Below are 51,176 nucleotides of genomic sequence, written 5' to 3' on the forward strand. Positions count from 1 at the left end.
CTGACTTGAGTAATGCTGACTTGAGTAATGCTGACTTGAGTAATGCTGACTTGAGTAATGCTGACTTGAGATATGCTGACTTGAGATATGCTGACCTGAGTAATGCTGTCCTGATTGGTACTATAGCTAGGGATGCTACATTCGGAAAAAATAAAGGACTTACTGAAAATATTAAGCTTGACTTAGAAGGAAGAGGGGCAACTTTTGACGATTCCTCTGGTGAGCTTGCCCAGGACTGTACTTGAAGTTGATGATAATAACTCATTCTAGGCGTCACCGTGCCAATCCAGGAAAATAGTACGCTAAGAAAAATTCAAGTACCTGAAACGACGCTTTTTCGTTCAAACTTGATCAAAACTAGCAGCATAATCATAGTTTTTTCACCAAAATGATGGTAGAAATCACGTTAAGGTGGAACACATCCCTAGAACGGTTTACATTTCGTCGGTTTGCGCAGTGAGCTTATCGAAAATAACCCGCCATCATAGATTAATGGGGGTAAGGGGCAAGTCTAATAGGGCAATCACTTTCTCAGTAATTGGTAAAACGGAAAACACTGAGCCTACTGTATCCACACGCAAGTCGCCAAATCAGCGCAGATATAAAAGTGTGCGATCGCTCCTTTGATGAAACCGCAATTGCCCCCTCCACCACATTAGAAAAGCGATCGCTCTCTTAAGGCAATTGATCTCATTTTGACCCGCGATCGCCCTTACATCAAAATTCAAAATTGAGGAAAAAGACTGAGGTGATGTAAGCCTTTTCCCTCCACCTCTTTTGCCCTATGTCCACTTGCCCTGAGCGTATCGCTAAAGCGAAAGCTCTGCTAACGCGTAGCGTCTCGTAGAGAAGCCGAATGGATGCCCAATTAATTTAACGGCTCCATAATGACTCTTAAACCTTTACTAGAGAGTGTTTTGAGCATTTCTTTAGCATTATATTCACTACTAAATACTCCTGCTTGCATAACTCTTTGACCTTGCCAAACTGTGGGAAACGCACCAGGAGCAAGCGATCGCACTAAATCTCGATCCCGATCCGTTGCAAGTGGTACTACTACGCGATAACGTACACCAAATTGGGTTGCAGAGTGACCACTATAAGGAATACTTGCAGAACTTGTTTGCAGATTGCGAGTATTAACAATGGGGATATTACGATCGGGAAGTGGTAAAAGTGCTGAAGCACCAGTTTCTAGTATTGGTAATGGCTGCTGTGTTTGATTCCTCATACTTGGAACTGGTGGCTGTGCAACTGAATTGGATGAGGACTCAGGGGCAGTAAACTCAATGGTATTAGGATCGATCCGCACATAATTTAACTGTGGTGTATCAGGTGGCTGTGCGTTAATTGGTATTTGTCTACCTGACAAGCTGCTAGGAGTAGGAAATCCGGCGACTCTAGAAGTAGGTGGTTGTTTGGATATAGGCGGGGAAGGCGGTACATTATTGGCAGGCATTAATGGCAGCCGTTGACTATTTAATTGTGTAGAAACAGGATTATTTGCTGAAATGCTGTTGCTGGTTTGCCCGTTAGTAGTTTCAGAGACTTCGGGAGATGAGAAGGTGATTTCCCCAGTTGATGGTATTTCTTGTAACGCATTGTTGGGGACAGGGGCGGGTTGAGAATTTTGGGTTGCTAGTGCTGTTGTACCATTAATATCTACCTTGCCAGTGATGCGATCGCTTACAAGGTTATTACCAGCAGCAGAAATCACTTGTTTAGCAGCGCTGGCGTTAATGTCGTGGCGGGCATTATTTTGAAATGTATTACCCCCAGGTTCGGATGCACTACCCAAATCTGGCATTGCTTGAGCGATCGCAACTAAACCATCTTCTTTATTATCTTGAATAATATTATTCCGCAAAATCGGGCGGGCATTTGCTTGTACGACAATTCCCGATCTATTGTTCTGAATTTGATTACCTATGACTATAGGAGCAGCATTTTGGGCAATATTAATCCCAAAGCCTGTTTGGTGAAAGACATTCTCTTTCACTTGGGGACTAGAGTTACCAGCAATTGTGATGCCATTGGCTCCATTGCGATCGAAGTAATTCTTACTAATGGTAGGTGCGGCATTACCACAGACAGAAATACCATCTTGAGTATTGCCAGTAAAAGTATTTTCCGCAACTACCGGATTGCTAGATTCAATCCATAAACCGTAACCACGAGGATTAGAGTTCATCACCGTCACCCCAGTAAGCAAGGCTTGATTTGCCCCTACAATTGTGACATTTTGACCGCCAAAACTCCGACTCAGGTAATCACCGCCTCCCTGAATGATAATGTCTTTACCTTGATTGCTGGGGTTGCCTTGAATTGAAATACCCGGTTTCAGTATTAAGGGAAATTCCTCTCCTGTCTCGGCGCTATAAGTTCCAGGGGAAAGCATAATTACAGTATTAGCGTTAGCTAATCGCAAGCCTTGGGTAATCGTCTTTATGGGAGCGGATTCGCTGCCATTGCCTGCCTTGTCATCTCCAACACCAGGGTTGACAAATAGCACATTAGCCTGAGAAGGTGTTTTCTGATTCAGAGGCGCTGAATCTGGTGTTGATGGAATTTGAGCGCTTGCACTATCCAGGCTGATACCCAGAAACGCTATACTTGCCGCTCCCATGCTTACAGTAAAAGATAATACTGAAAAACTAAAAAATAAAAGCCTTGCTGATTTCAGAAACTTCAGCTTTGCAAACAAAACATCTACTCTACGGTACTCAGGAAACACACGAGCGAGAATCATATTTAACACGACTCCTTATAAGTAATCATAAATTCTTATACTCTCTAGAGAGTATTCTGTCGATAATATTACTCATATATTGACCGATTGGCGATATTTAATACATAGTAATAAACGATATTAGATATCTCCAGAAATTAATTATGCATTGCCCAAAATAATTTGTAGGCACAATTCATGAATTGTGCCTATATCATTTATCTAATAAATATAAGAGTGAAATTAAATATGCGTTATCCAGAACCCTTGTAGAGACGTAGCACAGCTATGTCTCTACATTCTTTTTCAGTTGTGAATTTTCTGGTGTATTCCCTTTTGCCAATCTTTTGTAAGCTCGTTGTCTATCGTAAAACACTTGACTAAGTTCAGTGCGAAACTGTAGCCTCAAACTACCCTTATCACTGTCTATAGGAACATGGGATAATTTACCGTAACCCTCACTACTACGTTATTTTGCGTAGATTCCGCAAAAATTAGTAAAAAAAAGCAAATTAATTAACTTATGGTTACTAGGACTTATGATAATCCACACTTCGATGAAAGCACTAATGGGGTTGTTGTGATGGTCGAGCCATACAGCCAAAAAGAGCAAACACAGCAAGTTGTTTACCGCATTTTAGATGCCAATTTAGACCGCGCTCGTGAGGGCTTGCGAATTATCGAGGAATGGTGCCGGTTTGGGTTGAATAATGCCCAGTTGTCTCTTGAATGCAAACGGTTGCGACAAGAGGTAGCCAAGTGGCATACCCCAGAATTAAGAGCGGCGCGAGATACACCAGGCGATCTTGGCACTGAGTTAACCCATCCTCAAGAAGAAGAACGAGCTAGTATAAAATCGGTCTTGCAAGCTAACTTTTGCCGGATAGAAGAAGCATTACGGGTGTTGGAAGAATACAGCAAGCTAACCCAACCAAATATGGCTAAGGCTTGTAAGCAGATGCGCTATCAGGTTTATACCCTAGAAAGTAGTTTAATGGGTCATCAGCGCCATCAATTGTTGTGGCGATCGCATTTGTATCTGGTTACTTCCCCACATGAAAATTTGTTGAATAACGTAGAAGCTGCACTCAAAGGTGGATTAACACTTTTACAATACCGCGACAAAACCACCGATGATTCTTTGCGTCTGGAACAAGCGAGAAAATTACGGCAGTTATGCCACATCTACGGTGCTTTGTTTATCGTTAACGATCGCGTCGATCTCGCTTTAGCTGTCGATGCAGATGGAGTGCATCTGGGACAACAAGATATGCCTATTGCTGTTGCTCGGCAATTACTCGGTTCCCAGCGTTTGATTGGTCTTTCTACCACAAATAAAGAAGAAATGCAAGCAGCAATTGCTGAAAGTGTAGATTACATTGGTGTGGGGCCAGTTTATGAAACTCCCACGAAAGTAGGTAAAGCTGCCACAGGTTTAGAATATGTCAGTTATGCAGCGAAAAATTGCTCAATTCCCTGGTTTGCCATTGGGGGAATAGATGCGAATAATATCAATGATGTCATTGATGCCGGAGCCAAACGTGTAGCAGTGGTGCGATCGCTCATGCAAGCCGAACAGCCTACCCTCGTGACACAATATTTGCTCTCTCAACTCAATCGCATTAAACCAGAACTTTAAAGAGTCATTTGTCATTCGTCATTGAGTAACCAATACCACATTCCCCATACTTCTCTACGAGAGGCTGCGCCAACGACTGCGCTCAGTACAAGTTCCCCATTCCCCACATTTATGTCTAACGAGATTACGATTCAGGTAAATGGGGAAACCCATAGCTGTTCATTCCAAACTTCTTTACCCGACTTACTCCAACAGTTGGGTTTTAACCCCCGCTTGGTGGCTGTAGAATATAACGGTGAAATTTTACACCGCCAGTTTTGGCCGCAAACAAAAGTGCAGCCAGGCGATCGCTTAGAGGTGGTAACTATTGTTGGTGGTGGTTAGTTTATTTGAGCCAGCAAGCCCAAATCCTTGAGGCTGCGTCGTGTAATCTCAATCCGGGCGGGTGCATCTTCCGATTTTTGCATATCAAGGGTTGTCGCGAAAAAGTAGACGTTTTTGTTTTGCTCTAAATAACCCACAAACCAACCAACGTTTGGTTTAGTACTCGTTAACCATCCCGTTTTTCCTCGGAGTGTGTAGTCTGGAGTTTGTTCGCGTACCATAATGTCTTTGACAAGATTTATTGTCCGTTGCGAGAAAGGCAAATCGCCTTGATATAACCGTTGCAAAAACTTAATTTGCTCTTTGGGTGTAATTTGCAAAGGCTGTTGTAACCAAAAACGATCGATGTCTGCGGCAGTGCCAATCTGACGGTTTCCGTAGCCTACTTTATTAATAAATTGCTGCATCCGTTCATGTCCAGCCCTACGTGCCAATACTTGATAAAACCAAACAGTTGAATCCTTAAAGGCTTGACGCAAATTTGTATCATGATTCCAGGCATCAATGTCTCGGTGAATTCCATCCCAAGTGAGAACCGCCACATCATCAGGAACTACACCTGTTTCTAATGCCACCAGCGCGTTAAAAATTTTGAATGTTGAAGCTGGAGCGATCGCAGTTGCATTACGTTGAGGATTGTGTTCGTAGATGCGGTTATTTTTTGAGTCGTAAATCAAGATAGAGCCTTCACGCCCAAATTCTTGAAAGTGTCGCCCGAAATTTGGCGCTTTAGCGGGACGTTCGGATGAAGTTGAAGCAGGTTGAGCCACAACATACATTGCCCCAAAGGTAATCACACTAACTACAGCAAGACATCCAATAACTGTAAACACGAAAGATTGCATTCGGTGCTTTGCGTAACGCTGAAGGTATTGCTCTATGCGAAACCAGATATTGTTCATTGCACATTTAATCACATCACAAGCGAGATTTTACACTGCAATCTTGCTCATTTGTGAAGCAATTTGTTAGAGTTTTTTTATAAATAAAACTTATAGCAAATTTCCATTGTTAGTATTTTTTGAATTTTCTGATTTAGGACTGCTATAGCAAGAATTGCAAACCACAGATTCCCGACTTATTTAATCAGTCGGGAATCTTGTGGAGCGCGAATGATTTAGGATTGCTGTAGATTACTAGAATTAGATTTTGGTGATTTTTCAATGTGCATTCATTTCACGAAATCGCGTTTTTCCCCTCTGATTTATAAAGCGATCGATGAAGGGTTCTACGCTTGGCTAATTCTTTACCTTTACGACCGAGTTGCTCGCGTAGTTGTTGGTCTTTGCACAACCGATTGAAAGCTTGAAAAACTTCATAACCAGAATTGGGATTAACCAGTATCCCATTTTCTTCATGCTGAACTGTATCTAGAACACCGCCTAAACGAGGGGCAATTATCGGCTTACCGAAGTAACTTGCTTCTAAATAAGCCATACCAAAACCTTCCATATTATTAGGTTTAGTATCCGATAAAGTCAGCATGGCAAATATGTCGCAAGCTGCATAATAACCTGCTAATTCCCGCTCTGGCACATATCCAGCAAAGTGGACGCGCTTATCAACTCGCAAACGATGCGCCAGAGATTTCAGTTCCGACTCACTTGGCCCTTGACCGCAAAGTATATAGTGAACATCAACCCCAAAAGTTAGCAGTATTGGGATATTATCAATTACTCGGTCGAAACCTTTATGTTTTACTAGCCTGCCGATGGAGAGAATCACTATTGCTGTTTCGGGAATGTTGTATTTTTGACGCACGCGAACCCGTAAATCATCAAGGCTACTGGGACTGGCTACATTATTACCAAATTTTTCCGGTCTGATTACGGGGTTAATGACGTGGGTAGGAGTATCTAATCGGAAAGCAGTTCTCAGGTAGTCTCTTGTATAAGAACTGTTACAAACAATGCCTTCGGCGCGTTTGAGTGTTAATTTAAATAGCGATCGCAGCACGGGATTGTGTAAAGTACAAAGAAGATCGTTACCGTGCAGATAGATAAAAAAGCGAATAGGTAACAAATAGCTCAATAGCAACAGTGAAGGAAAATCATAACCGTGGCCCCACTCTATATAACGATAGTGATAGCGAAAATAGAGTTTAATTGCTAGGACAAATGAGCAGACGATATTGACCAAAGGCTTTAAGATATTTCCCACATAGCCGCTACGCCAATATTTAGGATAATACCAGCGATACACAGGAAATTGTTGACTATTATCAAATACTCGATCTCCTGAGCAACTAGCTGCCAGCACAATTATTCGTTCTGGATCTTGCAGACAACGATTGTAGATATATTCCCCAATTACAGCTTCTTTCGGCAGAAAGATCCGGGATATGACTAGGATATCTGGGTATGCAGCTTTATCTCTGATTTCGGCTGTTAGTTGAGAAATATGTTCCATAATAAAGTTGATGACTATATTTCAAATAGTTTTTAATATCTACAATTAGAATTACTTTCAAAGCCATCATTATTATTTTATTTCTTTTAAAACGAATTTGGTAGACAAATTTGAAGCCTATTTTAGAAGATTAGCCAGAAAGATTGTTTTTTTATTGTGTTGATTTTATTTTTGTTGCAAATCTATCATTATTTGAGAGTTTCTGTGCATAATGAACAAACATAATGAACAAAAAATAAAAGATAACACTTGTAGCGAAAATGCTCAGTGAATAACTGCTGCGAAAATTCCGAAATTTAGCTACGTTCAATAGAATATCCTAAATACCTGGACTGTTGTGCCAAAATGCCCAAATTTTTATAACTACTTAATAGCGACATTATCTCTATCTGGAATAAGCTATAAGGATCGCAGACACTTACTAGCTTCCTATGTATACGTAAATTTTAAGTTGCTAGATGTATTAATGAGTGGTGTTGATGGTAGCGAGGTGTTTTGCCCGTGCTAAATATTGAGTGATAAGTTCAGTGAATGATTAAAAAAATTAGTCAAAATAATCACTAAAATTTAAAATCATCTGTATAATTCAAAACTGTAGTCTGAAACTACTAGTCCAAGGCATAGCAAACCATTGCCCGTAGGCATAGCCCGTTGTAGACATCGCAATTTATTTGAGGATAAACATGTCTTCAGGTACGGTTCCCCAGTCGAGAAATCCCCCCTGCGATCGCTACTTACCCAAGATAAGACGCGGTAAATTGAATATGTAGCCTCTAAAAGTGAATGCTACAAAGTTGCTTGTTACGGGCTAGCCTTAGCGACATCCTGCAACACTGCTCCCAGAATAGGGAGAAATCATAAATAATAATTCCGTTTTTCAAGCGATTGTCTTATGCGTAAAAAACTACAACAAACCATCAAACCGCTGTTAAAAACCTTCTTAGCCCTAAGCTTGGTGTTAGCTTTGGCTCTTGGTCATGCTGATGGCGCATTAGCAGCCCGCAGTGGGGGTCGTATCGGTGGTGGCTCCTTTAGAATGCCTTCCAGCAGCCGCACCTATACACCGCGCACCTATGCACCTCCTGGCGGGGGCGGATACTATCCTGGTGGTGGTTTTGGTGGTGGCTTTGGCTTTCCCTTCATAGTTCCCTTCTGGGGTATTGGAGGAGGATTTGGTGGTATATTTACCATCTTAATTTTCTTGGCGATCGCTAATTTCTTATTGCAAACTTTCCGCCGCGTCTCTAGCGGTGAAACACCAGAAGCAGATTACAGCAGTAACTCTCCTGTGTCTGTAACTCGTTTGCAAGTAGGTTTGTTAGCTCAAGCCCGTGAATTGCAAAATGAACTCAACCACATTGCTGAAACTGCTGATACTAACACCCCAGAAGGCAGAGCAGAAATTCTCCAAGAAGCCAGTCTAGCTTTACTCCGCCATCCCGAATACTTTGTATATGCAGGTGGTGGTACTCAACAAGCCAGCTTGAATTCAGCTGAAGGTCAGTTTAATCGGCTGTCATTGGCAGAACGCAGCAAGTTTAGCGAAGAAACTCTTTCTAACGTCAACAACCAGCTTAAAGCAGCTCTTGCCAAAGAAGCTTTACCTCCGGCTGGCGAACTCGATAACCCCACCCGCCTATTTACCGAAGGCCCTGGTGAATACATTATCGTCACCTTGCTGGCGGCGACACTAGGTAAGTTTGAAATCCCCACAGCTATTAATAGTGCTGACGATTTGCGTCAAGCTTTGCGGCAAATTGGTAGTATCCCTAGCGACAAGCTTCTAGCAATTGAAGTTCTTTGGACTCCTCAAGCTGAAAATGATACTCTCACATCTGATGATGTGTTAGCAAATTATCCTGATTTGAGACTTGTTTAATCTCTGAAAAATTTTGCATCTTGGTGTCACGAATAAGTTCCCCTTAAAAACAATAACTACAAAACCGCTTGTCAATGACAAGTGGTTTTTTGTAGAGTTTATATCATTTCCAGATAATTAGTTATGATTTCCACAGCCATTGCACCCCACTCTGCCCTAAGAGTTTGTAAAGAGGGGATTAAGGGGAGACGCCAAAGGCGATAGCACAGCGGCCTTCAGCATGGCTTCGCTTAGAGCGAGTCTGCGAGCGTCTGGAGTCTCCTCAAGTGGAGCATCTGGCGTGTGGGCTTCTGGGAGGTCAATAAGTAATTAAGCGGACATCATAGATATATTTAAGTATGATTTGAGAAACATTTTGGTAGTATTATCAAAATGAATTATACGCAAAGTGTTATCTTATGCCTAGTGTTGAATCCGATGAAAACCGGGAGCATCGCATTAAAACGGAGATCATTGTAGATGCTGAAGACAAAGAAGACCGGGCTATGGGTTGGTACTACTACCTCGAAGAGGCTCTGAATTTTCCCTTTTTGGCTACGTGGACTAAGAAGGGACGCAAATCAGGTGCTGTCGAGGAGAAACAAGTGGAAGTACTGGGAATGGCCCCAGATGATGAGTGTTTAAAAGATATGTTTGTCGAAGTGGCTTATATTAATGGTAAGGATGATGATGTATATTCTGCAAAATTATCTGAAATAGCAGCCATTGATGCTGACAGTGAAACTCAAGAAGCGATCGCAGACTGGCTCTATTGGATTGCTAGAGGTTATAAGTTTTGAAGAATAATGCAGAATTCAGTATTCAGAATCAAAGTGGCAAACTTAAACCTATTTTCAGCGTTCGCCTGAGCGCTTCTCTAAGTCCGCCAGTCATAAAGAATTCAATTCTGTTAGCGGATAGCTAAGGTTTAGCCCATTCTGGCTACTGACTCCTGAATTCTGTTGTTCGGTTTTTTTCCATGACAGAATTATGGGGCTTCTCGGTTGTATAGCATAACCTTAGTAGCAGCTAAAGTATCATATTTTATTCTTAACTAAATATGGCATAAGTAGCTTTTCCCTGGCGTTTAGCTTGGTACATAGCAATATCAGCATCCCGCAGCAGAGTTGTAGCCTCCTCATAACTACTAAAATTCCAAGTAATACCAATGCTTGCTGTAGTAGATAATTGATATCCATTGAGATTCACTGGCAATCGTAAAGAGTCTTGAATACGTTTGGCAACATTGGTAGCGTCGGTAATGTCTTTAATATCCTCCAAAAGAACAGTAAATTCATCACCACCAAATCGTGCTACAGTATCGCCACTACGTAAGCATGACTCTAAACGTCTAGCGATCGCTACTAAAAAATCATCCCCTATTCCATGCCCAAAGCGATCGTTAATCTCTTTGAAGCCATCTAAATCCAAAAATAAAACTGCAAAATAATAATCGCTTCTGCGTTTACTACGTTCAATAGTTTGTTTGAGCCGATCTAAAAATAAAACACGATTCGGTAATTCTGTTAGCCCATCATAAAATGCATTGCGGATCAGTTGTGCCTCTGTCTGCTTACGTTTAGTAATATCTTGAAAAACTAAAACCGCGCCAGTAATGTTGCCATCTCGATCGCGAATAGGTGCAACATTATCCCCAATCGCTATTTCTTTGCCATCTTTGGTAATCAATGTACAGTTTTCTGGTAAATTGAAAATTTCACCTGCTTCGATTACATAAGTGGCTAAATTTTCAATTTTTTCTCCTACATCTTTATTAACTAAGTTAACGACTTCTATTAAATCTTTCCCCAACGCTTCACTTTGCTTCCAACCAGTGATTAGTTCTGCTATGGGATTCATCATTTCAATACAACCATTTGCATACGTCACAATCACTGCACTACCCATACTATTAATAATTGTCATCAACCTCTGTTTTTCTTCGTATAATATTTTTTTGCTCTGATGTTTGTACAGGGTCATTTCAATCACAAAATGTAAGTCACTTTCAATAAATGGTTTGGCTATGTAACTAAAAGGCTCACTTAGCTGATTTTTATGTAATGTTTTATATTCCGAATACTCCGTTAGATATACTACAGGCACATGAAAGTTATTCTGAATAATATCAGCTACGTGGAGACCGTTTATTTCTCCAGCTAGACAGATATCAATTAATACTAAATGAGGATGAGTTTCTGCTACCTTTTTTATTACCTCTTCACCAGATTCAGTTATTTCTGATACTAAATAACCTAACTTTTGTAAACTTTTTCTAATATTTGAGGCTATATTTTTTTCATCCTCAACAACTAGGATTTTGCGGGCGAACATGTTACGATAATCTGTTTGCTAAGGTTCAGATTCTTGTTGTCAGTGTCAACTCAAGTCAAAAGTGTTTATCTTATCATAAACAATCTCTAACTACCCTGTATTCTTGCTTGATATTAATACCGACTAATGAGTAAATGGCATCATGTTATTAATCTCCGAAAATTTCTATGCTTGTCAAAGCTAATTTTGATTAATTTATGTAGCTAATATGATGCTACTAAACATCAAATTCAAATTAGAATGTAATTATCAAGCAGTCAAAAAATGATTTTAAAATGTATACAATAATTTTTTGTTGAGAAAGTATAAACACTAAGTATAATATCTATATACAAATTAATCAAGAATAAAATTTCATAAAATCACAGTATATTACTTTAATATAAGTTAAAAACATCTAGCTTGTATCGTATGTAATATACTAATATACATACACTGAATTATTATCATTAATTAATTGTTACCTGTAATTAAAGAGTTTAATCCTACTTTACCTGCAAATAGATTTTATATTATATGAGGTCTAGATTACGGTCTAAAGCTGTCTGAAATCTTTAATGATGAGTAAATTCGTATTAATTATAAATATTTATATAAAAAGCGTAAATTTTAAAAAGTATCAGTTTTATTGTAATAGCATGGCAAGCCTAAATATGTGCAATAGAAAATTAATTATGTTTCTCAAATATCCATAGTTGAGATATTTTTAACTGCACTAATTTAGCCTTGCCATGCCACTAACTACGCGTATTTTAAAAATAAAATACTAGCTCTACAGCTTCTGGTTAATACTTAATCACAATTCCTGTCCTTTGAAAATATGCAAGTTAAATGTTCATCAGCAGTTCGCGGTGTTTTTTAGTTTTTTGGTAATCAACAGGTGCTGCTAGCAATTGCAGAAAAGATTCTCATTATGAGACAGTTCTAAGTTCGGCGTAAGCCCCCTGTTCTTCGCTAGCTGATAGATATTGCAAAAAAACACATTGTGTGAATTTAAAGATTGGGCTTACTTTTAGTCAGTTCAATGCTAATTTTGCCACCAAAGTCTGGAATAGGTGCAGCAGGTTTGCTGAGAGTGACTTGGACTTTTGTTACACGATCGCACTCTTGGAGGATAGAATCTGCGATCGTTGTTACCAATTTCTCCACCAAAACAAATTTAGACGTTTTGATCAGATGTTGTATCAAGCTAATGACGCTGCGATAATCTAAAGTGTCTTCGATCGCGTCAGTCTTGGCCGCTGTGGAGATATCCAACCATAACCTGACATCAACCTCAAACCATTGTCCTAGCACCTGTTCTTCTGGTAGATACCCAGTGTAGCCATAGCCGCGAATTCCCGTTAAATGAATGCAGTCCATAAAAGTTTGAGAGCAAATTGTGCATTTTTTAGAAAGTGGAGCAAGTTTGCTTGGAGATTTTCTTTCCTCCAAACTCGCGCTGCGGTGATGGAACTCAACACCGCATTGATGGATTTTAAATTGAATTTCCCTAGACAAAATCTAAAATTTAAGATTGTTTTATAGCTATGTTTGATTTAATGCCGATCGCTTATAGGAATGTTAATCAACTTTGGGCTTATATTTTAACAGAGACTCTAAAGCGGTTGGGATTGACTTGTGCGATCATTTGCCCTGGATCGCGCTCTACACCCTTAGCGATCGCCTTTGCTCAACAAGCACCTGAGATTGAAGCGATTTCCATTCTTGATGAACGTTCCGCCGCCTTTTTTGCTTTGGGACAAGCTAAAGCAACCGGACGACCGGTGGTACTAGTTTGTACCTCTGGTACAGCAGGGGCAAACTTTTATCCAGCAGTCATCGAAGCCTCATATAGTTGCGTACCACTGTTGATATTAACCACCGATAGACCGCCAGAATTGCGAGATTGTCACTCTGGGCAAACTATAGATCAGTTGAGATTATATGGAAACTACCCAAATTGGCAAACGGAGTTAGCCTTACCCTCCGCCGATCTGGGAATGCTAGCTTATCTACGACAAACGGTAATTCATAGCTGGGAAAGATCGCAAACTTCTACAAAGGGGCCAGTACATTTGAATATTCCCTTTCGCGATCCTTTAGCACCTGTTCCTGATGGAACCGACTTGAGTTATTTGCGATCGCAATTTCACCCAGAAGACTTTTTCGCAGGAATAACAAGCAATACCCCATTCCCCATTCCCCATTCCCCATTCCCCATTCCCCAACAATGGAAAGAATGCGATCGCGGTATCATCATCGCAGGTGTTGCTCAACCGCAGCAACCAGAAGAGTATTGTAGAGCGATCGCGCACCTTTCCCAGACTCTCAAATGGCCTGTGCTAGCAGAGGGACTCTCCCCAGTGAGAAATTATGCCGAACTCAACCCTTATTTGATTTCCACTTATGACCTGATTTTGCGAAATCAGCAACTGGCAAAGCAGTTAGCGCCCGAAATGGTGATTCAGGTGGGTGAAATGCCTACGAGTAAAGAATTGCGTAGCTGGATAGATGCAACCCAACCGCGACGCTGGGTAATCGATCCTAGTGACCAAAACCTCGATCCTTTGCACGGAAGAACGACGCATTTACGGATATCTGTAGAAGAGATAAAGACAGAGGGGATAAATTTATCTTTATCCTCAGACTATTTGCAGCAATGGTGTGATGCGGAAACTAAAGTCAGGTTAGTTGTTGACCAGACGATGGGGAAAATAGATGAAATCATTGAGAGTAAAGCAGCTTGGTTAATTTCTCAGATTTTACCGCCAAAAACGCCTCTGTTCATTGCCAATAGTATGCCTGTGCGGGATGTGGAATATTTCTGGAAACCAAATAATTTAAGGGTGCGATCGTACTTTAACCGGGGTGCAAATGGCATTGATGGCACATTATCCACAGCTTTAGGAATTGCCCATCGCCAGCAAAGTAGTGTGATGTTAACAGGAGATTTAGCGCTGTTGCATGATACCAATGGTTTTTTAATCCGCAATAAGTTTGTCGGACATTTGACGATTGTGTTAATCAATAACAATGGCGGTGGGATTTTTGAAATGTTACCCATTGCCAAGTTTGACCCGCCATTTGAAGAGTTTTTTGGCACTCCCCAGGATATTGATTTTGCTCAGTTGTGCGCTACTTATAATGTGCAGCATGAATTGATTACTTCTTGGCAGCAGTTGCAGCAAAAATTAAACCCATTACCAGCTAAAAGGATTCGGGTTTTGGAGTTGCGGACAAATCGTAAAGCAGATGCAAAGTGGCGACAGGAAAATTTGAGAAAATTCGCGGCGGATATTAGAATTTAATAATATCATTAGATATTGTTGAATAGTGGGATGAAATATAACAATTAGGTAAAACTTGAACAATAGAATTTTTATATGTTAAGATATAATTGGTTCACAACTCAATATATAATAAAAAAGGAGATAAATATGAACCATATTATTAATCAAGGACATAATCATGAACTATAAACAAAGTAGTATCAAAATGGCAACTGAAGGATCTCATGCAATGCGTGATCCAAAATCTAGTAAGACACTCAGAAGTTTGGGGGCTAGCGTTGTTTCTCAAGCATCTGGAAATTCAAAAGCTCAGTCAAAAATGGTTCAAAAATTAAAAATTAGAAAAAGAAGAATATACTTTTTAAGCGATTTCTCCAATATTTGAAATTTAAAGAAAGGAATTTAATCATAAGCCTATATTGACAAAGTTTTAATTTATTATTAGAAATGCTTGATGAGAAAAGACCCTATCTAATTAGGGTCTTTTTTTTTATAGCGCACCAGTTTAGAACATTCATACTTATTTGCTCATAATAGTTTCAGCAAATCTTTCTGAAAAAAGAATTAAGCAAAACCACCATCCAATCTTGCTCTTAGGGCGCAAATATAAAGAATGGCTGGAATGACTCTTTTATAGCTAGGGCCTGCCAATTGCCATACTGTGAATAATCCTGCACCTATCCAACCAACTGGCCCGATAATCAGAGCTATTGCACTTGACATTGTTGTGTAAGCAACAAATGGTAAAGTAACCCCTATTACTCCGGTAAGTGTACCCAATGTTGTTGAAGCCAGTAAGTAAATACCAAAACCAGACAATTTAGCGCCTGTCAAAGCAAGAAAAATACTAGCACTTCCTAATAACTCATCTCCTTTCTCAAATTGTGATGCTGTTTTTCGTAACTGCTGTTCCATCTCTCGCTTTTGTTCTGGTGTCATTTTCTCCAACATTGTTTTCATAACCTTCTGTGCAATTTTTATCTCCATTCCACTAGCAGATTCATATTTACTACATTTTATTTTTAACTTTTTAGCAGCCCGCCTAACTATTTTTTGATAACTTGGATGATCATCAAATATTTCATTAAATACATAGCTTGCAGGATCTTGACTCTTCTCGCATAGACGATCAACAATAGAATCGGCTGTTGGTTGTTTTGCCTTAAGAATCTCTGCCAATGCTTTCCTCTCCTCAAATGAAGCACGATTTAGTAAATTTTTAAGGTCATCCATATATTTAAATCCTTTTACTGAAAAAAGAAATCCTAATAATAGTATTCCCAGTAATATTATTTTTATATCGATGAACTGAAAGAACAAAGAGAATCAAGTTATGACAACACAACTGAGTGATGTAATGGAAAAACTCACTCCAGCACGTCGAGCAAAAATTCAAGATCGTGTTCAAGAGCTTATTGCTGAAAACATAACGCTTCAAGATATTAGAAAAGCGAGAAAGTTAACTTAGGAATGTACTGATTTACCTTGTAACCAGCCTTACAAGCCAGCGATCGCAATCTTAATTCCAACAACCTTCTTAAACAATTTCACCAAATAGTCTTCTAACAGTCGCAGGAGGAGCGATCGCACTTTTTCTTCCACCGCTTCCTGATATACCCGCGTGTTTTCCAGCCTCAGATTTGTAGCTATGAGAATTTTACCGGGTGCGATCGCCCTTCTCCTCTGCGTGAAACTTACCCGCTTAGTTGAGCTTGTAACCACCCTTCCAAATCAGCAAGAGCAGAGAAATCCAACAAAGCATCACCTAAAGCTTCCAACTGTTCCACCGATAACCCTTGAATCTGGGACAGAAGCGCATCAGGAATATTACCCACGCGCCGATTCAATAGTCGTAAAACGACCTTTCTTCCTCCTTCTTCCTTCGCTTCCCGAATAGCCCGTGGTTCTTCCAAATTCAGTCCCAACATCGTTGCAATCTCCTCTCGACTAAGGTTAGAAAACTTGTAGACGATAATCGTCGTAACTAAATCAATTATCGCTTGCTCCGATTGTTGCCGTGCTTGTTCCAGCAAAAACCGCGCCCCTTCCACTGCTTCTGTTTCAGAAGTAACATTTGTCAGCAACATCAAACCCAATCCCAAAGGTTGTTCTCGCAAATCCCCCAACTCATCCAGATAAACCCGCCTGACTTGACCACTTTCCAACAAAGCGCGGTGAATCGAAGCGGAAGAAGGTTCCAGACTGCGAGAAGCAAAAATTATGACCCCAAACCAGTCATCGTAACGGATAGAGTTGCGGTAGAGAAACAAAAACAATTCGCTAAAGAAGCGATGATACAGGTCTTCATCCTTCTGAAACTGCACTTCAGCAAAAAAGACGGTTTTGGAAACTGCATCAGCCGGAGGTAAAAACACTCCATCAATCCGAAACGCCGTTTCTTTCACTTCAACCGATTCAAACTGGTAGTTTTCCGCTTCTGGAGGTGGCTCATCTACTAATTCAAACAGCAAACCAGGAAATTGCTTAAATAATTTATAGAAGATGGTGTCACGTCGCATTTTTATTCCTCAACACCCAGACAATTACCAGATTGTAAAGGCTTGAGACAACAATTTAGCGTAGGCGTTGCCCACCGCAGGTATCGCTTGTCCCTACGTCCGCGATAAAATTCTCAAGCACAACAGCGCACTCCCTACCAATGCAAATTAACTGGCAAACTGCCAAAACCTACGAAGACATTCTGTATCAAAAAACTGATGGCATTGCGAAAATCACCATTAACCGTCCCCATAAACGCAATGCTTTCCGTCCTGAGACAGTCTTTGAACTGTACGACGCTTTTTGTAATGCTCGTGAAGATACTACTATTGGTGTTGTTCTATTTACTGGCTATGGCCCCCACACTGATGGCAAATATGCCTTCTGTTCTGGTGGCGATCAAAGTGTGCGGGGACATGCAGGTTATGTGGATGATACTGGCATTCCCCGCTTAAATGTCCTGGACTTACAACGCCTGATTCGTTCGATGCCGAAAGTGGTGATTGCTTTAGTAGCGGGATATGCGATCGGTGGTGGACACGTTTTACACTTAATTTGCGACCTTACCATCGCTGCTGATAACGCCATTTTCGGACAGACTGGCCCGAAAGTCGGCAGTTTTGACGGTGGTTTTGGAGCCAGCTATCTCGCCCGCGTTGTGGGACAAAAAAAAGCTAGAGAAATTTGGTTTCTCTGCCGCCAATATGATGCACAACAAGCGCTAGATATGGGCTTAATTAATTGCATAGTCCCAGTAGAACAACTAGAAGCGGAAGGTATTCAATGGGCGCAGGAGATTTTAGAAAAAAGTCCGATCGCAATTCGATGTCTTAAAGCCGCCTTCAACGCTGATTGTGACGGGCAAGCTGGTTTACAAGAACTCGCTGGCAACGCCACCCTACTTTATTACATGACAGAAGAAGGATCTGAGGGCAAACAAGCCTTTCTCGAAAAGCGACCACCAGATTTTCGCTCTTTTCCTTGGTTGCCTTAGAATAGCAAAAATCGCATCTTATTAAAGGGTGCGATTTTTGTAAATATAAACTTTTACAGCACTAAAAATCTTAAAAACAAATCTTATTTTAAGCAGACTACAAACTCAGTCCAGTAATAATGGATGACTAAATGACTACTACTTTAGTTTTTACCTGTTCAGATATGGAGGCAGCTATTTCCTCTAGAGGGGCAAGAGCAGCATTATCGAAATCTGAGGCTAAAGATTGACAAGATGTTAAAACTGGAGCTGCATCTGGTAAACCCCAAGCATCTTCCAAGGTTTCCCAAGAAGGTGCAAAAGGTGGAAGCGCCAAAGAGCAAGCCTTCCAAGTCGCTTGAACTGGTGCGCCCAACTGCTGGCACGTTCCACCACGGCGACCTTCTGGCTGGTAATGACGGCAATATCTACAGGCAGATGCTAAAACTTTAATGGGTTTCATTCGGATTCATCTTTAGTGTTGTTTCTGGCTGAATTTCATCTTTATATTCTGCTTCTATATATAAAGACGGAGAAAAGCCAAAAAGTCATTATTTTCTATAGGTTTCAGCGATCCCAAGTAAAAAATAAACTTCAGGATTTTTTTATAATCTTGTTATATATTTAAATAATTCCTAGAGCAGTTACATATAGATATCTTCTAAAACTTATTAGGGATCAAGAATAAAAGTAAAGCTTTTGATTTATCCAGCGTTTTAACTTCCTCCTTAAGGATGGCTTAAGGCATAGATTTTCACATAAATAATCTGCTTTGCATACCACATTCGGCATATTTCAGCGGTAAACTATACTTTTTCTCAAGAATCAGAAAGATTTGATGTAATGGCAGCAAGTTATTTCAGGATAAACTCTGCTCAACGAAATAATCGCTCAACCATTTTGCTTTGAAAACTGTTTAGCAGCACAGACAGAACAGACTTCCCAGCGCTGGAGTTCACCGGGAGGAGTGGGAGATTGGCACTGGGGACAAAGGGGTAAGCCATGCGATCGCGATCGCACAATCTTCGTCCAATGTCCAAAAGCCGCATTTACATCTTTAGTGGGTGTAGCATCAGGGCGGTTAATCTCATCACCAAGGTAACTGGGATGCTCATGAGGCGAAATCGATGGTTGCTGTTTTCTCTCCATCGACGGATTCTGCCAGCCAGCAGTAGAGAAGCGAATATCAACCAAAGGCGTTGGCAGCTTTTTATTCAACTTTAAAAGTAGAGATGTGCGGCCAAAAGTCAGGTTTTGTGCCCAAGCAGCACTAGAAGTTGCTACCGACAAAACATCACGCTGAATCGATAATGGTCGAGTATTTGCGGCAACTACTGGGCCAACAACTTCTGCCCAAAACTTGAGCAGACGTTGAAATGGTTGCTCCTGCCATTTCGACTGCTTTTCCAGAATCCTTAAAACATCATTAATTGATTTCAACGACATTATTCAAAGTGGGGAGTGAGGAGTGAAGAAGGGAATAGGATAGGGTACAGGTTACAGGTTACAGGTTACAGGTTACAGATTATCGGTTATAGGTACAGGGTGCAGATTATTCCCTGTCACCTATCACCTGTCACCTGTCACCTCTTCCCCAATCCCCAATCTATTTAAATAATTTCCGCTACTATTATCACAAAATATATCTAAAAGTTGATTCCAGTAATCTACGTTTGAGGCACAAAGGCAATGACTCAAAACCCCCTAAACGACTCCAGTACTCATCAATCGTCTAAAACACCTGGGTTGAAACCAGTACTAGCAGCAGCACTAGCGAGTTTAGAGGTGCCGCTAGATCAAGAGTTAGCTCGATACCGACGCACGCGAACTGGTTTGGTGTCATCTAACCAGTCCCGTGTTACAAGTTACATCAGCGGACAACCCCAACCGTTAATTACCATTTCGACAATATTGGGCGCAACTCAGTCATCAGCAACGGAAATTAAAACCAACGTATCGCCTGCATCTGTACCCGTGAATCCTGAGATGAATCCAGCGCCAGCTAAGGCAAAAATTGATGTCTCACCCGCATCTGTAGCTGTGAATCCTGAGATGAATCCAGCACCAACTACGGCAAAAATTGAGGAACTGAATAATCTTAATGTGCCCTCCACCTCCAATGCAGCTAAAACACAAACTCAACTCCCACCACCCCCACCCAACTTTAGTAGCAGCATTGTGCCAGCGATCGTTAAAAATACTAAAAGCGAAAATCACTTGCAGACAGATGATAGCCCCAAGCACCCAGATGACTATTTAGAATCTAGTGAAGCACTGCTGCGAAGTCTGACAGAAGAACAACCAGAAACCAAGAAACCAAGCAATTCTAGCGACAGTCTGCTATCACCTTTGGGTATTGGCTCCATGTTGCTGCTATTGGTGGCTAGTCTGATCTTGGGTTATGCAGTCTTCAATCCCAAAAGCTTGCCACAATGGAATTTAGGTAATTTATTTAACAGCAACTCCTCTCCCACACCAGAAAATACTGAGGAAGTTGGGAGTAATGTCCAACCTCAAATTCAGCCACCAAGCACATCTATACCCAAATATCCCAATCTAGCTACTGAAGAGTTTCCTGAAGTCAGAGATCCCAATGATGTAGTTGGCTTAAAACCCAAAGTCCAACCAACGCCCGCAGTAGTGCCTAATCCAGTTATTCCCCAAAACCCCACAAATCCTCAAGGGGCATTGTCTAACCCCAATACAGCCCAATCAACCAACCCGATCGCTTTAGCACCAGTACCGAAACTACAATCCTTGCCTCCCCTAAATTTACCTCCCACTTCACCGACAAAAACCTCGCCCAAGCCAATCGCAACCTCACCAAAGCCAGATGCAGAAATCAAGCCAGGAACAGATGGGTTTTATCATGTAGTGATAGATAATAAAGGCGCAGCTTTTGCCTCAGCACGGCAAGTAATTCCTGATGCTTATTTATCGCCTAACAAAGAATTGATTTATCTGGGTGCTTTTAAAACTAAAGAGCAAGTAAAACAACAGATGAAACTGTTAGAAGCGAAGGGAATCAAGGCACGAGTTCAGCAGCCATGAATTGCAAAAATCTACGATACCATGAGATAACAGTCCTGAGTCAATAAGTGCTGAGTGCTGAGTTGTGTTAGCGGATAGCTAGGGTTTAGCCCGTGCTGAGTGGTAGAGACAAAATATTGTTTGTTTACGACCCCACAACAAAAAATATTATACTCAAAACTTTTATTAGGCACTCAGCACTCCATAACTACCCTATGAAAAAAAATATTACTATACTCAGGACTTTAACTAGGGACTCAGCACTCTATAACTAAATTCATTACTCAGCAGGGGCTAAACGCCCTGCTAACAGCACTCAGAACTGGATTTCGTTGGAGAGCCGATATGGAATTAATCAAGCGTATCCTGCGGGTGATTCGCGCTAATCTCAATAGTTTGATCGGTGGTGCAGAAGATCCAGAAAAGATTTTGGAGCAAGCTGTCCTGGAAATGCAGGAAAATCTGGTGCAGTTGCGGCAGGGTGTAGCACAAGCGATCGCTACCCAGAAACGCACTGAACGACAAGCAGCGGCCGCTCAGTCTCAAACCGAAGAATGGTATCGCCGCGCCCAATTAGCGCTGCAACAAGGCAATGAACCTCTAGCACGTGAAGCTTTGACTAAGCGCCAAGCCTATAAAGAAACTACTACAGCCCTCTTTTCGCAGATAGAGCAACAAAACGAGATAGTTGCTAGGCTAAAAAAGGATATGCGATCGCTAGAGTTAAAAATTTCCGAGGCGAAAACTAAAAAAGATATGTATATTGCCCGCGCCCGTTCTGCTGAAGCGTCTTATCGCCTCCAAGAAATGCTCGGCGGAGTTTCTACTAATAACAGTCTGAGTGCCTTCGAGCGCATGGAAGAAAAAGTTTTACAGATAGAAGCTCAATCAGAAGCCATAGCTCAACTTAGTAGCGACGACTTGGAAACACAATTTACTTCTTTGGAATCTAATGATGTAGATACCGAATTGGCAGCGATGAAGGTACAGGTTTTCAAGCAATCAGAAAACACACAGCACAAAATCCTAACCGAGGAGAGCCAAAAGACAGAGCAGCCTCCCCAACAGCAGTTACCCAAAACTCAGGATTCTTGAAGTTCGACTAATTACCCCAGTTTGGCGATATCTTAAACAATTAAGAGTTGTTAGGAGGTACTGATTCAAACTGGTAAAGATTACATTGAAATAGGTAGCTATAAAAAAGTAAAAAAGCTAACTGTCCAACAAAAAGCGTAAATCACACAAGGAAAAACAAAGTTATGGGATTATTCGATCGCATTAAGCGAGTAGTTAGTTCTAACCTCAACGATCTGGTTAACAAAGCCGAAGACCCCGAAAAAATGCTAGAGCAAGCCATCCTGGAAATGCAGGAAGACTTGGTGCAGCTGCGTCAGGGAGTAGCCCAGACGATTGCCTCCCAAAAACGCAGCGAGAAACAGTACAATGATGCCCAAAATGAAATCAATAAGTGGCAACGCAATGCCCAACTAGCGCTACAAAAAGGTGATGAAAACTTAGCACGACAAGCTCTAGAGCGCAAGAAGACTTATACAGACACCAGTGCTGCTCTCAAAGCTAGTTTAGATACGCAAAGCACTCAAGTTGAAACCCTCAAGCGCAACTTAATCCAGCTGGAAAGCAAAATTTCTGAGGCTAAGACCAAGAAAGAAATGCTCAGAGCTAGAATCACTACCGCCAAAGCCCAAGAGCAACTTCAAGGTATGGTGCGTGGGATGAATACCAGCAGTGCAATGGCTGCCTTCGAGCGGATGGAAGAAAAAGTCTTAATCCAAGAATCCCGGGCCCAGGCACTAGGAGAGTTAGCAGGTGAAAATTTAGAAAGCCAATTTGCTCAGTTGGAAGGTAGTAGCGATGTTGATGATGAATTGGCAGCTTTGAAAGCGCAAATGCTACCACCCGCAGCTCCACAAAATCAAGCCCAACTGCCACCGCAACAACAAACCACTGCTCCTAAATCTAATGAGGTGGTTGATGCTGAGTTAGATTCCTTACGCAAGCAATTAGATCAACTGTAAAATTGACAGAAAACTTATTTAAGCTAGTCCCACACCAGTTGGCTGTGGGATTTTACGTCATTAGTCAATAGTTAACAATCCTAATCACTATAAATTATTAACTATGGACTATTGACGACTTTGGGATAAAGTATTGTGTGTGCCAACTTCGATCGCCACCTGATGGAGACTGCAATGAGTAAGGCTGTAATCACCATAACCGATGCTGAGTTTGAAACCGAAGTGTTAAAAGCCGAGCAGCCTGTATTAGTTTATTTTTGGGCTTCCTGGTGTGGGCCTTGTCAATTGATGTCGCCCGCGATTAACTCAGCTGCTAGCGAATATAGCGATCGCCTCAAAGTCGTTAAAATGGAAATTGACCCCAACCCACTGACTGTTAAGCAGTACCAAGTGGAAGGTGTACCTGCCCTCAGACTATTTCAAGGACAGGAAGTTTTGATATCCACCGAGGGAGTCATCGGCAAAGAGAAATTATTTGCTCTTCTAGATACCCACTTAAATAGTAATTAGTCAATGGTTCATAGTTCATAGCAAATGACCAATGACCAATGACCAATGACTAATGACTAATGACTCATGACTAACATACAGTTTGCAAAACGTTTACAACCCCTAAAATCGAATGTATTTGCTGATATGGACAGAGCCAAGGCAGTCGCTTTGGCCGCTGGACGAGAGGTAATTGATTTGTCGTTGGGGTCTTCTGATTTACCAGCCGAGGCACACGTTATTGAGGCGATCGCCCAATCTCTCCACGATCGCAGTACCCACGGTTATCTATTGTTTAACGGTACCCTTGGATTCCGCGAAGCCGCAGCCAACTGGTACGAACAAAAATTTGGTATCAAAGTCGATCCTCAAACTGAGGTACTACCTTTAATTGGTTCTCAAGAAGGCACAGCCCATTTACCCCTAGCAATACTTAATCCAGGGGATTTTGCCCTGTTGCTCGATCCAGGTTATCCCTCCCATGCGGGGGGAGTTTACCTAGCCAGCGGTCAAATCTACCCGATGCCACTACTGGCAGAAAACGGTTTTTTACCAGTGTTTGCTGATATTCCCGCCCCTGTCTTGGCCCAGTCGCGGATGATGGTATTAAGTTATCCTCATAATCCCACCGCTGCGATCGCACCTTTATCTTTCTTCCAAGAAGCTGTCACTTTCTGTCAACAACACAATCTCGTGTTGGTTCACGATTTTCCCTACGTAGATTTGGTCTTTGGGGAAACTGGGGAGCAGAGGAGCAGAGGAGCAGAGGAGCAGAGGAGCAGAGGAGAATCACTAATGCTCAATGCCCCGTCCTTAGTCCCTTCAATTCTGCAAGCCGATCCAGAAAAAAGCGTCTCGATTGAATTTTTCACCCTTTCCAAGTCCTACAATATGGGCGGCTTCCGTATTGGCTATGCCATCGGTAATGCCCAGTTAATTAACGCCTTACGCCAGGTAAAAGCCGCCGTTGATTTTAATCAGTATCGGGGAATTTTGAATGGTGCGATCGCTGCCCTAACTGGCCCTCAAGCTGGCGTAAAATCTTCTGTTACCACCTTCCAGGAACGGCGTGATGCTTTTATCAGTGCTTTACACCGCATTGGCTGGAATGTTCCTACTCCCCAAGCCACAATGTACATCTGGGCAAAATTGCCCTCACCTTGGAGTGAAAACTCCGTAGAATTTTGTACCCAGCTAGTCAAACAAACTGGTGTAGCAGTTTCTCCAGGTGCTGGCTTTGGCAAATCTGGAGAAGGGTATGTCCGTTTTGCCTTGGTGCATGAGCCACCTTTGTTAGAAATTGCTGTAGAAAGAATGGCTGAGTTTCTTCATTAAATTTCTTCTCAAGCTGAACGCCAAAGATTTTTATTGGCAAAGTTACCAATGGAACATACGGTAGGGACGCACATTTGTGTGTCCCTATTAATTCCCGTATTTTACTGAACTTAAAAATATTGTGTTGTAATTTTTTGCGACTATAGAATTTGACTAAAATACGTAATTAAACGTATATAACTATCAAAACATTCTTCATCTTTTTATTGATAATCAGCAGTAACTTTACCCAATCAGGTGTCTCTGTTACTTAAACTGGGTTTGTACGCTCAGATACCAAAGACCGCTAAAAAATACAGGTCGTGCTTTTAAGCAGCCGTATTACCAAAAAGCCTGTGGTCAAGACAGCCCAAGCCTAAAAACGACACTAGTTTAAAACTTAACTTCCAAACTGACAGAGATTTGAAAACAATGAAAACGACTTTTCAGACACTTGTAATTGGTGCCTCAATGGCTATTGGTGTGAGCGCTCTTGCCACTGCCCCAGCACACGCTACATCCTTTGACTTCAATAATACAGGAGAAATTAACACTTACACTGGTGGCTCAAATGGTACCTTCATTAACGGGAATGCACAAGGTGGTACTAAAGCTGCCATCAAAGCTTTGACAGATAACAACTCCAGCTCTAACGTTGAGCTTTGGTATAGTAGCGAAACCCCAGGTTCTAATGTTGGCTTCACAGCCACAAAAGGAAACTACAGTGCCACCGTTAGTAGTGTCACTGCTAATGACTGGAATAGTTTTGGTTCGCAATGGCTAGGCGATTTATTAAGTAGCTACACACCATTTCAATCAGTTTGGAACGGGTTTTCAGCCGACAGCAAATCACTAATAACTAGTTATTTTCCTTCCTTGGGAATGGGAGATCCAAACATTGGTGGTTTCCAATTCGGTCAAAATGGCGGTGTGGAACTGAAGTTAGTTGGTCACTTGGATGTAAAGACTAAACTTGCAACAACTATTTCTACTAAGGTTGATGAAAAGTGGAATGCAATTAAATCACAGTTTCCTCAACAAACAACTCAACCAACCCTTTCACAACTTGAAAGTTCAATTCCACAACTACAAACACAACTAAACGCAATTCCAGGACAAATTACCACACTGCAAACACAGCTCAACGCAATTCCAGGACAAATTACCACCCTGCAAACACAACTCAACGCAATTCCAGCACAGATTACCACACTGCAAACACAACTCAACGCAACTCCTAACATTCCAGCCAATCAAGTAAAAAGGCAACAACTGACAAGTCAAATTTCTCAACTGAATACTCTCAAAAATCAGACACTGCCAGGTCAAATTTCTCAACTGAATACTCTCAAAAATCAGCTGCCAGGTCAAATCTCTCAACTGAATACTCTCAAAAATCAGCTACCAGGTCAAATCTCTCAACTCACATCATTTAAAGATGTACTGACTCTGCAAGCTGCATTAAATGGATATCAAGGTGAAATTGCGGCTAGTGAAATTGCTAAAGTCGTTACTGGTGGTCAAACTTACTATGCCTATAGCTTTAACCCCACTGCATCCGGTATTACTGCTTCTGATGATGGTGTATCCTACAGTGGAATTTATACTTGGACGACACCTAAGTATGTCTCAGCACCAGAACCATCAGTAATACTTGGTCTTATGGGTGTTGCTGGTGTCTTTGCTACACGACGCAAATTGAAAAAAGCATCTGGTTGAAACTCCAGTTTCCATTCCAAAAAATAAGGAAAGGAGCAATTTTGCTCCTTTTTTTTTAGAAACTCTGAATATTTTTACTGTATTATTAAATATTACATTTTATACTATAGTTGGAACACACCTGGAGATACATCTCCTTCAAGTTCAGTTCCAGAAGCATCAGTAATGTTTGGTTTGCTGGGTATTGCTGGTATGTTTGTAACGCTACGCAAATTTAAAAAAGCATCTATTTAAAATCGCGGGTTCAAAACTAAAAATAAATAAGGGAGCTAACAGCTCTCCTTTTTGATGAATAATTTCTTGCAGCTAGAAAATAATTTCATCTTCTAGGTTATACTGTTTCTAAAAATACCTGCAACAAATAAATCGGTTGCAAGATTTTACATCTGTATGCACCTAGCAACTGGATTTTTTTGTAATATGAATTTCGTACAATGGTATTACTTACTCTCACAGGTTTAGTAAGGACAATCACCACAATATTAGTTCCAGTATTACTTAAGTAGTTTTACTCATAAAATTTAGGAAATTAAATTTGTAAAAAAGATGTAAACTTAATACTCTAAATTATAAAAAATTCGTAAAAAAAAGATTAATTTTTGATTTAATTATATTTGATTATACTATCATTTTATTATTGTAGTGCAGCTAAATTTGATTTATTCAGATATTTCATTAAACGACATAAGTACAATTTATATTTGTTTCACTTTGAAATGCACTACTGTTTTCGTTTATGGTAATAATTGTTGGCTTTTAATTAAGATACTCAGATAATAGGTAGCAATGACAGTAGAATTACTCAATATAAATCAGCCATTGCAGTCACACAAAGTTAGACGAATTTTACTAGTTGAAGACCATTACCTCAATCGGATGTTACTTAGTGACTATCTAAGTTACTGGGGATATGAAGTCCAAAGTTTATCAGAAGGCTCTGCTTTTTTCTCAACCATAGAAAAATTCGAGCCTGATTTAATGTTATTGGACTTGAAATTGCCAGATGTTGACGGTTATTCACTCTTAAAACAAGTCCAGCAAAAACCTCATTTGTCAAAAATACCTATCATTGTGGTTTCAGCCTTTGCTTTTAAAGCAGATCAGGAACTAGCTATGAGTTTGGGTGCATGTAGCTATTTTGTCAAACCTTTAAAACTCAAGGATCTCATCCTTGCAATTGAAGAACAGTTTACTTGTCGCCACAGATAACCTTTTTTGCTAGGCGTGTATTTATTCCGCTTTTTGATCGGCAATAAACTCTTCAACACACTCGCTAATAGTTTGTACAGAACTGCCAATTGTTGAAATTTTCTGTTGTACTTGCGCTAATAACAAAACTGCTGTTTGCAGTTCATTGAGAGTTTCAGCCATAGCCTCACGATACTGGATTTCAAAATCTTGTAAATTCATAGTTTAGCTCTCGCCTGAAATCATCATAATAAATATATTCTCAATCATAATCGTAAATTTAACTGACTAAATCCGTTAATTCGCTTAATGTTATAAATTCAATAAATAAACATAAATATTGTCAATAAATTAAGATTTTATTTAATGTTTATACAAGCAATATATAAGTGCATTTGTTATTAATAAATAATATCTAACAATACAAAAATATTATCATTTAATCTAAAGTATAAAGTTTTAGATAATAAAGTATTACAAATTTAAAAATGTTAACTATAGATTCAAAAAGCAAAATTTTTATTCTGACAGTAGCAGCCGATGACTAAGGTGATAGCAAAACAAACTCTAGTCTGCTCGAAAGTTGTGATACTTGGAGTAAGTTTTTTGGCAAGCCTCTAGCTTAGAAGCGGCTACTTTATATTTACTTGATAAATAATTTGTTAAATCGGCACAAAAAAACAATTTTTCTTAAAATAGAGAAAGATTACCTAATTTTGGTTGTGACAATATCTACTCAAATATTACCACTGGTTAAAGAGCCAGAACGACTAGAAAACCGTCTAGCCGAAATTCCACCGGAACCGGGGGTTTATTTCATGCGGGACAGGAGCGATCGCATTATATATATAGGTAAATCACGTAAGTTGCGATCGCGTGTCCGTTCCTATTTCCGGGATGGCTACAACAAGACTGAACGTATCGCCACGATGGTCAAGTTGGTGACAGAAATTGAATTCATCGTCACTGATACTGAAGCCGAAGCTTTAGCGCTAGAAGCCAATTTGATCAAGCAGCATCAGCCATACTTCAATGTGCTGCTCAAAGATGATAAAAAATATCCCTATCTCTGCATTACTTGGTCAGAAGATTATCCGCGAATTTTTATTACCCGTAAGCGGCAATTTGGCAAAGAAAAGGATAAATTTTACGGGCCTTATACTGATGCTGGTTTATTACGAGAAATTGTCCGCATCTGCAAGCGCATTTTTCCACAGCGACAACGACCTCAACCACTTTTTAAAGACCGTCCTTGCTTGAATTTTGATTTAGGGCGTTGTCCTGGTGTGTGTCAACAGATGATTTCACCAGAAGAATATCGCAAAATTGTCCAAAAAATCGCGATGGTTTTTCAAGGTCGAACTCAGGAACTGATTGATATTTTGACCCAACAGATGAACGCAGCCGCTGAGAACTTGAATTTTGAGTCAGCGGCGCGAATTCGCGATCAAATTTCTGGGTTAAAGTCGCTGACAGCTGACCAGAAAGTTTCCTTGTCAGATGATACAATTTCACGGGATGCGATCGCACTGGCAGCCGACGAACAGCACGCCTGCATTCAACTATTCCAGATTCGCGCTGGGCAGTTGGTTGGACGTTTAGCCTTTGTGGCGGATGCTCACGCAGAACCAGGAGCTATTTTACAACGAGCTTTAGAGGAACATTACCAAACTGCTGATTCCGTAGAAATACCCTTAGAAATTTTGGTACAGCATGAATTACCAGATGCTGAGATATTGGCGGATGTCTTAACTCAACGTAAAGGCAAAAAAGTCACAATTTTGACTCCTTTACGCCAAACTAAGGCAGAATTAATTGAGATGGTAGAGCGAAATGCTCAGTATGAATTGCAAAGAATGCAGAAATTTGGCGATCGCAATCACCAAGCAATGCAAGATTTAGCCACCATTCTCGATTTACCAGATGTACCTCACCGCATTGAAGGTTATGATATTTCCCACATTCAAGGGTCAAATGCAGTAGCTTCGCAAGTCGTGTTTATCGACGGATTACCCGCAAAACAGCACTATCGTCACTACAAAATTAAAAATCCCACGGTGACAGCAGGACATTCAGATGATTTTGCTAGTCTTGCTGAAGTCATCCAGAGGCGGTTCCGCAAGTATGGGGAAAATCCGCAATTAACACGTTTGGGTAATCCTGACTGGCCTGATTTAATCATGATTGATGGTGGTAAAGGTCAGTTATCATCGGTTATCGCCGTCTTGCAAGAGATGAATTTATTAGAAGACTTGCGAGTTGTAAGTTTAGCAAAGCAGCGAGAAGAGATTTTTTTACCGGGAGAATCTAAACCCTTGACAACTGATGCAGAACAACCAGGGGTACAGTTATTGCGGCGGTTGCGGGATGAAGCGCATCGATTTGCAGTAAGTTTCCATCGTCAGCAGCGCAGTGATAAATTGAAGCGATCGCGTTTAGATGAAATTCCTGGCTTAGGACATCATAGACAAAAGCAATTACTAGGGCATTTTCGCTCAGTTGATTACATTCGGCAAGCGACAACCACACAACTCGCTGAAGTCGCAGGAATTGGGCCGCGTTTGGCTCAAGAAATTTACGATTATTTTCATCCTGTTTAAACAAAGGAAGCCGCTTCTTATGAAGTTAGCTAGTTGTAATTAGGTTATCTCACCAGAATTTAATCTCATAAATCTTGTCAGCAAATATTAACTAAATCTTAAGATAGAGATTTGGTTACTAAATATACAGTAATTTATGTGGTTTAACTTTTGAATACAAGAACAGCTTTTTTTGTATTCGTCTGAAATGGCTGTAAACAAGGCTCTCTCAAAGCATTAATTATAGGGATCAGCAAATATCTAAGCAGCATTTGATTGAAAAATAATTTATGTGTCTAAAGTAGGAGGGTAAAATCACTGAAATTTTAGAATAATAGATAAAGATATGGGAGAGCGATCAAACCTGAAGTTTTGTTTAAAATAATCAGCCAATATTACAGCAGTTTGTTAAGTTGGGTCGAACCAGATTTTTTCCTGGTTTAACTAGTAGCTTTACCAAATAAAAAATAATTACAACCAGGGGTTTTAAAATGCATACAGTACAAAAGATTTACTGCCCAAATTGTGGTAGTCATGCAGAGCGTTATTATATTTCTGATAGTCAATTAACTCGGACACAATGCCCAAGTTGTGACTATTTGATGATTAGTTGCACTCGCACTGGCAAAGTAATTGAAGCGTATGCTCCTGGCATTCATGCACACCGCTAGCTAATAAGAAAAAATTAAAAATTCGAGAAGATGTTCTCTAATTTTTAATAAAAAAGTTATTGATAAAAACATAATTCAGGAGTTAGGAGTTAGGAGTCAGAATTCACTATGAATTGGAGTCCGATGCTTGCTAAACTGGCGATGCTCTGAGCTTGTTGCACTCCTCCCTACGGGATGCTGCGCGAACGGAGAAGCAAGCTACGCGCAGCGTCTCGTAGAGAAGGGTCGAAGAACTAGCAGATAGTGCAGCGTCTCATAGAGAGCTTCTGAAAAAGTAGGTTTAAAAAATGCGCTAAATCGTCTTTTGCACGTCTTTGAAAAAGAAGATTTAGCGGTTGACATTAGTGGCGAGTGAGTAGCTTGCTTTCCGCAGGATATTCCCTACTTTCTTATTCAGAATTCTGAATTCTTCTTCAACAGGAATTTTGAACACTTCACAGGTTGTCTTTCTGTTGTCTGAGTTCTTGCTGTCGCCTCTGTTCTTGTAATCTAAATTGTTGCTGTTGTCTAATTTGTTGGTCTTGTCTGAGTTGTTGATCTTGTATTCTCAATTGTTGCTGTCGTGTAAATTGTTGCTGTTGTAGTCTTGTTTGTTCCTGTTGTAGTCTAAGTTGTTGCTGGCGTATTAGTTCTTGCCGTTGTCGTGTAAAATCTTGCTGTTGTATTAGTGGTTGTTGAAGGTTTTGGCGTAGCCATGTTTCCTTCAATTGCTCTTGTGTTTGCTGAATTCGTTCCTCTTGTTGTTGTCTCATTCTTTCTTGAAAGGACTCAGGTTGCTGAGGAATCGGTTGAATTATTTGTCCATAAGCAGGAGAATTCATCGGCAGAGCTTTTGCAAGAACAATCGCTAGCAGCCATAGTTTAAGCGTTAATGATCGATTCAACATAAGTGATTTGTTATAGGTTGGGTTGAGCGATCGCTTAACCTTAATATAACAATTCCTACCGCCGCCTTCTTGCAACAATTACAACTAACGTGCAGATATACGTAAGCTAAAAGTAATTAAATTTACTGACTACAACAGATTTAATTCTTACTTGCTCTTAGTTGTCCGCAAGCAGCATCAGCTTCTAAACCACGAGAATAACGGACACTAACAGCAGTATTTTGCTGCTTGAGGACGTTCACAAAAGCTTGAATGCGATCGCGGTTGGGGCGTTTGTAGTCTACTTCTTGGATGGGATTGTAGGGAATCAAATTCACATGACTTTGAAATCCTCGCAGGCATTTTGAAAGTTCCAATGCGTGTTCTGGTAAATCGTTAACACCAGCCAGGAGAACATATTCAAAAGTAACGCGGCGGCCAGTGATTTCTACATATTCCCGACATTCAGCCAGTAAATCTTCGAGAGGATAGGCGCGGGCGCTGGGGATGAGTTTTTCCCGTAGTGCTTGGTTGGGTGCATGGAGACTCACAGCCAGAGTGATTTGCAAATTATTTTGTGCGAACTGACGGATGCGATCGCGAATACCCACTGTAGAAACTGTAAGCGATCGCTGCCCAATACCGACATCTTGATTGAGGGATTTCAGGGCTGCTAAGACATTCTCAGTATTCAACAACGGTTCACCCAGTCCCATAAACACCACATTGCTAACCCGTTGTTGAAAATCCTCTTGCACAGTCAACACCTGATCGACAATTTCATGCCGTGCTAGGTTGCGTTTGTAGCCTCCCTTACCAGTAGCGCAGAAATCACACGCCATTGGGCAACCCACCTGAGTAGAGACGCAAACTGTCAAACGGGCTTTTGGGCCTTCTCCCCTTTCTGCAAAGGTGGGGATGCCTACAGTTTCAATAATTTGCCCGTCTGTTAATCGTAAAAGATATTTCACTGTACCATCGGGAGCCTCAGAGCGGTAATGTAAAATTGAACGCCCTATGGGAACTTCTGCCACTTCTTTGCGCCATTGCTTGGAGAAGACAGAAATATCAGCTAGCGATCGCACTCCTTTATCGTAGATCCATTCATGCAGTTGCCTTCCTCTGTAAGCAGGTTGTCCTTGTTGCTGCACCCAAGTGCTTAACTCCGCCAGAGAAGCACCTAGAAGGGGAGGGATTAATTCTGATTTTTCTGAGTTGAAGTCAACCTGAGATACAAGAGGCGTAGCAGACATAAAAAATCACGAGTTGGTGTTGGATCTCTATCCTACAGCTGCCAGATCGAGTTAGTCTTGACCAAAGAAGACGAGAAATTAACCAAAAGTTGTGCCGTTCCAGCCCCACATTGCACCCTTAGCGTCTGCAAACTCTATGTAAATGCGATTTTTAGGCACACCTAGAGTTTGGTTAATCTGCTGGCAAAAGTCTTGACTCATTGCTGCCGTTTGCTCTGGCTTCATCGTGCCAACACTCTTAATTTCAATGTAGCAAACTGGGTCTGTATTCCCTGCAAAAGTCATAGGAATTCCCGGTTCAAAAGCAGTCATTACATAAGATTCTGGTTTTCCCAAATGTTTCGCTAACTTGGCTGATAGGTTTAAAAGCATTGACTCAATTTCAGCTTTTTGAGGAGCAGATGCAGAAGTTTGCACTTTAATTAAAGGCATAGTACTGAATTGGGATTTTGGATTTTATTACATTGTTAAGTTTACCGAAACGCAGAGGCAATAGGGAGATGAGGGAGACAAGGAGAATAACCAATGCCCAATATTTAGTTATGAGATGAGCGAAATAGGTGACTATGTTCGGGATGATATAAACGCGATCGCCCTGTTGTTGTCGAGAGGGCTGGACTGATTATATACAGTGTGGTGCGAATTAGTTTTTCTTGATGAGTGCAATCTGCCATTTGATTCAGAGGGACAACCCTGATTTTTTCATCAGGCCAGCCGATGCGAAAGCAAATCGCAATCAGGGTTTCGGCTGGATAGTGTTCGAGTAGTTTAGCTTGGGCATTTTCGATGTGACGCGCACTGAGATACAGGCACAGGCTAGCCTGATGTGCTGCAAGAGTGGCTAATTCTTCGGCGGCGGGAACTTCTGTACGTCCACTAATACGTGTCAAAATAATGGTTTGAACTAAACCAGGGACAGTCAGTTCTATTTTAAGTTTGGCAGCAGCAGCTTGAAAAGCGCTGATACCAGGTATGACTTCAAAAGGAATATTTGCCTCTGCGAGGAGGTGCATTTGCTCGTGGATGGCGCTGTAGAGACTAGGATCGCCAGAATGGAGACGGACTACAGATTTGTGTTGCGATCGCACTCTATCGATCATAATCGCCAAAATTTCTTCTAAAGTCTGATTCGCAGTTCTAATTATCTCGGCATCTTTTCGGCAAAGTTCTAAAATTTGTTCGGGTATTAAAGAATCAGCAAATAAAATTACATCAGCAACAGCCAGTAATTTCTGCGCCTTCACCGTCAATAAGTCAGGATCTCCAGGGCCTGCTCCGACAATATACACAGATGGTTCTACAGTATATAGTGTGTTTTTATAGCTTAGTTTTTCTGTATATTCACTATTAGAAGAACACACGGCAATCCCTCAAAAAAATTTTTTGGCAAATTCTTCAGTATCTTTCCGGATTTACCCTCTTTCCCTAGTAGAGAGTAATGGTAGATGCACCCTGGTTAAGCCCTAGAGAATACTCTGGGGCATTTTTTATTTTTTAGTCATTGGGAATTGAGCATAAGGCATAGTTATTCTCCTTGTCCCCCTCATCTCCCACTTTCCCCATTTCCCTTAAGAGTAGGAACTACATCGGGTAAAGGGCGTTTGAGTAAGTAAAGCCAAGCTAATCCAACTAATCCCAATAAAATTCCTAGACTACTGACTACTTGTGCCATCCGTAATGGACCCAGCATCAAGCTATCAGTGCGAAAGCCTTCAATCCACAAGCGTCCTAAGCTGTAGGCTGGCCAGTAAATGAGAAACAGTGTGCCTACCTTCAGACGTGGCTTACTAGATAAAGACCGGAAAAACAACGTTATTAGTAACGTAAACACCATTAAATCCCATAGAGATTCGTACAGGAAGGTGGGATGAAAGTAATCGAAATTAACATAGTCTAAAGGACGATGCTCTGCTGGAATATAGAGTTTCCAGGGTAAATTAGTAGGATCGCCAAAAGCTTCAGAATTAAAGAAATTGCCCCAACGTCCGATCGCTTGCCCTAAAATCAGCGAAGGTGCTACTAAATCTGCCAATTGCCAGAAAGAAACCTGCTTGATTTTGGCAAAGATTAACGCAGCGACAACGCCACCAAGAATCGCTCCATGAATGGCAATACCTCCTTCCCAGATCGCAAAGATTTTTCCTGGAGTTGGGGCATATTTTGACCACTCAAAAAAAACGTAATATAGTCGTGCGCCAGGAATTGCCCCAATCAACAACCAAAAGAACAAATCGCCTAGCAACTCAGGATTAACATTACGGCGCTTTGCCAAATTCTGGGAAAGGATAACGCCAATTAACACTGCTGTGGCAATCAACAAGCCGTACCAACGAATACTGAGTGGCCCTATTTTCACCAGAATCGGTCCTGGAGAAGTAAACTGAAACGCCAAGGGCAAAGTGGGAAAATCCAGTGCCATGAAAAATTACCTAGAAAAGTTCGTTAACTACCCGCGCACTTTGCTAAGTACGGAGTTTCTTGTGTCTTGAATACTGTAACTACACTTGAATCTTCCACAACATTGTGGGGACGTAGGTAAAAATCCAGTATTCATATTTAGGAGTCTAGTTCCTAACGCCTAGTTGAGCATAACTTGTGCCACTAAAACAATTGAGTTTACCATCCTTACCGAGAGCGCAAGATGGTAGATTTGAGTAAGTTACACAAAACGGTTTCGATATAATCACCTAAATAACTTTGATATATTTAAAATTGTGATCGCTATTTATCCTGGTAGCTTCGACCCCATTACCTTGGGACACCTCGATCTTATCCAGCGCGGTAGTCGGCTGTTTGAGCGGGTGATTGTCGCTGTACTGCGGAACCCTAACAAGATGCCACTTTTTAGTGTGGAGCAACGGCTAGATCAGATCCGTCTTTCTGCACAACATCTACCTAATGTAAAAGTAGACAGCTTTGATGGTCTTACCGTCAATTATGCTCAAATGCAACAAGCACAAGTTTTGATCCGGGGTTTACGGGCTGTGTCAGATTTTGAAGTGGAACTGCAAATGGCTCACACCAATAAAACTCTTTCTACCCAAATAGAAACAGTTTTTCTCGCAACCTCAAATGAGTATAGTTTTTTAAGTAGTAGTGTGGTAAAAGAGATTGCAAGGTTTGGTGGCTCTATCGATCATCTCGTTCCCCCACACATTGCCCTAGATATATACCAATGCTACAATCAGAAATCTCCAATGTTGAACCCAATCTCAACGGAAGCAATCCCCCCCCTCAAGAATATCTCGGTGGAGAGGGAAGCATAGATATTCAGCAGGAACTCAACCGCCTAGAGGAAATGGTTCTCTCTAGTCTCAGAATTCCGCTAACGGGACGCACACTCATAGATGAAGAAAAGCTGCTAGATCAGCTTGATTACATCCGGCTGGCTTTACCATCACTTTTTCAAGAAGCAGCAGCAGTTCTCGACCAAAAGGACGAAATTCTGCTGGAGGCGGAAGAGTATGGGCAGCAGGTTGTTGAGGCTGCACAAGCAAAAAGAGCGCAAATTTTAGCTGAAAGCGATATTATTCACCAGGCTGAACAAGAAGCTGAACAACTGCGGCGACAAGTGCAACAAGAGTGTGAGGGAATAATGCAAGAAACCCTCGCCGAGATTGACCGCAAGCGGTATGCTTGTCAGCAAGAGTTAGAGCTGATGCGACAAAATGCGATCGCTCATGCTCAAGAAATTGAAGATGGTGCTGATGCTTATGCCGATGGCATTTTGGGAAATATCGAGCAGGATCTCAAAGAGATGTTGCGAGTTATCACCAACGGACGGCAACAATTGCAAATTGATAACCTCACCCAGCGCAATTCACCTCCTGGCAAAAAAAGATAGAGGTTATAACCAGAGATGAGGAAAAATTATCGGTTGGGTTTCGCTATTGCTTAACCCAACAATTTTCATGAATGAATAATTTTAGGGAATCTACCTACTAATAATAAATTTTAAATTTTAGCTTGTAATTAAGCAGGATTTTTAATAAATGCTTACTTTGGCTCAAGTTAACTTTGGATTAAATCTAGCTGGTTTAATTGGAATTATTTATTTGCTTTGGGCAATTATTTACTTAATTTTAACAGTAGCTTGGCTATCCCAACGTGGAACCAGGCTTAGAGGCTGGGCTTTAGCCCTTTACATTATCCAACTTATATTTACGCCAATTATAATGTTGTTAAGTGGAGTAATCTTGTATTATCAAGGTTGGCGTTTAGATCCAGTTCTTCAATTTGAGCAATTTTTATTGTTGCTATTAATTCTTTACCTGAGTATCAAAGATATTGTAATTAATGCAGTTTACAGAGATAGATGATTTTATAATTTTTTGTAGAGACGTGAACTTAGACTGGGCTTCGCTAACGCGTCTCTAGCAAAAATAGAGTATTTTTACACAATATAACTACAAGGTATATGTAAAATCTTCTACTAGCATACCGGGAACTAAACTACCTCCTAGTTGGCGACTTTCATAAGTTCCTACTTCGGGAATAAACTCCTGAAAATTTGTCAAATCTACTAAGTTTTCTCCCCAGAAGCGGTAGAGACTTTCGTCAAAACGTAAGTTTTCAATGGGTGCGATAATTTCTCCATTTTCTACCCAAAAACAAGCATAGCGGGTCATACCTGTGATTCTACCAGTGTGGCGATCGCTCCAATTCAAGTAATGCAAATTTGATACATATAATCCTGTATCTAAACTCGAAAGAATCTGTTCAAATACTAAATTACCAGTACTCACTTCTGGCGCTCGTAAAGTCTCTGAACCATTAGCGCCGTTGGCAACTTTTTGATATTCCTTAGCAGTTCGGGAATTCACCAAAGTATTTACTAAATATCCTTTTTCTATTACAGGTAACTCCGGTGCTGCCATTTCTCCCAATTCATTAAATCGCGGCACTAATCCCCGCTGAAAGTTCTCTTTCAAACTAAATCTTAGAGAAAGTTGTTTTTCTTGACGCGATAAAGCAGCTAAAGCACTATTTCCTTGTTGGATATCAGCTTCGCTTACTGCTCCCCAAGAAAGCATCAATAATAAATCTGCAACAGCAGCAGGTGCAAAATAAGTTTTGTACTGTCCCCGTGGCAGTTCTTTAGTTGGGTGAGCAAGCAATTCTAGTTGTTTTTTAGCTTCGCTAATTTTGGCTATATATTTGGATTCATTCCAATCACTCCCGGCAAATGTACCCTTAACTGCTTGTCCAGATGGGGAGAATAGAGAATAATCTAAGGTAAAAGAATCAGTCGCAAACCAGTGTTTTTGACCCCTAGAATCACCATAAGCTTTAATTACCACTCCCCCTGCGTATATCCCTGTAAAATCCAATTCAGCAACTAGTTCTAGCACAGTTGGAACTACTGCCTCAGTCGCCAATAAATTTCCAGAATGTATTTCTCGACTGATATTATTTCCTGATGGCAAAACTAGATATGGATCGATGGGTAGTAGAATAAGTTCGTCACGTAGTTCTTGCAAAGCAGTATATGCTAATTGCCAGTCTACCTCCCAATTCCCAGTAAAGGGAAACTGCCGAACACTGTTGCGCTGATTTTGCATCAAAGTCAGTTCTATCCAACCATCAGCAACACAACCAGTTTGTCGCACTTTTGCATGATTAAAGCGAGTAAATTGACTTATTTCACTGCTGAGTCTCACAGTGAATTGTTCATTCTCTGCTTTTTTAATCAGCAGACTTTCAATCAGTCGATTAAAGCTGACTTCTAATGCAGATAATTCCTCAATTTTCATGGATATTAAATATTAATAGGGAATAGAGAGAGGGAGAAAGTTAGGAGTTAGGAGTTAGGAGTTAAAAGAATTTTTATAAGTAGCTAGGCGTAAATAAATTAAAGTTTGTAGTAAGGACTTTAGCCCTGATAATCTTTTTTAGCGATGAATCACTCACTACGAGCTAGGCTTTTATTTTATGTTTAATTATACCTATCTACTTAATTCAAAACTCCTAACTACCAACTCCTAACTCCTAACTATTGTATTTTTCAAGTTCCTCCACCAAAAACTTCGACATTCGCAAATACGCAGACAGGTGAACCGTGTCCTACCCAAATGGCCTGATTTGGTTCTCCTTTACCACAATAAGGAGTACCATACATTTGCCAGTTTGTCGCATCTCCGACTTTAATTAAACTATGCCAAAACTCTGGTGTTGTGGCGCGATAGTTAGGATTACGAAGAGTTTTGGTGAGTTTACCGTTTTCAATTAATTTAGCGTACTCACAACCAAATTGGAATTTGTAGCGGCGATCGTCAATTGACCAAGAACGGTTAGATTCCATGTAAACGCCGTGTTCTATCCCGCCAATAATGTCTTCAAAAGTACCGTTTAAAGGCTCTAAATTCAAATTACCCATGCGATCGATCGCTGGTCGATTCCATGAGGAAGCACGGGCACAGGCAACTCCTGCTACACCTGCTCTGGCTTGACTCTCTAGACTGCCTAAACCCCGTTGCAGTACACCTTCTTTAACCAAATACTCCCGTGTCGCTACAGCACCCGTATCATCAAAGCCATAACTGGCAAATTCACCAGGCACGGTGGGATCAAAGGTAATATTCATCAATGGCGAACCATATACTAGGTTGCCAAAATCACTTTTATTAACAAAGCTGCCCCCAGCATAGTTACGCTCATCTCCCAAAATTCGGTCAATTTCTAGAGGATGCCCGACACTTTCATGGATTTGCAGCATCATTTGATCTGGGGCTAAAACTAAATTGGTACGGGTAGTGGGGCATTCTTCTGCTGTCAAAAGTTCTATTGCTTGTTCGCCTATTTGCCGCACCCGATGCCATAAGTTGTCTTGTTTTAACAGTTCGAGTCCGCCTTGGTAACAGTTTGCTTGCGAGCCGTTGTTGCTGCGCTGCTGTACAACTGCTCCATCTTGGGCAGTGGCTCCATAATGAGTGCCTATAGATAGAATTTTTTGATAGACTTCTGAGCCGTTGCTGCTAACAAACCAAGATTCTCTCTCAGTAGTGCTGGCACTAGCTATGGTTTGCACAATTTTGTCGTCAACCTTGAGCGTTTGGCAAATGCGAACCAGTAAATCGTTGATTTCTCCTGGACTCAGAGCATTCAATGGCTCAAGAAATGGCGATTTATATTCACCAACGACTTTAGGACGCTCACTTTCACGGAAGGGATGTATCCACCATTCACTGGCTGCTAGTGCCTGGTTATAGGCTGTTTGAGCGGCGGTTTGCAGGGAAGACAGTTCTAGAGAGTTAGTAGCTGCATAACCTAGACAGCCATTGACCAAAACTTCCAGCATGGCTCCAATAGTGAAGGATTTGCCGTTTAGTTGGGGTAAGGCGTCACGGACTGAACGGGTAGTAGAAGTCTCCTTTACGGCTCTAATACCAATCCAATCAGCGGGTATATCGAAACTAGCGATCGCTTTTTTGAGTTCAGACCACATAATTTAATGAATGGGGAATGGGGAATGGGGAATGGGGAATGGGGAATGGGGAATGGGGAATTTTCCTCCTACTCCCTACTCCCCACTCCCTAATTACGGTGCCAGCGTGTACCATCACGACTATCAATTAGCGTAATACCTTGTGCTTGAAGTTCGTCACGAATGCGATCGCTTTCGGCAAAATTCTTACCTTTACGTGCTTCTTGCCTTTGCTGAATTTTCGCCTCAATTTCCGCATCGCTTAAACCATCACTCTTGTCAGTTTCCGCTTCTATCTCGGCTTCTAAACCCAAAACTCCAGCTAATGTAACGAGAGTTTGCCATTGACGCTGTAACTCATCAGGGGAAGTTTCGGTTTTCCCTTCATGCACAATAATATTTCCCTCACGGCGCAGTTCTTTGGCTAATTCAAACAGCACTGTTAATCCACCAGGAAAATTAAAGTCGTTATTTATGGTTTCTTGAAAGCGTTCAACAGTTTCAGCGAGTAGTGAAGCTGTTCCCACTCCCCAGCCTAGTTTTTTGCCGTATTGGTAGCCGAAGAGTAAACCTTCTTTAATGGTGTGCCAGCCGTTGGTTGCTGCGGCGATCGCTTCGTCGGTAAAATCTATGGGTGTGCGATATTGAGCGGTCAACACGAACAACCGCACTGCCATCGGGTCAACTCCTCGATCCAGCAAGTCTCGAATAGTGGTAAAGTTGCCCAAAGATTTGGACATTTTTTCACCATCTACCTTTACCATGCCGTTATGCAACCAGTAACGCGCTAAGGGTTTTCCCGTCACAGCCTCAGATTGGGCAATTTCATTTTCGTGATGGGGAAAAATTAAGTCAGCACCACCAGCATGAATATCGATCGTATCACCCAGGCGATCGCGTACCATTGCCGAGCATTCTATATGCCACCCCGGACGACCTGCGCCCCAAGGTGATTCCCAAGCAGGTTCTCCCGGTTTTGCTGCTTTCCATAAAGCAAAATCGAAGGGGTCTTTCTTTTTCTGATATTCTGGATCTTCTATGTTGACGCGCTCGCTTTTCCCGGCTTGCATATCTTCTAACTTGCGTCCCGAAAGCTTGCCATACTCAGCAAACTGCCGTACTGCATAATACACATCACCGTCAGCAGGGTAAGCAAAACCCTTATTTTCCAACTCATGAATTAACCGCTGAATGCCATTCATCGTATGGGTAGCGCGGGGATACTCATCAGCTTCTTTGATTCCCAATCGCGCCATATCCTCAAAATATGCTTTGATAAAGCGATCGGCTACGGCTTCCATCGATGAATGTTCAGCACAGGCTCGATTGAGAATCTTGTCATCAATATCAGTAAAATTTTGGATATATCGGACTTCATAACCGATAAACTGGAGGTATCGGCGTATTACATCCCAAACGATGCAAGCTCTAGCATGACCCAAATGGCAGTAGTCGTATACCGTCACGCCGCAGTAATACATCTTAACCTTGCCTGGTTCGACTGTTTCAAACGGTTCTTGACGACGGGTGAGGGTATTGTAAAGGGTTAGGGTCATAACAGAGTAATGCTGAAATAGAGAGATACGTAATAATAGGGTAAAGCAGCTGGGATGACAGTCCAGCATCCCTATGCTAGTGTTTTCTGGACTATCTGCGCTACATTACTATTTTTTGATTATTTGATAACAGCGCTATGCAATCAGCAGTTACACCCGAATCTTCGGCAATGGATACGCCCAAACAAGGAATGCCAGTAACAATTATTACGGGTTTTCTCGGTAGTGGCAAGACGACTTTACTCAATCATATCCTCAACAACCAACAGGGTTTAAAAACCGCTGTTCTCGTGAATGAATTTGGCGAAATTGGCATCGACAACGAGCTAATTGTTTCCACTGGTGAGAACATGGTGGAGTTAAATAATGGTTGTATCTGCTGCACTATTAATAATGATTTAGTAGATGCAGTTTACAAAGTTTTAGAACGCCAAGAAAATCTAGATTATCTAGTAGTGGAAACAACTGGATTAGCAGATCCACTACCAGTAGCTTTAACATTTCTGGGCACAGAATTGCGGGATTTAACCCGTTTGGATTCGATTATTACCGTGGTAGACGCGGCTAATTACAGCCTAGATTTATTTAACTCGGAAGCAGCATACAGCCAAATTGCTTATGGCGATGTAATTGTGCTGAACAAAGCTGATTTAGTTGATGAAGCCACTTTGAATGAGTTAGAAATAAAAATCAACGAAGTTAAGGAAGGGGCAAGAATTATTCGTGCGACGCGATCGCAAGTGCCACTTCCTTTAATTCTGAGTGTTGGTCTGTTTGAGTCGGATAAATATTTCGACACAGTGGTGGATGAACACGACCATCACGATCATGAACATCACGATCATCATGATGAGCATGACCACTCAACATGCGGTCACGATCATCACGACCATGACCATGACCATCACGATCATCACCATCATTCTGACCATTTAGAAAATGATGGTTTTACTTCCATCTCTTTCCAAAGTGACAAGCCGTTTTCTATTAGGAAGTTTCAGTATTTCTTAGATAACCAGCTACCCTCAAATATTTTCCGAGCCAAGGGGATTATGTGGTTTGATGAAAGCCCGAAGCGTCATATTTTCCACCTTTGCGGTAAACGCTTCACCTTGGATGATGATGAATGGAAAGGTCAATTGAAAAATCAGCTAGTGCTGATTGGTCAAAATTTGGATCGTGAGGCTTTAATTAGTCAACTTGAAAAATGCATTTGTCTACCTTCAACCTCTCGCGGTAAAGGCTTTGGCAAATAAAAGTTAGGAGTTAGAGACGCGATTAATCGCGTCTGTACAAAAGTTTAATACTCGTTCCCAGGTTTCACCTGGGAATGCATTCTCAATGGCTCCGCCATCAATTTTGAGCAATGAAAATGAGAGAATAGCGACGCCGGATAGCCCGTCGTAGACATCGCTTCCTTACTCCCCTGTATTTACGCGCGAGTGTTTCGCCAATAATTACGAATTACGAATTACGAATTAGTAAAAATGCGCGTTGTTATCCAGCGAGTCAAATCATCTCAAGTTACAGTTAATGATGAAATTGTCGGCAAAATTGGACAGGGGCTAAATTTGCTTGTAGGTATAGCCAATACCGATACTGTTGCTGAAATCGACTGGATGGTGCGTAAATGCTTAGAATTGCGGCTGTTTCCTGACGAAGAAGGAGACGAACGCTGGCAAAAATCTATACAAGAAATTGGCGGCGATTTGTTAGTTGTCAGTCAGTTTACCCTTTATGGTGACTGTCGCAAAGGTCGCCGTCCTTCTTTTGACCGTTCAGCTGCTCCCCAATCGGCAGAAGATTTGTATAATCGCTTTGTTACTAAGTTAAGAGCTAGCGGTTTGCAGGTGGAAACAGGTCAATTTGGTGCAATGATGCAAGTTACAATTGAAAACGACGGCCCCGTAACTTTGTTACTTGAAAAAGAAGCGATTTAAGTATATACACTAAAAGCGGAATAACAGCAGACTCTAGACCGTGGTGTTCTAATTGATGAGAGAATATTAAATTAACCATCACAAAAGTTTAAATTCATTCATCATGGCGAAAATCCAGTTTTCTAGAGGTCTTGACGAAGAAGTAACTCCAGATGTGCGCTTGACGCGATCGCGTACTGGGGATAGTGGTACAGCGACCTTTATTTTTACGAATCCGAAAATTTTAGATCAAGGTACTACCGAAGATATTACTGGGATGTACTTGATTGACGAAGAAGGCGAGATAATTACCCGTGAAGTTAAAGCTAAATTTATTAACGGGAAACCGGAAGAATTAGAAGCACTTTACGTAATGAAATCTGCTCAAGAATGGGAGCGCTTTATGCGCTTCATGGAACGGTATGCTGAAGAAAACGATCTGGGACTGAGTAAAAATGAGGCATAGGGGAGCCAGTGCATTGCAGAGGTTCCCTGCGTTAAAGCAACTGGCGTCATAGGGCATCGGGCATCGGTAATTGTCAATGCGCCATTTACCATGCCCAATTATCCATTATTAAAAGTTCATGAGTGACATATAATGCCACAACCCCATCCAGACTCGCCTGGAGTTCTAGTAACTTGTGCTGTAGTTACTGTCAGCGATACGCGCACTTTGGAAACAGACAAAAGTGGGCAGCTAATTCAGCAGTTACTCCTTGGTGCTAACTATGCTGTAGGAGCCTACACGATTATTAAAGATGAACCAACACAAATTCAAGGGCAGATAGAAAATCTAGGTAAAAGCACAAATTTGGATGCTGTAATTTTCAATGGTGGTACAGGTATTGCACCACGAGATACCACCTACGATGCCATTGAGAAGTTACTGGAGAAAACTTTGCCGGGATTTGGTGAGTTATTTCGTTTTTTAAGTTATCAAGAAATTGGTTCGCGGGCGATCGCTTCTCGTGCCGTTGCTGGTGTTTATCAAGATAAATTAATCTTCTCGCTTCCTGGTTCCAGTAATGCTGTGCGACTGGCGATGGAAAAACTGATTTTACCCGAACTCACTCACTTGGTAGGTCAGGTTGGTAAGGGGGTGACATGAGTAACTTTTCAGAAAGCTACCATAAAATTCAGTTATGAAGCACTGAAATCATCCTTTATCCACTTACATTTTGAGGCTACCCAGAATTATAGTCAAACGGATGAAATATTAATATCAGGTCAGTAATGGAACCTATTTACTGGAATTGCATAATTGCTCACAGCATTACTGCATTTTCATACTTTGGTATCCCCATAGTAATAGGGGTTTTCTTTGCCAAAACTAAGGCAACTATCCCTTCTAAGTTTTGGCTAGCCTTTTTCTTATCAGGTGGATTCGTACTATTTTGCGGATTTCATCACTTTTTGGCGATCTTTGAGCCATATATGGCAGTTTCCCTGCTGCATTTAGGCGTACTTGATGTAATGGCGTTTATTTCCTTATCTGCCTTACTCTACCTGACGCCAACCGCTTATCAAATTGTAAAGGCGATCGCCAAATCTCAAGAAGATACCCGCAAACTTCAACGCAGCCAGCAAATGCAACAGCTATTCCTAGATCAGGGGCCGTTTGGAGCATATATCAAAGATGAGCAATCTAGAGTGCTTTACTACAACCAGGAAATACAGTCTAGATTTTCGGTAGATTCACAAGAATGGTTGGGAAAAACGGATAATGAATACTTGCCAGATCCAGAAGAGGGGCGGCGGGTAATGGAGAACGATCGAGTTGTTTTGAAGACTCTACGTCCTTTGAAGCTAATTGAAGAGGTAAAAGTACCTGGTAACAATCAGCCGTGCTACTGGCTATCATTTAAGTTTCCGTTTAGCGATTACGCAACGGGCGCTTACCGTATCGGTGGGATCAGTATCGATATTACAGAATCCATAGAAGCACAGCGAGCGCTCACTGACCTAAATCGGCAGCTAGAAGAAAAAACACTAGAATTAGAGGCAAAAAAACGAGAACTTATATATCTCTCAGATATGACGGATATGCTTTATTCCTGCGAGTCTAAAGATGAAGTATATCAAGTAGTCGCTTTAACTTGTTCCAAGCTGTTTCCTAATATGAGTGGTTGTGTCTATATAATTTCTAATTCCAAGAATTATGTTCAGATTAATAGTATGTGGGGAGGTGAAAGAAGCAGTAAAGAAATATTTTCACTATCTGATTGTTGGGCTTTGCGGAGAGGAAAATTAAACCTTTTATCGCCTCGGAATTCAGGATTAATTTGCAGTCACTTAATAGAGCCAGTTAGCGGCGCACATTTGTGCGTTCCATTGTTTGGACAAGGCGAAGTAGTTGGGATTTTACACATCTATGCACCTGAAGAAATCAGTCCAGAAGTTCAACAAACTTCTGAGATTATTGCTAGAACATTAGGCATTGCACTGAATAATTTATCGATCAAACAACGTCTAACCCATGAAAACTTGCGGGATGGGATGACCCAACTATTCAATCAAAGCTATCTGCAAAGCATAACGGAACAAAGGCTAGCTGAAGCGGAACGATCGGGACAACCTCTTAGTATGATTTTCCTTGATATCGATAACTTCAAGTCTTACAATTCGCGCTATGGACACGTGACTGCCAACATTGTTCTCCAGGGATTAGCAAAGTTACTTTTAAAATCTATTCGCTCCTTTGACATTGCTTGCAGATGGGGTGGTGAAGAATTTGTGATTGTGATGCCTAATATGACACTGGAAACGCTCAGAAAGCGAGTAGAACAATTAAGGCTAGATATTGAAAAAATGCAATTGAAGGATGGCGATCAGATCCTCGAAAGCATCACCGCTTCTTTTGGAATAGCTGTATCAGAACCAGGGATTACGGTTAAGGATTTTCTCAATCGAGCAAATCAGGCGATGCTTGAGGCAAAGCGAACAGGGAAGAATCGAGTTAGGGAATATGTAAATGCCTATAATTGAAGAATAAAGAATTCAGAACACCGCAAGCGGTCAAACAATTTTAGATTTTAGATTTTAGATTGACTCTATGACTATCCTTTGCGCTTCAGTTGGCATAGAAATCAGAAACTTATAAATTTACCCTATAAAAAAACAACTCCCTGAAGATGTGGGAGTTGTTTTTTATATTGAAGCAGTTTTTAAAACATTCAGAATGGAGCGATCGCTAAACAGATGCTAGCCAAAATCGCTGCGATTATATAAAACACTCCAACAACTTGCAATTCTGACCAGCCAGTAAGTTCTAAATGATGGTGCAAGGGTGCCATTTTGAAGAGGCGTTTGCCTTTGCCATCTGGGCCTTTCGTGGCTTTGTAATAACTTACCTGTGCCATCACCGAAAGGGTTTCTACGAAGAAGATACCACTGAGAATAAACAGACCTACTAAGGTGTTTGTTAATAGTGCTACAGCAGCTAAAGCTCCTCCCAGTGCCAGGGAACCAGTATCTCCCATGAAAACGCGGGCTGGGTTGCGATTATGGGCTAAGAAACCTAAACATCCGCCACTTAAAGCAGCACAGAAAACCATCAATCCTGGTGCTGTTGGGGCGACTAAAGCACCTAATGCCAAAAGTGCGATCGCAACTGTTCCTGCTGCCAAGCCATCAATACCATCTGTTAAATTAGTCGCATTGCTTTCTGCAACTAGTACAAAACCTGCTAAAGGCCAAAATAGGAATCCTAATGGTAGTGTGAAGCTCACCCAAGGCAAAGCAATATTTGTAATATTAGAAGGTTGATTAAACATCAGCCATAGACAAAACACAGCCGCAAAACTCACCTGCAAAGCTAGTTTTGTGCGGGGAGATATACCTTTATTTGATTTCCGGCGCAGAATTTGCCAATCGTCGAGCCAGCCAATCAATCCATAGCTGATTGTCAAAGCCGAAACTGCAAGCACCTCTTTAGAAAAGTTAGACAATATGCAGGCAATCAGCACAGATACAGGTATAAAGAATATACCGCCCATTGTGGGAGTGCCTGCCTTTTTGAGATGAGCTTGAGGCCCATCTTCACGAATTATTTGTCCAGTTTTAAGTGCTTGAAGTAAAGGTATTACCCAATAGCCCACCACACCTGAACCCAACGCACACAACAGTAGTGGCAGAGTTAGCGACATACTTTGCCACGGTAGCCGATTGGCCATCGAATCCAAGAAAAATGCTGTTGTACCTAACCCTACGGCTAATAAAGAGGCTAGAGCGATTCCAGAAATGTTTAATCCTTGCTCAGGAGATAATTTAGCGTCCACAGAAGTTTCCCTTCACTCCACACTTATAAAATTGAATACTAGTAACTAGGGATACTACCAAGTCCCTAGCCTGAAAAGGCTAATTCTCAGCGATTCCTATATCATCATCGTCATCATCATCGAGGTCGTAGCCAATTCCATCATCTACACCCATTAGGGAGTCTATTCCTTCTTCGTCAGCTTGAAAATCCGGTTCGTGAACGTCACGGGCGATGATGCGGCCGTTGTTTTGTAACCAGTCCAACAAAGAGGACTCTGGCTTTAGGGGGATGACATCGGCTCGTTGGTTACGAGCTGCTTCACGTAATGGAGAGTTCAACATATCGAGTCAGGGCAAGAAAAGGTTTACGTAAGTTGACATTTAGAGTCTATCACTTGACACGGATTAATTTAGTTATCTTTTCAACCCTTTGATTGATAAATCCGCATTCAGATAGAAATTTTTTTATTTAATAAGCATAAGGCTTAAGTCAAGCGATTCTTAGTAATTTTTATGGCTCTACATATATGTCATTAATATCTTGTTTATGCTGATGGAAAGTGAGTGATTTTTGAGGTGACAGGCGATGATGGGAAAAGCGGCTCTTATGGATGCGATCGCTGGTACAAATCGCGGTCTACTGGCGACCGAAGAACAGAAACAGGCTATCTTAGCAGCGATCGCGAATTTAGAAGACTTTAATCCTACACCCCGTCCGGTGGAAGCTAGTAATTTGCTAGATGGCAATTGGCGATTACTATACACCACTAGCAAGGCTCTTTTAAACTTAGATCGTCTACCTTTATGCAAACTGGGTCAAATCTATCAGTGTATCCGGGTAGAGACTACCAGTGTTTACAACATAGCTGAGATTTATGGCTTACCTTATTTAGAAGGATTAGTCAGCGTTGCTGCTAAATTTGAGCCAGTTTCAGGTCGGCGTGTCCAAGTAAAATTTGAGCGTTCTATTATCGGCTTACAACGTTTAATAGAATACAATTCTCCGGTAACTTTTATCCAACAAATTGAAGAAGGTAGAAAATTTCCCGGAATTGATGTTGCCATAAACAGTGACAAACAGCAAGGCTGGTTAGATATCACTTATATAGATAACGATCTGCGGATCAGCAGAGGTAATGAGGGAAGTGTGTTTGTCTTAACTAAAACATAAGCTTTTACAAAATAGCTATTTGCGAATGAAGGTACGCTATAACGTCTACCTTGTCAAGTAGGGTCTAATACCTTTTGCAATTTTGGATGTGCTATAGAGTCGGTAGTGAAGAAGGGAATAGGGTACAGGTTACAGGGTACAGATTATTCCCTATCACCTTTCACCTGTAACCTCTCCCCTAATCCAATGCCCACTCCCCAATTCAGACAAATAACTTAACAAAGACTCTTGCTGCGACCTTGAGGTTGTAGAGTGAAATCAATTAGCCCTCTAGATTGGCGATTGATAACTAAAAGGGAAAATAATCATGGTTCAACGTGGTTCTAAAGTACGTATTCTCCGCCCTGAATCCTACTGGTTTCAGGATCTAGGAACTGTGGCTTCCATCGACCAAAGCGGCATCAAATACCCTGTAATTGTCCGCTTTGAAAAGGTCAATTACTCTGGTATCAATACCAACAACTTTGCCCAGGATGAATTAGTCGAGGTTGAAGCACCAAAGGCTAAAGCACCGAAAAAATAGCAGCAAAGCTACAAGGGGGTTGTTTGATGCGATGATGAAGGGTAGTCTTAAGTCTGAAGTATGAAGTCTGAAAATTTCAGTTCATTCATTCTTTGTCCTAGCCTACCCTAATCTAAGAGAGCCGCCCTGCGGGTATTTACGGTTTCTTTTGGGTAGTAATACGAGCCATCTATGGCTATGTAAGTTACTACCCCATCTCTTCTTCCTCGATCCCTCAAATAAATCACAATTGCCTGCTTAACTCAGCTTGAATGCCCGAACTGCCTGAAGTTGAAACAGTCCGAAGGGGTCTAAATCAATTGACCCTCAACCAAGAAATCACGGGAGGAGATGTGTTGCTTGATCGCACCATCGCCTACCCGTTTTCTGTAGGTGAGTTTGTTAATGGAATTGAAAAAAAGGCGATCGCTACTTGGCATCGTCGCGGTAAATATCTCCTCGCCGAACTCTCCTCGTCTTCTGGCTGGCTAGGAGTTCATCTGCGAATGACTGGTCAACTATTATGGCTGGATAGAGATGAACCATTGCACAAGCACACGCGGGTTAGATTATTCTTTGGGGATCGGCAGGAATTGCGTTTTGTTGACCAGCGAACCTTCGGTAAAATATGGTGGGTTCCGCCTGGTGTTGCTGTAGAAAGTATTATGACTGGTTTGGCAAAACTGGCAGCAGATCCATTTTCACCCGAATTTACTGTTGAATATTTAGCAAGCAAACTCCAAAACCGCCGCCGTCCGATTAAAACTGCGCTACTGGATCAATCGGTGGTGGCGGGATTAGGTAACATCTATGCTGATGAAGCATTATTTAAGAGTGGGATTTTACCTGAAAGCTTGTGTATAGATTTGCAGCTAAAGCAAATTGAACTTTTGCGAACCGCCATCATTCAAGTGTTAGAAACCAGTATTGAGGCTGGTGGTACAACATTTAGTAATTTCTTAAATGTTAAAGGTACTAACGGCAATTATGGTGGTGTAGCCTGGGTTTATAACCGCGCTGGAGAACCCTGTCGAATTTGTGGTACATCAATTCAACGGATCAGGTTAGCTGGGCGATCTAGTCATTTTTGCTCCCAGTGTCAAACTTTGCGGGGAGTTAGGAGTTAGGAGTTAGGAGTTAGGAGTTAGGAGTTAGGAGTTAGGAGTT

General features: G+C 41.3%; 51 protein-coding genes. 30 read left to right on the forward strand and 21 right to left on the reverse strand.

Annotation, left to right across the window (positions count from 1 at the left end; genetic code table 11):
- Together ACM0OX_RS20765 and ACM0OX_RS20770 are read left to right on the forward strand one after the other, a co-directional pair.
- Positions 1 to 245, forward strand: a 245-nt coding sequence (locus ACM0OX_RS20765) for a pentapeptide repeat-containing protein (RefSeq protein ID WP_414516887.1), incomplete at its 5' end; no start/stop codon positions are given.
- Positions 246 to 538: 293 nt separating this feature from the next.
- Positions 539 to 679, forward strand: coding sequence for a hypothetical protein (locus ACM0OX_RS20770; protein ID WP_414516888.1), 141 nt, complete (start codon positions 539 to 541; stop codon positions 677 to 679).
- 189 nt (positions 680 to 868) lie between these two features.
- Here the strand turns inward: ACM0OX_RS20770 and ACM0OX_RS20775 are convergent, their stop codons facing one another.
- Complete coding sequence (locus tag ACM0OX_RS20775; protein ID WP_414516889.1) at positions 869 to 2,749, reverse strand: DUF1565 domain-containing protein; 1,881 nt, start codon at positions 2,747 to 2,749, stop codon at positions 869 to 871.
- Between the two features lie 502 nt (positions 2,750 to 3,251).
- Between ACM0OX_RS20775 and ACM0OX_RS20780 the strand changes: the two genes are divergently transcribed.
- Both ACM0OX_RS20780 and thiS read left to right on the forward strand, forming a co-directional pair.
- The gene (locus tag ACM0OX_RS20780; protein ID WP_414516890.1) at positions 3,252 to 4,367 is read left to right on the forward strand and encodes a thiamine phosphate synthase; all 1,116 of its coding nucleotides are present in this window, start codon (positions 3,252 to 3,254) and stop codon (positions 4,365 to 4,367) included.
- A 111-nt stretch (positions 4,368 to 4,478) separates the two neighbouring features.
- The gene (gene thiS, locus ACM0OX_RS20785) at positions 4,479 to 4,691 is read left to right on the forward strand and encodes a sulfur carrier protein ThiS (protein WP_094349580.1); all 213 of its coding nucleotides are present in this window, start codon (positions 4,479 to 4,481) and stop codon (positions 4,689 to 4,691) included.
- Here the strand turns inward: thiS and blaOXA are convergent.
- Positions 4,688 to 5,536 carry a class D beta-lactamase gene (gene blaOXA, locus ACM0OX_RS20790; RefSeq protein ID WP_414516928.1) on the reverse strand — a complete coding sequence of 283 codons (849 nt, stop codon included), beginning with the start codon at positions 5,534 to 5,536 and terminating at the stop codon, positions 4,688 to 4,690. The genes thiS and blaOXA overlap by 4 nt on opposite strands.
- Positions 5,537 to 5,867: 331 nt before the next feature.
- A complete protein-coding gene (locus ACM0OX_RS20795) occupies positions 5,868 to 7,100 on the reverse strand; it encodes a glycosyltransferase family 4 protein (protein ID WP_414516891.1) in 1,233 nt (410 codons plus the stop codon).
- Positions 7,101 to 7,992: 892 nt separating this feature from the next.
- On the opposite strand from ACM0OX_RS20795, the gene ACM0OX_RS20800 reads away from it, so the two are divergent.
- Both ACM0OX_RS20800 and ACM0OX_RS20805 read left to right on the forward strand, forming a co-directional pair.
- Positions 7,993 to 8,979, forward strand: coding sequence for a DUF1517 domain-containing protein (locus ACM0OX_RS20800; protein WP_414516892.1), 987 nt, complete (start codon positions 7,993 to 7,995; stop codon positions 8,977 to 8,979).
- 398 nt (positions 8,980 to 9,377) lie between these two features.
- Complete coding sequence (locus ACM0OX_RS20805; protein WP_414516893.1) at positions 9,378 to 9,758, forward strand: calcium-binding protein; 381 nt, start codon at positions 9,378 to 9,380, stop codon at positions 9,756 to 9,758.
- Between the two features lie 250 nt (positions 9,759 to 10,008).
- Here ACM0OX_RS20805 and ACM0OX_RS20810 read toward each other — a convergent pair whose 3' ends face one another.
- Complete coding sequence (locus tag ACM0OX_RS20810) at positions 10,009 to 11,292, reverse strand: diguanylate cyclase domain-containing protein (RefSeq protein ID WP_414516894.1); 1,284 nt, start codon at positions 11,290 to 11,292, stop codon at positions 10,009 to 10,011.
- Positions 11,293 to 12,285: 993 nt separating this feature from the next.
- The gene (folB, locus tag ACM0OX_RS20815; RefSeq protein WP_414516895.1) at positions 12,286 to 12,654 is read right to left on the reverse strand and encodes a dihydroneopterin aldolase; all 369 of its coding nucleotides are present in this window, start codon (positions 12,652 to 12,654) and stop codon (positions 12,286 to 12,288) included.
- A gap of 167 nt (positions 12,655 to 12,821) precedes the next feature.
- On the opposite strand from folB, the gene menD reads away from it, so the two are divergent.
- Together menD and ACM0OX_RS20825 are read left to right on the forward strand one after the other, a co-directional pair.
- Positions 12,822 to 14,582: a 2-succinyl-5-enolpyruvyl-6-hydroxy-3-cyclohexene-1-carboxylic-acid synthase gene (gene menD, locus ACM0OX_RS20820; RefSeq protein WP_414516896.1), complete on the forward strand. Its 1,761-nt coding sequence runs from the start codon at positions 12,822 to 12,824 to the stop codon at positions 14,580 to 14,582.
- 160 nt (positions 14,583 to 14,742) lie between these two features.
- Positions 14,743 to 14,949, forward strand: a complete 207-nt coding sequence (locus ACM0OX_RS20825) for a hypothetical protein (protein WP_414516897.1) — start codon at positions 14,743 to 14,745, stop codon at positions 14,947 to 14,949.
- 179 nt (positions 14,950 to 15,128) lie between these two features.
- Here the strand turns inward: ACM0OX_RS20825 and ACM0OX_RS20830 are convergent, their stop codons facing one another.
- Positions 15,129 to 15,797 carry a hypothetical protein gene (locus tag ACM0OX_RS20830; protein WP_414516898.1) on the reverse strand — a complete coding sequence of 223 codons (669 nt, stop codon included), beginning with the start codon at positions 15,795 to 15,797 and terminating at the stop codon, positions 15,129 to 15,131.
- Positions 15,798 to 15,897: 100 nt separating this feature from the next.
- On the opposite strand from ACM0OX_RS20830, the gene ACM0OX_RS20835 reads away from it, so the two are divergent.
- Entirely contained in the window at positions 15,898 to 16,032 is a 135-nt protein-coding gene (locus ACM0OX_RS20835) for a hypothetical protein (RefSeq protein WP_414516899.1), read from the forward strand.
- 29 nt (positions 16,033 to 16,061) lie between these two features.
- On the opposite strand, the gene ACM0OX_RS20840 is transcribed toward ACM0OX_RS20835, so the two are convergent.
- Both ACM0OX_RS20840 and ACM0OX_RS20845 read right to left on the reverse strand, forming a co-directional pair.
- Positions 16,062 to 16,286: a hypothetical protein gene (locus ACM0OX_RS20840; RefSeq protein ID WP_414516900.1), complete on the reverse strand. Its 225-nt coding sequence runs from the start codon at positions 16,284 to 16,286 to the stop codon at positions 16,062 to 16,064.
- Positions 16,259 to 17,083 (reverse strand): DUF2887 domain-containing protein, encoded by an 825-nt coding sequence (locus ACM0OX_RS20845; protein ID WP_414516901.1) that lies wholly within the window; start codon positions 17,081 to 17,083, stop codon positions 16,259 to 16,261. Before ACM0OX_RS20845 ends, ACM0OX_RS20840 begins: the two co-directional genes overlap by 28 nt.
- A 140-nt stretch (positions 17,084 to 17,223) precedes the next feature.
- Here ACM0OX_RS20845 and menB point away from each other — a divergent pair, with 140 nt between their 5' ends.
- Entirely contained in the window at positions 17,224 to 18,057 is an 834-nt protein-coding gene (gene menB, locus ACM0OX_RS20850) for a 1,4-dihydroxy-2-naphthoyl-CoA synthase (RefSeq protein ID WP_414516902.1), read from the forward strand.
- Positions 18,058 to 18,184: 127 nt separating this feature from the next.
- Here menB and ACM0OX_RS20855 read toward each other — a convergent pair whose 3' ends face one another.
- Together ACM0OX_RS20855 and ACM0OX_RS20860 are read right to left on the reverse strand one after the other, a co-directional pair.
- A complete protein-coding gene (locus ACM0OX_RS20855; RefSeq protein ID WP_414516903.1) occupies positions 18,185 to 18,499 on the reverse strand; it encodes a hypothetical protein in 315 nt (104 codons plus the stop codon).
- A gap of 428 nt (positions 18,500 to 18,927) precedes the next feature.
- On the reverse strand, positions 18,928 to 19,482 hold the full coding sequence (locus ACM0OX_RS20860) for a DUF721 domain-containing protein (RefSeq protein ID WP_414516904.1): 555 nt from the start codon (positions 19,480 to 19,482) through the stop codon (positions 18,928 to 18,930).
- 243 nt (positions 19,483 to 19,725) lie between these two features.
- Between ACM0OX_RS20860 and ACM0OX_RS20865 the strand changes: the two genes are divergently transcribed.
- The 7 genes from ACM0OX_RS20865 (at position 19,726) to ACM0OX_RS20895 (ending at position 27,833) form a co-directional block, all read left to right on the forward strand.
- Entirely contained in the window at positions 19,726 to 21,087 is a 1,362-nt protein-coding gene (locus ACM0OX_RS20865; protein WP_414516905.1) for a hypothetical protein, read from the forward strand.
- 324 nt (positions 21,088 to 21,411) lie between these two features.
- Positions 21,412 to 22,161, forward strand: coding sequence for a PspA/IM30 family protein (locus ACM0OX_RS20870; RefSeq protein WP_335201575.1), 750 nt, complete (start codon positions 21,412 to 21,414; stop codon positions 22,159 to 22,161).
- Positions 22,162 to 22,325: 164 nt separating this feature from the next.
- Positions 22,326 to 23,102 (forward strand): PspA/IM30 family protein, encoded by a 777-nt coding sequence (locus tag ACM0OX_RS20875; protein WP_335052491.1) that lies wholly within the window; start codon positions 22,326 to 22,328, stop codon positions 23,100 to 23,102.
- A 174-nt stretch (positions 23,103 to 23,276) separates the two neighbouring features.
- The gene (locus tag ACM0OX_RS20880) at positions 23,277 to 23,612 is read left to right on the forward strand and encodes a thioredoxin family protein (protein WP_094349563.1); all 336 of its coding nucleotides are present in this window, start codon (positions 23,277 to 23,279) and stop codon (positions 23,610 to 23,612) included.
- 66 nt (positions 23,613 to 23,678) lie between these two features.
- The gene (locus ACM0OX_RS20885) at positions 23,679 to 24,926 is read left to right on the forward strand and encodes an LL-diaminopimelate aminotransferase (protein WP_414516906.1); all 1,248 of its coding nucleotides are present in this window, start codon (positions 23,679 to 23,681) and stop codon (positions 24,924 to 24,926) included.
- A gap of 411 nt (positions 24,927 to 25,337) precedes the next feature.
- Entirely contained in the window at positions 25,338 to 26,624 is a 1,287-nt protein-coding gene (locus ACM0OX_RS20890; protein ID WP_414516907.1) for an NF038130 family PEP-CTERM protein, read from the forward strand.
- 786 nt (positions 26,625 to 27,410) lie between these two features.
- A complete protein-coding gene (locus ACM0OX_RS20895) occupies positions 27,411 to 27,833 on the forward strand; it encodes a response regulator (protein ID WP_414516908.1) in 423 nt (140 codons plus the stop codon).
- A gap of 21 nt (positions 27,834 to 27,854) precedes the next feature.
- Here the strand turns inward: ACM0OX_RS20895 and ACM0OX_RS20900 are convergent, their stop codons facing one another.
- A complete protein-coding gene (locus ACM0OX_RS20900) occupies positions 27,855 to 28,034 on the reverse strand; it encodes a hypothetical protein (RefSeq protein ID WP_414516909.1) in 180 nt (59 codons plus the stop codon).
- Between the two features lie 500 nt (positions 28,035 to 28,534).
- Here ACM0OX_RS20900 and uvrC point away from each other — a divergent pair, with 500 nt between their 5' ends.
- Both uvrC and ACM0OX_RS20910 read left to right on the forward strand, forming a co-directional pair.
- On the forward strand, positions 28,535 to 30,412 hold the full coding sequence (gene uvrC / locus ACM0OX_RS20905) for an excinuclease ABC subunit UvrC (protein ID WP_414516910.1): 1,878 nt from the start codon (positions 28,535 to 28,537) through the stop codon (positions 30,410 to 30,412).
- Between the two features lie 470 nt (positions 30,413 to 30,882).
- A complete protein-coding gene (locus ACM0OX_RS20910; protein ID WP_414516911.1) occupies positions 30,883 to 31,062 on the forward strand; it encodes a replication restart DNA helicase PriA in 180 nt (59 codons plus the stop codon).
- 434 nt (positions 31,063 to 31,496) lie between these two features.
- Here ACM0OX_RS20910 and ACM0OX_RS20915 read toward each other — a convergent pair whose 3' ends face one another.
- The 5 genes from ACM0OX_RS20915 to lgt form a co-directional block, all read right to left on the reverse strand.
- Positions 31,497 to 31,949, reverse strand: a complete 453-nt coding sequence (locus tag ACM0OX_RS20915) for a hypothetical protein (protein ID WP_414516912.1) — start codon at positions 31,947 to 31,949, stop codon at positions 31,497 to 31,499.
- Between the two features lie 140 nt (positions 31,950 to 32,089).
- Positions 32,090 to 33,181 (reverse strand): 23S rRNA (adenine(2503)-C(2))-methyltransferase RlmN, encoded by a 1,092-nt coding sequence (gene rlmN / locus ACM0OX_RS20920; protein WP_334899266.1) that lies wholly within the window; start codon positions 33,179 to 33,181, stop codon positions 32,090 to 32,092.
- Positions 33,182 to 33,259: 78 nt separating this feature from the next.
- Positions 33,260 to 33,613, reverse strand: coding sequence for a phenylpyruvate tautomerase MIF-related protein (locus ACM0OX_RS20925; RefSeq protein ID WP_334842707.1), 354 nt, complete (start codon positions 33,611 to 33,613; stop codon positions 33,260 to 33,262).
- Positions 33,614 to 33,717: 104 nt separating this feature from the next.
- Positions 33,718 to 34,542 (reverse strand): precorrin-4 C(11)-methyltransferase, encoded by an 825-nt coding sequence (gene cobM / locus ACM0OX_RS20930; RefSeq protein WP_414516913.1) that lies wholly within the window; start codon positions 34,540 to 34,542, stop codon positions 33,718 to 33,720.
- A gap of 182 nt (positions 34,543 to 34,724) precedes the next feature.
- A complete protein-coding gene (gene lgt, locus ACM0OX_RS20935) occupies positions 34,725 to 35,600 on the reverse strand; it encodes a prolipoprotein diacylglyceryl transferase (RefSeq protein WP_414516914.1) in 876 nt (291 codons plus the stop codon).
- A 295-nt stretch (positions 35,601 to 35,895) separates the two neighbouring features.
- On the opposite strand from lgt, the gene coaD reads away from it, so the two are divergent.
- The 3 genes from coaD to ACM0OX_RS20950 all read left to right on the forward strand — a co-directional run bounded on the left by coaD (position 35,896) and on the right by ACM0OX_RS20950 (position 37,500).
- Positions 35,896 to 36,447, forward strand: a complete 552-nt coding sequence (gene coaD / locus ACM0OX_RS20940; RefSeq protein WP_414516915.1) for a pantetheine-phosphate adenylyltransferase — start codon at positions 35,896 to 35,898, stop codon at positions 36,445 to 36,447.
- A complete protein-coding gene (locus ACM0OX_RS20945; protein ID WP_414516916.1) occupies positions 36,357 to 37,025 on the forward strand; it encodes a DivIVA domain-containing protein in 669 nt (222 codons plus the stop codon). The genes coaD and ACM0OX_RS20945 overlap by 91 nt, the downstream gene beginning before the upstream one ends.
- Before the next feature lie 148 nt (positions 37,026 to 37,173).
- A complete protein-coding gene (locus tag ACM0OX_RS20950) occupies positions 37,174 to 37,500 on the forward strand; it encodes a Ycf66 family protein (protein WP_414516917.1) in 327 nt (108 codons plus the stop codon).
- A gap of 87 nt (positions 37,501 to 37,587) precedes the next feature.
- On the opposite strand, the gene ACM0OX_RS20955 is transcribed toward ACM0OX_RS20950, so the two are convergent.
- The 3 genes from ACM0OX_RS20955 to cysS all read right to left on the reverse strand — a co-directional run bounded on the left by ACM0OX_RS20955 (position 37,588) and on the right by cysS (position 42,160).
- Entirely contained in the window at positions 37,588 to 38,934 is a 1,347-nt protein-coding gene (locus tag ACM0OX_RS20955) for a TldD/PmbA family protein (RefSeq protein ID WP_414516918.1), read from the reverse strand.
- A 251-nt stretch (positions 38,935 to 39,185) separates the two neighbouring features.
- A complete protein-coding gene (locus ACM0OX_RS20960; RefSeq protein WP_414516919.1) occupies positions 39,186 to 40,625 on the reverse strand; it encodes a TldD/PmbA family protein in 1,440 nt (479 codons plus the stop codon).
- A gap of 89 nt (positions 40,626 to 40,714) precedes the next feature.
- Positions 40,715 to 42,160, reverse strand: coding sequence for a cysteine--tRNA ligase (gene cysS, locus ACM0OX_RS20965; protein ID WP_414516920.1), 1,446 nt, complete (start codon positions 42,158 to 42,160; stop codon positions 40,715 to 40,717).
- 137 nt (positions 42,161 to 42,297) lie between these two features.
- On the opposite strand from cysS, the gene ACM0OX_RS20970 reads away from it, so the two are divergent.
- From ACM0OX_RS20970 to ACM0OX_RS20990, 5 genes are all read left to right on the forward strand, one after another.
- Positions 42,298 to 43,416 (forward strand): CobW family GTP-binding protein, encoded by a 1,119-nt coding sequence (locus tag ACM0OX_RS20970; RefSeq protein WP_414516921.1) that lies wholly within the window; start codon positions 42,298 to 42,300, stop codon positions 43,414 to 43,416.
- Between the two features lie 231 nt (positions 43,417 to 43,647).
- Positions 43,648 to 44,100 carry a D-aminoacyl-tRNA deacylase gene (gene dtd, locus ACM0OX_RS20975; RefSeq protein WP_414516922.1) on the forward strand — a complete coding sequence of 151 codons (453 nt, stop codon included), beginning with the start codon at positions 43,648 to 43,650 and terminating at the stop codon, positions 44,098 to 44,100.
- Between the two features lie 103 nt (positions 44,101 to 44,203).
- Complete coding sequence (gene psb28 / locus ACM0OX_RS20980) at positions 44,204 to 44,545, forward strand: photosystem II reaction center protein Psb28 (protein ID WP_194042354.1); 342 nt, start codon at positions 44,204 to 44,206, stop codon at positions 44,543 to 44,545.
- A 132-nt stretch (positions 44,546 to 44,677) separates the two neighbouring features.
- Positions 44,678 to 45,187 carry a MogA/MoaB family molybdenum cofactor biosynthesis protein gene (locus ACM0OX_RS20985; protein WP_414516923.1) on the forward strand — a complete coding sequence of 170 codons (510 nt, stop codon included), beginning with the start codon at positions 44,678 to 44,680 and terminating at the stop codon, positions 45,185 to 45,187.
- Between the two features lie 125 nt (positions 45,188 to 45,312).
- Positions 45,313 to 47,064 carry a diguanylate cyclase gene (locus tag ACM0OX_RS20990; protein ID WP_414516924.1) on the forward strand — a complete coding sequence of 584 codons (1,752 nt, stop codon included), beginning with the start codon at positions 45,313 to 45,315 and terminating at the stop codon, positions 47,062 to 47,064.
- 188 nt (positions 47,065 to 47,252) lie between these two features.
- On the opposite strand, the gene mraY is transcribed toward ACM0OX_RS20990, so the two are convergent.
- Positions 47,253 to 48,356, reverse strand: coding sequence for a phospho-N-acetylmuramoyl-pentapeptide-transferase (gene mraY, locus ACM0OX_RS20995; protein WP_414516925.1), 1,104 nt, complete (start codon positions 48,354 to 48,356; stop codon positions 47,253 to 47,255).
- A 79-nt stretch (positions 48,357 to 48,435) separates the two neighbouring features.
- A complete protein-coding gene (locus tag ACM0OX_RS21000) occupies positions 48,436 to 48,678 on the reverse strand; it encodes a DUF3134 domain-containing protein (RefSeq protein WP_094349539.1) in 243 nt (80 codons plus the stop codon).
- A 244-nt stretch (positions 48,679 to 48,922) separates the two neighbouring features.
- On the opposite strand from ACM0OX_RS21000, the gene ACM0OX_RS21005 reads away from it, so the two are divergent.
- The 3 genes from ACM0OX_RS21005 to ACM0OX_RS21015 all read left to right on the forward strand — a co-directional run bounded on the left by ACM0OX_RS21005 (position 48,923) and on the right by ACM0OX_RS21015 (position 51,136).
- A complete protein-coding gene (locus tag ACM0OX_RS21005) occupies positions 48,923 to 49,507 on the forward strand; it encodes a PAP/fibrillin family protein (RefSeq protein WP_414516926.1) in 585 nt (194 codons plus the stop codon).
- 307 nt (positions 49,508 to 49,814) lie between these two features.
- The gene (locus ACM0OX_RS21010) at positions 49,815 to 50,030 is read left to right on the forward strand and encodes a photosystem I reaction center subunit IV (RefSeq protein ID WP_094349537.1); all 216 of its coding nucleotides are present in this window, start codon (positions 49,815 to 49,817) and stop codon (positions 50,028 to 50,030) included.
- 251 nt (positions 50,031 to 50,281) lie between these two features.
- A complete protein-coding gene (locus tag ACM0OX_RS21015; RefSeq protein WP_414516927.1) occupies positions 50,282 to 51,136 on the forward strand; it encodes a DNA-formamidopyrimidine glycosylase in 855 nt (284 codons plus the stop codon).
- The last annotated feature ends 40 nt before the right edge of the window (positions 51,137 to 51,176 follow it).

The organism is Nostoc sp. PCC 9305 (assembly GCF_963920915.1).
GTDB lineage: Bacteria > Cyanobacteriota > Cyanobacteriia > Cyanobacteriales > Nostocaceae > Nostoc.

Excerpts from the sequence above, each read along its gene's own strand:
- ACM0OX_RS20775 (WP_414516889.1), bottom strand. The coding sequence starts at position 2,749 with ATGATTCTCGCTCGTGTGTTTCCTGAGTACCGTAGAGTAGATGTTTTG.
- ACM0OX_RS20780 (WP_414516890.1), top strand. The coding sequence starts at position 3,252 with ATGGTTACTAGGACTTATGATAATCCACACTTCGATGAAAGCACTAAT.
- thiS (WP_094349580.1), top strand. The coding sequence starts at position 4,479 with ATGTCTAACGAGATTACGATTCAGGTAAATGGGGAAACCCATAGCTGT.
- blaOXA (WP_414516928.1), bottom strand. The coding sequence starts at position 5,536 with ATGCAATCTTTCGTGTTTACAGTTATTGGATGTCTTGCTGTAGTTAGT.
- ACM0OX_RS20795 (WP_414516891.1), bottom strand. The coding sequence starts at position 7,100 with ATGGAACATATTTCTCAACTAACAGCCGAAATCAGAGATAAAGCTGCA.
- ACM0OX_RS20800 (WP_414516892.1), top strand. The coding sequence starts at position 7,993 with ATGCGTAAAAAACTACAACAAACCATCAAACCGCTGTTAAAAACCTTC.
- ACM0OX_RS20805 (WP_414516893.1), top strand. The coding sequence starts at position 9,378 with ATGCCTAGTGTTGAATCCGATGAAAACCGGGAGCATCGCATTAAAACG.
- ACM0OX_RS20810 (WP_414516894.1), bottom strand. The coding sequence starts at position 11,292 with ATGTTCGCCCGCAAAATCCTAGTTGTTGAGGATGAAAAAAATATAGCC.
- folB (WP_414516895.1), bottom strand. The coding sequence starts at position 12,654 with ATGGACTGCATTCATTTAACGGGAATTCGCGGCTATGGCTACACTGGG.
- menD (WP_414516896.1), top strand. The coding sequence starts at position 12,822 with ATGTTTGATTTAATGCCGATCGCTTATAGGAATGTTAATCAACTTTGG.
- ACM0OX_RS20825 (WP_414516897.1), top strand. The coding sequence starts at position 14,743 with ATGAACTATAAACAAAGTAGTATCAAAATGGCAACTGAAGGATCTCAT.
- ACM0OX_RS20830 (WP_414516898.1), bottom strand. The coding sequence starts at position 15,797 with ATGGATGACCTTAAAAATTTACTAAATCGTGCTTCATTTGAGGAGAGG.
- ACM0OX_RS20835 (WP_414516899.1), top strand. The coding sequence starts at position 15,898 with ATGACAACACAACTGAGTGATGTAATGGAAAAACTCACTCCAGCACGT.
- ACM0OX_RS20845 (WP_414516901.1), bottom strand. The coding sequence starts at position 17,083 with ATGCGACGTGACACCATCTTCTATAAATTATTTAAGCAATTTCCTGGT.
- menB (WP_414516902.1), top strand. The coding sequence starts at position 17,224 with ATGCAAATTAACTGGCAAACTGCCAAAACCTACGAAGACATTCTGTAT.
- ACM0OX_RS20855 (WP_414516903.1), bottom strand. The coding sequence starts at position 18,499 with ATGAAACCCATTAAAGTTTTAGCATCTGCCTGTAGATATTGCCGTCAT.
- ACM0OX_RS20860 (WP_414516904.1), bottom strand. The coding sequence starts at position 19,482 with ATGTCGTTGAAATCAATTAATGATGTTTTAAGGATTCTGGAAAAGCAG.
- ACM0OX_RS20865 (WP_414516905.1), top strand. The coding sequence starts at position 19,726 with ATGACTCAAAACCCCCTAAACGACTCCAGTACTCATCAATCGTCTAAA.
- ACM0OX_RS20870 (WP_335201575.1), top strand. The coding sequence starts at position 21,412 with ATGGAATTAATCAAGCGTATCCTGCGGGTGATTCGCGCTAATCTCAAT.
- ACM0OX_RS20875 (WP_335052491.1), top strand. The coding sequence starts at position 22,326 with ATGGGATTATTCGATCGCATTAAGCGAGTAGTTAGTTCTAACCTCAAC.
- ACM0OX_RS20880 (WP_094349563.1), top strand. The coding sequence starts at position 23,277 with ATGAGTAAGGCTGTAATCACCATAACCGATGCTGAGTTTGAAACCGAA.
- ACM0OX_RS20885 (WP_414516906.1), top strand. The coding sequence starts at position 23,679 with ATGACTAACATACAGTTTGCAAAACGTTTACAACCCCTAAAATCGAAT.
- ACM0OX_RS20890 (WP_414516907.1), top strand. The coding sequence starts at position 25,338 with ATGAAAACGACTTTTCAGACACTTGTAATTGGTGCCTCAATGGCTATT.
- ACM0OX_RS20895 (WP_414516908.1), top strand. The coding sequence starts at position 27,411 with ATGACAGTAGAATTACTCAATATAAATCAGCCATTGCAGTCACACAAA.
- ACM0OX_RS20900 (WP_414516909.1), bottom strand. The coding sequence starts at position 28,034 with ATGAATTTACAAGATTTTGAAATCCAGTATCGTGAGGCTATGGCTGAA.
- ACM0OX_RS20910 (WP_414516911.1), top strand. The coding sequence starts at position 30,883 with ATGCATACAGTACAAAAGATTTACTGCCCAAATTGTGGTAGTCATGCA.
- ACM0OX_RS20915 (WP_414516912.1), bottom strand. The coding sequence starts at position 31,949 with ATGTTGAATCGATCATTAACGCTTAAACTATGGCTGCTAGCGATTGTT.
- rlmN (WP_334899266.1), bottom strand. The coding sequence starts at position 33,181 with ATGTCTGCTACGCCTCTTGTATCTCAGGTTGACTTCAACTCAGAAAAA.
- ACM0OX_RS20925 (WP_334842707.1), bottom strand. The coding sequence starts at position 33,613 with ATGCCTTTAATTAAAGTGCAAACTTCTGCATCTGCTCCTCAAAAAGCT.
- lgt (WP_414516914.1), bottom strand. The coding sequence starts at position 35,600 with ATGGCACTGGATTTTCCCACTTTGCCCTTGGCGTTTCAGTTTACTTCT.
- ACM0OX_RS20945 (WP_414516916.1), top strand. The coding sequence starts at position 36,357 with ATGCTACAATCAGAAATCTCCAATGTTGAACCCAATCTCAACGGAAGC.
- ACM0OX_RS20950 (WP_414516917.1), top strand. The coding sequence starts at position 37,174 with ATGCTTACTTTGGCTCAAGTTAACTTTGGATTAAATCTAGCTGGTTTA.
- ACM0OX_RS20955 (WP_414516918.1), bottom strand. The coding sequence starts at position 38,934 with ATGAAAATTGAGGAATTATCTGCATTAGAAGTCAGCTTTAATCGACTG.
- ACM0OX_RS20960 (WP_414516919.1), bottom strand. The coding sequence starts at position 40,625 with ATGTGGTCTGAACTCAAAAAAGCGATCGCTAGTTTCGATATACCCGCT.
- cysS (WP_414516920.1), bottom strand. The coding sequence starts at position 42,160 with ATGACCCTAACCCTTTACAATACCCTCACCCGTCGTCAAGAACCGTTT.
- ACM0OX_RS20970 (WP_414516921.1), top strand. The coding sequence starts at position 42,298 with ATGCAATCAGCAGTTACACCCGAATCTTCGGCAATGGATACGCCCAAA.
- dtd (WP_414516922.1), top strand. The coding sequence starts at position 43,648 with ATGCGCGTTGTTATCCAGCGAGTCAAATCATCTCAAGTTACAGTTAAT.
- psb28 (WP_194042354.1), top strand. The coding sequence starts at position 44,204 with ATGGCGAAAATCCAGTTTTCTAGAGGTCTTGACGAAGAAGTAACTCCA.
- ACM0OX_RS20985 (WP_414516923.1), top strand. The coding sequence starts at position 44,678 with ATGCCACAACCCCATCCAGACTCGCCTGGAGTTCTAGTAACTTGTGCT.
- ACM0OX_RS20990 (WP_414516924.1), top strand. The coding sequence starts at position 45,313 with ATGGAACCTATTTACTGGAATTGCATAATTGCTCACAGCATTACTGCA.
- ACM0OX_RS21000 (WP_094349539.1), bottom strand. The coding sequence starts at position 48,678 with ATGTTGAACTCTCCATTACGTGAAGCAGCTCGTAACCAACGAGCCGAT.
- ACM0OX_RS21005 (WP_414516926.1), top strand. The coding sequence starts at position 48,923 with ATGATGGGAAAAGCGGCTCTTATGGATGCGATCGCTGGTACAAATCGC.
- ACM0OX_RS21010 (WP_094349537.1), top strand. The coding sequence starts at position 49,815 with ATGGTTCAACGTGGTTCTAAAGTACGTATTCTCCGCCCTGAATCCTAC.
- ACM0OX_RS21015 (WP_414516927.1), top strand. The coding sequence starts at position 50,282 with ATGCCCGAACTGCCTGAAGTTGAAACAGTCCGAAGGGGTCTAAATCAA.